The 57,671-nt window shown below is 41.6% G+C and carries 54 protein-coding genes and 1 pseudogene (1 of these 55 running past the window's edge); 31 read left to right on the top strand and 24 right to left on the bottom strand.

Going from position 1 to position 57,671, the window contains the following annotated elements:
- On the bottom strand, window positions 1–538 hold the 5' portion of the coding sequence (locus B3L97_RS04260; RefSeq protein ID WP_024821438.1) for a FadR/GntR family transcriptional regulator. It extends 158 nt beyond the left edge of the window; only the first 538 of its 696 coding nucleotides appear in the window; it begins with the start codon at window positions 536–538; its stop codon lies beyond the left edge, outside the window.
- 95 nt (window positions 539–633) lie between these two features.
- On the bottom strand, window positions 634–1,326 hold the full coding sequence (locus B3L97_RS04255; protein WP_024821439.1) for a FadR/GntR family transcriptional regulator: 693 nt from the start codon (window positions 1,324–1,326) through the stop codon (window positions 634–636).
- Between the two features lie 190 nt (window positions 1,327–1,516).
- Between B3L97_RS04255 and B3L97_RS04250 the strand changes: the two genes are divergently transcribed.
- From B3L97_RS04250 to B3L97_RS04205, 10 genes are all read left to right on the top strand, one after another.
- Window positions 1,517–2,509 (top strand): ornithine cyclodeaminase family protein, encoded by a 993-nt coding sequence (locus tag B3L97_RS04250; RefSeq protein ID WP_024821440.1) that lies wholly within the window; start codon window positions 1,517–1,519, stop codon window positions 2,507–2,509.
- 90 nt (window positions 2,510–2,599) lie between these two features.
- The gene (locus B3L97_RS04245) at window positions 2,600–3,148 is read left to right on the top strand and encodes a TRAP transporter small permease (protein ID WP_024821441.1); all 549 of its coding nucleotides are present in this window, start codon (window positions 2,600–2,602) and stop codon (window positions 3,146–3,148) included.
- Window positions 3,149–4,453: a TRAP transporter large permease gene (locus tag B3L97_RS04240; protein WP_286934291.1), complete on the top strand. Its 1,305-nt coding sequence runs from the start codon at window positions 3,149–3,151 to the stop codon at window positions 4,451–4,453.
- Window positions 4,454–4,477: 24 nt separating this feature from the next.
- A complete protein-coding gene (gene sdaAA / locus B3L97_RS04235) occupies window positions 4,478–6,079 on the top strand; it encodes an L-serine ammonia-lyase, iron-sulfur-dependent, subunit alpha (protein ID WP_286934289.1) in 1,602 nt (533 codons plus the stop codon).
- 20 nt (window positions 6,080–6,099) lie between these two features.
- Window positions 6,100–7,116, top strand: coding sequence for a TRAP transporter substrate-binding protein DctP (gene dctP / locus B3L97_RS04230; RefSeq protein ID WP_024821444.1), 1,017 nt, complete (start codon window positions 6,100–6,102; stop codon window positions 7,114–7,116).
- A gap of 58 nt (window positions 7,117–7,174) precedes the next feature.
- Window positions 7,175–8,446, top strand: a complete 1,272-nt coding sequence (locus B3L97_RS04225) for a serine dehydratase subunit alpha family protein (RefSeq protein ID WP_286934286.1) — start codon at window positions 7,175–7,177, stop codon at window positions 8,444–8,446.
- Between the two features lie 11 nt (window positions 8,447–8,457).
- A complete protein-coding gene (locus B3L97_RS04220) occupies window positions 8,458–9,750 on the top strand; it encodes a glycine/sarcosine/betaine reductase component B subunit (RefSeq protein WP_286847100.1) in 1,293 nt (430 codons plus the stop codon).
- 11 nt (window positions 9,751–9,761) lie between these two features.
- Window positions 9,762–11,072, top strand: a complete 1,311-nt coding sequence (locus tag B3L97_RS04215) for a glycine/betaine/sarcosine/D-proline family reductase selenoprotein B (RefSeq protein WP_286934285.1) — start codon at window positions 9,762–9,764, stop codon at window positions 11,070–11,072.
- A 2-nt stretch (window positions 11,073–11,074) separates the two neighbouring features.
- Window positions 11,075–11,425 (top strand): GrdX family protein, encoded by a 351-nt coding sequence (locus tag B3L97_RS04210; RefSeq protein WP_024821449.1) that lies wholly within the window; start codon window positions 11,075–11,077, stop codon window positions 11,423–11,425.
- Between the two features lie 13 nt (window positions 11,426–11,438).
- Complete coding sequence (locus tag B3L97_RS04205; RefSeq protein WP_286934283.1) at window positions 11,439–12,524, top strand: NAD/NADP octopine/nopaline dehydrogenase family protein; 1,086 nt, start codon at window positions 11,439–11,441, stop codon at window positions 12,522–12,524.
- A 72-nt stretch (window positions 12,525–12,596) separates the two neighbouring features.
- Here the strand turns inward: B3L97_RS04205 and B3L97_RS04200 are convergent, their stop codons facing one another.
- The 5 genes from B3L97_RS04200 to B3L97_RS04180 form a co-directional block, all read right to left on the bottom strand.
- Window positions 12,597–13,907, bottom strand: a complete 1,311-nt coding sequence (locus B3L97_RS04200; protein ID WP_286934281.1) for a serine dehydratase subunit alpha family protein — start codon at window positions 13,905–13,907, stop codon at window positions 12,597–12,599.
- Between the two features lie 28 nt (window positions 13,908–13,935).
- Window positions 13,936–14,925: a uroporphyrinogen decarboxylase family protein gene (locus tag B3L97_RS04195; RefSeq protein WP_024821452.1), complete on the bottom strand. Its 990-nt coding sequence runs from the start codon at window positions 14,923–14,925 to the stop codon at window positions 13,936–13,938.
- Window positions 14,926–15,011: 86 nt separating this feature from the next.
- A complete protein-coding gene (locus B3L97_RS04190; RefSeq protein ID WP_024821453.1) occupies window positions 15,012–15,677 on the bottom strand; it encodes a GntR family transcriptional regulator in 666 nt (221 codons plus the stop codon).
- Between the two features lie 323 nt (window positions 15,678–16,000).
- The gene (locus B3L97_RS04185) at window positions 16,001–17,086 is read right to left on the bottom strand and encodes an AI-2E family transporter (RefSeq protein ID WP_024821454.1); all 1,086 of its coding nucleotides are present in this window, start codon (window positions 17,084–17,086) and stop codon (window positions 16,001–16,003) included.
- 255 nt (window positions 17,087–17,341) lie between these two features.
- The gene (locus B3L97_RS04180) at window positions 17,342–18,001 is read right to left on the bottom strand and encodes a GntR family transcriptional regulator (protein ID WP_286934280.1); all 660 of its coding nucleotides are present in this window, start codon (window positions 17,999–18,001) and stop codon (window positions 17,342–17,344) included.
- Window positions 18,002–18,506: 505 nt separating this feature from the next.
- Between B3L97_RS04180 and gcvPA the strand changes: the two genes are divergently transcribed.
- From gcvPA to asnB, 21 genes are all read left to right on the top strand, one after another.
- Entirely contained in the window at window positions 18,507–19,898 is a 1,392-nt protein-coding gene (gcvPA, locus tag B3L97_RS04175; protein ID WP_286934278.1) for an aminomethyl-transferring glycine dehydrogenase subunit GcvPA, read from the top strand.
- A gap of 24 nt (window positions 19,899–19,922) precedes the next feature.
- On the top strand, window positions 19,923–21,512 hold the full coding sequence (gcvPB, locus tag B3L97_RS04170) for an aminomethyl-transferring glycine dehydrogenase subunit GcvPB (protein ID WP_024821457.1): 1,590 nt from the start codon (window positions 19,923–19,925) through the stop codon (window positions 21,510–21,512).
- Window positions 21,513–21,518: 6 nt separating this feature from the next.
- The gene (locus B3L97_RS04165; RefSeq protein WP_286934276.1) at window positions 21,519–22,643 is read left to right on the top strand and encodes an ATP-NAD kinase family protein; all 1,125 of its coding nucleotides are present in this window, start codon (window positions 21,519–21,521) and stop codon (window positions 22,641–22,643) included.
- Between the two features lie 161 nt (window positions 22,644–22,804).
- Window positions 22,805–23,983, top strand: a complete 1,179-nt coding sequence (locus B3L97_RS04160; RefSeq protein WP_024821459.1) for a saccharopine dehydrogenase family protein — start codon at window positions 22,805–22,807, stop codon at window positions 23,981–23,983.
- Between the two features lie 256 nt (window positions 23,984–24,239).
- Window positions 24,240–25,715: an alanine/glycine:cation symporter family protein gene (locus B3L97_RS04155; protein ID WP_024821460.1), complete on the top strand. Its 1,476-nt coding sequence runs from the start codon at window positions 24,240–24,242 to the stop codon at window positions 25,713–25,715.
- A 20-nt stretch (window positions 25,716–25,735) separates the two neighbouring features.
- Window positions 25,736–26,050, top strand: a complete 315-nt coding sequence (locus B3L97_RS04150; protein ID WP_024821461.1) for a pyrimidine/purine nucleoside phosphorylase — start codon at window positions 25,736–25,738, stop codon at window positions 26,048–26,050.
- A gap of 74 nt (window positions 26,051–26,124) precedes the next feature.
- Entirely contained in the window at window positions 26,125–27,531 is a 1,407-nt protein-coding gene (locus B3L97_RS04145; RefSeq protein ID WP_286934275.1) for a Sapep family Mn(2+)-dependent dipeptidase, read from the top strand.
- 2 nt (window positions 27,532–27,533) lie between these two features.
- The gene (locus B3L97_RS04140; RefSeq protein WP_286847119.1) at window positions 27,534–28,721 is read left to right on the top strand and encodes an MFS transporter; all 1,188 of its coding nucleotides are present in this window, start codon (window positions 27,534–27,536) and stop codon (window positions 28,719–28,721) included.
- A gap of 4 nt (window positions 28,722–28,725) precedes the next feature.
- A complete protein-coding gene (locus B3L97_RS04135) occupies window positions 28,726–29,547 on the top strand; it encodes a pyrroline-5-carboxylate reductase family protein (protein WP_024821464.1) in 822 nt (273 codons plus the stop codon).
- Window positions 29,548–29,579: 32 nt separating this feature from the next.
- Window positions 29,580–30,461, top strand: a complete 882-nt coding sequence (locus B3L97_RS04130) for a DMT family transporter (RefSeq protein ID WP_024821465.1) — start codon at window positions 29,580–29,582, stop codon at window positions 30,459–30,461.
- A gap of 401 nt (window positions 30,462–30,862) precedes the next feature.
- Window positions 30,863–31,084, top strand: coding sequence for a DUF1659 domain-containing protein (locus tag B3L97_RS04125; RefSeq protein ID WP_286847122.1), 222 nt, complete (start codon window positions 30,863–30,865; stop codon window positions 31,082–31,084).
- A gap of 42 nt (window positions 31,085–31,126) precedes the next feature.
- Window positions 31,127–31,333 carry a DUF2922 domain-containing protein gene (locus B3L97_RS04120; protein ID WP_024821467.1) on the top strand — a complete coding sequence of 69 codons (207 nt, stop codon included), beginning with the start codon at window positions 31,127–31,129 and terminating at the stop codon, window positions 31,331–31,333.
- Between the two features lie 66 nt (window positions 31,334–31,399).
- Window positions 31,400–31,570, top strand: coding sequence for a YvrJ family protein (locus tag B3L97_RS04115; protein ID WP_084043838.1), 171 nt, complete (start codon window positions 31,400–31,402; stop codon window positions 31,568–31,570).
- Window positions 31,554–31,928: a YcbK family protein gene (locus tag B3L97_RS04110; protein ID WP_286847126.1), complete on the top strand. Its 375-nt coding sequence runs from the start codon at window positions 31,554–31,556 to the stop codon at window positions 31,926–31,928. Before B3L97_RS04115 ends, B3L97_RS04110 begins: the two co-directional genes overlap by 17 nt.
- Entirely contained in the window at window positions 31,925–32,425 is a 501-nt protein-coding gene (locus tag B3L97_RS04105) for a sigma-70 family RNA polymerase sigma factor (RefSeq protein ID WP_286847127.1), read from the top strand. Before B3L97_RS04110 ends, B3L97_RS04105 begins: the two co-directional genes overlap by 4 nt.
- Before the next feature lie 101 nt (window positions 32,426–32,526).
- A complete protein-coding gene (locus B3L97_RS04100; RefSeq protein ID WP_024821470.1) occupies window positions 32,527–33,459 on the top strand; it encodes a DMT family transporter in 933 nt (310 codons plus the stop codon).
- 118 nt (window positions 33,460–33,577) lie between these two features.
- Window positions 33,578–34,129 (top strand): winged helix-turn-helix domain-containing protein, encoded by a 552-nt coding sequence (locus B3L97_RS04095; protein WP_286934272.1) that lies wholly within the window; start codon window positions 33,578–33,580, stop codon window positions 34,127–34,129.
- 8 nt (window positions 34,130–34,137) lie between these two features.
- Window positions 34,138–35,568, top strand: coding sequence for an MBOAT family O-acyltransferase (locus tag B3L97_RS04090; RefSeq protein ID WP_286934270.1), 1,431 nt, complete (start codon window positions 34,138–34,140; stop codon window positions 35,566–35,568).
- Window positions 35,569–35,577: 9 nt separating this feature from the next.
- Entirely contained in the window at window positions 35,578–36,738 is a 1,161-nt protein-coding gene (locus B3L97_RS04085; protein ID WP_286934269.1) for a hypothetical protein, read from the top strand.
- Window positions 36,739–36,851: 113 nt separating this feature from the next.
- A complete protein-coding gene (locus B3L97_RS04080) occupies window positions 36,852–38,306 on the top strand; it encodes an oligosaccharide flippase family protein (RefSeq protein WP_286934267.1) in 1,455 nt (484 codons plus the stop codon).
- Window positions 38,307–38,543: 237 nt separating this feature from the next.
- Window positions 38,544–40,493, top strand: coding sequence for an asparagine synthase (glutamine-hydrolyzing) (gene asnB / locus B3L97_RS04075; RefSeq protein WP_286934266.1), 1,950 nt, complete (start codon window positions 38,544–38,546; stop codon window positions 40,491–40,493).
- A gap of 164 nt (window positions 40,494–40,657) precedes the next feature.
- On the opposite strand, the gene B3L97_RS04070 is transcribed toward asnB, so the two are convergent.
- The 17 genes and pseudogenes from B3L97_RS04070 to B3L97_RS03990 form a co-directional block, all read right to left on the bottom strand.
- Entirely contained in the window at window positions 40,658–41,935 is a 1,278-nt protein-coding gene (locus B3L97_RS04070) for an O-antigen polymerase (protein WP_286934265.1), read from the bottom strand.
- Between the two features lie 33 nt (window positions 41,936–41,968).
- Entirely contained in the window at window positions 41,969–42,967 is a 999-nt protein-coding gene (locus tag B3L97_RS04065; RefSeq protein WP_286934263.1) for a Gfo/Idh/MocA family protein, read from the bottom strand.
- Between the two features lie 16 nt (window positions 42,968–42,983).
- On the bottom strand, window positions 42,984–44,306 hold the full coding sequence (locus B3L97_RS04060; protein WP_286934261.1) for a nucleotide sugar dehydrogenase: 1,323 nt from the start codon (window positions 44,304–44,306) through the stop codon (window positions 42,984–42,986).
- Window positions 44,307–44,325: 19 nt separating this feature from the next.
- Complete coding sequence (locus B3L97_RS04055) at window positions 44,326–45,108, bottom strand: SDR family NAD(P)-dependent oxidoreductase (RefSeq protein WP_286934259.1); 783 nt, start codon at window positions 45,106–45,108, stop codon at window positions 44,326–44,328.
- Complete coding sequence (locus B3L97_RS04050; RefSeq protein WP_286934257.1) at window positions 45,092–45,313, bottom strand: acyl carrier protein; 222 nt, start codon at window positions 45,311–45,313, stop codon at window positions 45,092–45,094. Before B3L97_RS04050 ends, B3L97_RS04055 begins: the two co-directional genes overlap by 17 nt.
- 6 nt (window positions 45,314–45,319) lie before the next feature.
- Window positions 45,320–46,333, bottom strand: a complete 1,014-nt coding sequence (locus B3L97_RS04045) for a 3-oxoacyl-ACP synthase III family protein (RefSeq protein WP_286934255.1) — start codon at window positions 46,331–46,333, stop codon at window positions 45,320–45,322.
- A 62-nt stretch (window positions 46,334–46,395) separates the two neighbouring features.
- Window positions 46,396–47,265, bottom strand: coding sequence for an LpxD N-terminal domain-containing protein (locus B3L97_RS04040; RefSeq protein WP_286934253.1), 870 nt, complete (start codon window positions 47,263–47,265; stop codon window positions 46,396–46,398).
- The gene (locus tag B3L97_RS04035) at window positions 47,256–48,419 is read right to left on the bottom strand and encodes a glycosyltransferase family 4 protein (RefSeq protein ID WP_286934250.1); all 1,164 of its coding nucleotides are present in this window, start codon (window positions 48,417–48,419) and stop codon (window positions 47,256–47,258) included. The genes B3L97_RS04040 and B3L97_RS04035 overlap by 10 nt, the downstream gene beginning before the upstream one ends.
- Before the next feature lie 11 nt (window positions 48,420–48,430).
- Window positions 48,431–49,519 carry a non-hydrolyzing UDP-N-acetylglucosamine 2-epimerase gene (wecB, locus tag B3L97_RS04030; RefSeq protein ID WP_286934248.1) on the bottom strand — a complete coding sequence of 363 codons (1,089 nt, stop codon included), beginning with the start codon at window positions 49,517–49,519 and terminating at the stop codon, window positions 48,431–48,433.
- Window positions 49,520–49,543: 24 nt separating this feature from the next.
- Window positions 49,544–50,140, bottom strand: a complete 597-nt coding sequence (locus tag B3L97_RS04025) for a sugar transferase (RefSeq protein ID WP_286934246.1) — start codon at window positions 50,138–50,140, stop codon at window positions 49,544–49,546.
- Window positions 50,137–51,297 (bottom strand): DegT/DnrJ/EryC1/StrS family aminotransferase, encoded by a 1,161-nt coding sequence (locus B3L97_RS04020; RefSeq protein WP_286934244.1) that lies wholly within the window; start codon window positions 51,295–51,297, stop codon window positions 50,137–50,139. The genes B3L97_RS04025 and B3L97_RS04020 overlap by 4 nt, the downstream gene beginning before the upstream one ends.
- A gap of 5 nt (window positions 51,298–51,302) precedes the next feature.
- Window positions 51,303–52,529 (bottom strand): glycosyltransferase family 4 protein, encoded by a 1,227-nt coding sequence (locus tag B3L97_RS04015; protein WP_286934242.1) that lies wholly within the window; start codon window positions 52,527–52,529, stop codon window positions 51,303–51,305.
- Complete coding sequence (locus tag B3L97_RS04010) at window positions 52,510–53,133, bottom strand: GNAT family N-acetyltransferase (RefSeq protein ID WP_286934240.1); 624 nt, start codon at window positions 53,131–53,133, stop codon at window positions 52,510–52,512. The genes B3L97_RS04015 and B3L97_RS04010 overlap by 20 nt, the downstream gene beginning before the upstream one ends.
- Before the next feature lie 25 nt (window positions 53,134–53,158).
- The gene (locus B3L97_RS04005; RefSeq protein WP_286934238.1) at window positions 53,159–54,994 is read right to left on the bottom strand and encodes a polysaccharide biosynthesis protein; all 1,836 of its coding nucleotides are present in this window, start codon (window positions 54,992–54,994) and stop codon (window positions 53,159–53,161) included.
- Window positions 54,995–55,000: 6 nt separating this feature from the next.
- A complete protein-coding gene (locus B3L97_RS04000) occupies window positions 55,001–56,026 on the bottom strand; it encodes an SDR family oxidoreductase (RefSeq protein WP_286934237.1) in 1,026 nt (341 codons plus the stop codon).
- Between the two features lie 109 nt (window positions 56,027–56,135).
- Window positions 56,136–57,140, bottom strand: a complete 1,005-nt coding sequence (locus tag B3L97_RS03995; RefSeq protein WP_286934235.1) for a Wzz/FepE/Etk N-terminal domain-containing protein — start codon at window positions 57,138–57,140, stop codon at window positions 56,136–56,138.
- A 276-nt stretch (window positions 57,141–57,416) separates the two neighbouring features.
- Window positions 57,417–57,671: pseudogene (locus tag B3L97_RS03990) on the bottom strand (ornithine cyclodeaminase); the annotation flags it as partial.

Raw genomic sequence — 57,671 nt, 5'->3', positions numbered from 1 at the left:
GCGAGGTTTTGAAAATGAGTCGTTGCGTCGCGAGTTCATTGCGAATAGATCCAAGTAACCGCAATAAAAAACGATTTCCCGCCATCTCTGCTAAGACATTATGAAATTTATCGTGAATATCTACATCCGGATGTTCCTCGTCTTTTAATAAAAGCTCCTCCATTTTTTGAATTTGTTGCTCAGTAGCCCGTTGTGCTGCCCAATAAGCAATTTGGCCTTCTAACAATTGCCGAGCTTCCACAAGCTCTTTTAATGTAGACTCTTCAAAAAGGCTTGCAACAAACTCAGTGTTAGTAATATTGCGAAGAGCATTTATAGATAAATACGTGCCATCACCAGGACGCGCTTCAACAATTCCTGAAAGTTCAAGAGCCTTTAAAACTTCTCGAATACAATTTCGGCTTACCCCGAAGGTTTTCGCTAAAGCTTGTTCTCCAGGCAACTTCATACCAGGTTCCCATATATTTTTTTTAATAGCATCAATAATTTGGTTGAGAACGCTTTCATGAAGTGTCGATTTACTTGCCGGTTTAAACATTATATCCCCCTTACGTATAAGACCTTGTTAAAGTATATACTATTTGAACTCCATGAAGAGACATAAAAATAGATTTTATATTTTATATAACAATTTTATAGTCTCTCTTTCTCCTTTTTCTCCAGAATCCCTTTTTGCGAATGGGCGAGGTGTTGGATCATAGTTTCTCGTGCCTTTTCTGGAGCCCGTGCTTTTACCGCCTGACAGATTTCCCAGTGGTCTTTCCGAAATTGTTCCAGATCTGTAGAGGGCCATGACTTAAACATAATTCTTTGAGCAGATACTTCATTTCGTATGGAATCTAAAAGACGCAATAGAAAGGGATTCCCGGCTACTTCCGCCAGAAAATTATGAAATTGGTTATGTATATCTACGTTGGGAACGTCTGTTTCTTCCATCAAAATATGCTCTAAGATATTCACATCTTCCTCAGTAGCCCGTTCGGCTGCCCAGTAGGCAATTTGTCCTTCCAGAAGTTGCCGTGCCTCCATGAGCTCTGCAAGAGTGCTTTCCTCGAAGAGAGAGGCAACAAGTTCTGTATTAGCTATGTTACACAAAGCACTGTCGGAAAGATATGTGCCGTCACCAGCTCGGGCTTCGACTATCCCTGTAAGCTCAAGAGCTTTTAAAACCTCTCGTATGCAGTTCCGACTTACGCCGAAGGTTTTCGCCAAAGATTGTTCCCCAGGTAATTTCATACCCGGTTCCCAAGCCTTATTTTTTATGGCGTTGATCATTTGATGTAGCACATTTTCATGAAGAGTTGCCTTGTTTGCGGGTTTAAACATAAGATCCTCCTGTATTCAATACAGTTTTATTTATAAAATTTTATTTTTTCAGGCTTGACGTTATTGCCTTGCTGTGATAATGTTCAATTGTTCAACAGCAGGGCATAAGATCATTTCTACTATATCCTACCATTCTCTATCAGTAAAGCTCAAAGATACGTAACAATTAATGAAGGGGGAGGTTTTTTCTATGAATACGTTGTTGATGAGCCAGAATGAAATCAAAGAGCTTATTACGATGAAAGATGTAGTTGAGGCCTGCGACAAAACCTTTCAAGGAATGGGCGACGGAACTGTTATTAACCCCACGAAAGTCAATCTAGATCTTGGAGAAACAGCATCGTTCCCTCCTTATAGTGGATTTATGAATGCTATGCCTGCCTATGTTGGATGGTCAGACACGGCTGGAATAAAGTGGGCTGGCGGGTTCTTAGGCGAACGTAAAAAAGTTGGTCTTCCCTATATTACCTCTCTTATTATGCTCATAGATCCTAAAATGGGCAACTTCACAGCAGTGATGGATGGTGCATACATTACCAATCTTCGTACAGGTGCTCAGACAGCGGTAGCCCTTAAGTATCTTTTCCCTAGAAAATCTCTTCGTTTATGTCTCTATGGAGCGGGAATGCAGGGGCATACTCAGACCATGGCCATTTCCCAGCTTTTTGACATAGAAGAAGTACACGTATACGACATTAGTAAAGCAGCTGCTGAGCGCTATGCCTCTGACATGGCTTCTTATGTAAAAGGGAAAATTCATATTGCGAATACCCCCGAAGAAGCAGCGGATGGAGATGTGGTCGTTTGTGTTACTCAATCAAAAGATAAGTTTTTTAAAAATGAGTGGTTTAAGCCAGGAATGTTGCTTTTCCCTATGGGATCATATCAGGAATGTGATAATGATTGTATTTTAAACGCGGATAAAATAATAGTAGATCATATTGGACAGACCCTTCACCGCGGCGCTCTTGCAGAACTTGGTACCTCTGGACGGATCACAGAAAAAGACATTTTTGCCACCATCGGCGAATTAGCTGCTGGAAAAAAGAAAGCCTCTGTAGCTAACGGAGAAAAGATTCTCTGTATCCCCATTGGAACAGGCGCTATGGATATTGGTGTGGCTTCAGTTGTGCTTGACAGAGCTAAGAAGAGCCAACGCGGAAAAACGTACGCATTTGTATAGAACAAGCGGGTAGCGCCGCACATAAAGAATGGGTGTCGTTAGGCGAGTACGACACCCATTCTTTAAAAGAGTAAGAGGGGAGGGTCTGGGATGTCAGAGTCAAAAAGTTTTTTTAACACCATTCTTTATTGGGCAGCAAAAGCGCAAGATGTAGTTTTGGTTTTTCTGATGTCATTCATCTCGATTCTTGTTTTTGGCCAGGTTGTGTTGCGCTATGTTTTTAAAGCCCCCCTTATGGGAATAGAAGAGTTGCTTCTTTTTCCCACAACATGGGCATATCTTATCGGGGCTATAAAAGCTTCGGCAGACAAAAATCAGATAGTGGCCAGGGTGCTCGAAGTTTTTATGCGGAAACAGAAATCAGTGTATTTAGTGCGTGCCATTGCTGCTGCTTTAAGTGGAGTTGTTCTAATTTGGCTTTCCTATTGGGGATACGATTATCTCAAATATGCTCTACGTGTCCAAAAAGAAAGTCCCACGCTCTTTATTCCCATGATTTGGTCTGAGTCTCTTGTTTTTGTCAGTATGGCTTGCATGACCTTCTATACCATCGTTGAATTTTTTGGTCATGTTCGAGACTTTATCCGAACACCTCAAGACGTGCTAACCCAGATGGAAGTGGAAGAGGAGGTATATTAAATGGTATCTGTTGCTCTTATCGCTTTATTAATTCTCGTTGTATTCCTCTCCCTCGGTGTTCCTTTACCTTTCTGTTTTGGTGGAGCCCTTATGTATATGAGCATTATAGGTGGCGTATCCATGAAAGGCATGATGATGTGGGGGTTGCAACAGATTTTGAGCCCTGTCCTGCTCTGTGTCCCCCTCTTTATTTTTGCAGGAAGTTTAATGAGTCAAAGCGGTATTGCAAAATATCTACTTGATCTAGTGGACGTTTTTGTAGGGAGAGTAAAGGGTGGTTTAGGTGTTGTAGCTACAGTAAGTTGCGCCATTATTGGCGCTATCTCTGGCAGCGGTTTTACAGGAGTAGCAGCAGTGGGTCCTATCCTTATTCCACGCATGGTTGAGCAAGGATACCCAAAAGGTTACGCTACGGCTCTTGTCACAGATTCTTCTATTCTTGGGCTCCTTATTCCTCCAAGTGTTATTTTGATTGTCTACGGCTGGGTCACCGAAACATCTATCTTAGCCTGTTTTCTTGCCACAGTAGGGCCGGGAATCCTCGTTACTATTTTCTTTTCCATCATTAATCTTATATGGGCTAAACGGTTCCCTCTCAAACTGGAGCCAGAGCTTAAAAAAGAAGAAAAAATGCGCGAGATTATTCATCGAGGTTGGAAAGCATTACCGGCCCTCATGATGCCAGTTATTATTCTTGGCGGAATTTATGGGGGAATTATGACTCCTACAGAGGCCGCAGCAGTAGCTGTTATATATGCCATTCCTGTAGGTTTCCTAATTTATAAAGGGCTTAAAGCTAAAAATTACTATGAGGTAGCCAAAAATTCTGCAATATCCGTTGGATCTATCATGGTCATGATTTTATGTAGCCTCATGCTCAGCCAGACATTTGTTATGCTTCAAATTCCTCAAGCTATTGTGAAAGCTATGTTTGGTATTACACAGAATAAAGTTATATTGTTGATCCTCATCAATCTTCTTCTTTTCTTCATAGGCATGATTGTGAATGACCTTACAGGAGTTATTCTTGTCGCGCCCTTACTTTTACCTTTAGCTTTAGCCATAGGAATTCACCCCATCCACTTTGCTTCTATTCTTGGTGTTAACCTCGCAGTTGGCGGTATTACGCCACCCTATGCGAGCATTCTTTATTTAGGAATGAAGATTGGAGAGGTGGAATTTGTTGAGATTCTTCGTCCAGCAATGACTTTCCTTTTGTTGGGCTATATCCCCGTTATGATCCTTACTACATTTTGGCCCCCTCTGTCCCTTTTCCTTCCTGGAATTATGGGATTTTTACAGTAGTGGGTATTAAGGGAAGTGGCGTCTATGAACTTTTGTCAGAACCGTAACAGACTCGTGAGTCTTTTTGATTCCCTCGGTCCTATTATGACAGGACCCTCTAGTTCTCATACAGCGGGAGTCCTCAGAATAGGGCGAATGGGCCGACTCTTTTTAGGAGGAGACCCCGAGCGCATTGACCTTTTTTTCTATGGCGCATTGGCTGAAACCTATAAAGGACATATGAGCGATTCTGCTATAGTAGGCGGCTTGCTTGGCATGAGAGAAGATTCTCCGGAAATAGGAGAAGCTCTTTCTTTGGCCGAGCAAAAAAATATCCCTGTTTTATATCACTTGGAACCACTCTCCAAAAGAAACCCGAACACTGTAGATATGCTTCTTGCGAGACGAGATCAAAGCCTTCGGGTTGTAGGAATTTCTGTCGGTGGTGGCGAAATTCTTATGACAGAGATTGAAGACTTTCCTATTTACTTGCAAGGAAGCGAAGATGGGATTCTCTTTATTGCAGATAAGCTTTTCACAAAAGAGTTTTTAGCTGAACTTTTGGAAGAGAACGTTTTATTCCTTGAAAAGAGTGTCTCGTCAAACCATGAAGAAAAGGACGTCCTTTACACCTGCCTTACGAAAAAGCCATTGTCAGATATTCAGCTTAAAAGAATAGAAAGAGAAGCAGGAGTTAGAAAGGTTTTTCCCCTTACTTGTTTGCTTGATTACAAATTGAAAAACGATGAACCTCTTTTCTCTTCTTTCGAAGGATGGCTTCACTATGCTGACTCTCTCCATATTTCTTTACCTGAAGCAGCAATTGCATTTGAAGAAAAAAGGAGTGGCTTATCCAAGGGTTTTATTCGTGAAAAGGTACAGATTGCGTGGCAAACAATGTCTCAATCTGTAGAAAAGGGGATGGGGAACGATCTTTGTCTTTTAGGTGGGCTTATGCCCCATGATGAAGGTGTAAAACTTATGGCTCTTGTAGAAGGAGGGCGATCTCTTTCTGGTGAAACTGTAGGAAAGGCTGTGGCAAGAGCGCTGGGCGTCATGACATTGAACGGATGTATGGGGTGTGTAGTAGCAGCTCCGACTGCGGGGTCAAGTGGTGTATTGCCTGGAGCCCTTCTAACAGCAGCTGAACATTTAAGCTCAGATATTGCGGAAATAGAAAATGCGTTACTTGTAGCGGCAATGACAGGGGCTCTCATCGCTATGAGGGCACCAGTTTCCGGAGCATTGGGAGGATGCCAATCCGAGATAGGTGTTGCTTCTGCCATGACTGCTGCTGCTTTAGCACAGCTTTCCGGAGGTACTGCAAAAGAGGTTGTTCATGCTTCTTCACTTGCTTTAAAAAATATTTTGGGACTTATCTGTGACCCTGTTGCAGGACCAGTTGAGATTCCATGCATTAAACGCAATGCTATAGGGGTAGCCAATGCTTTTGCGGCTTCAGATATGGCTATTGCTGGCATAGAAAGTATTATCCCGCCAGATGAAGTGGTCGATGCTCTCATCAATGTACAGAAGCTTTTGCCTGTTGAACTTCGAGGAAGCATGCGAGGAGGGTTAGCTTCTACCCCTACCGCACAAAAACTCAAAGACAAATGGTTTGCAAAATTGGGAGTAAAGAATAGTTAAGCATAAAGGAGGCGGTGTTCATGAAAAAGTTTTTTGCAGCACTATTGGGAATTTCTTTTGTTTTTGCGGCTCTCTTTATGGTAGGCGGAGAAGCTCTGGCCAAAGAGAAATCTTATGTCTGGAAGATTTCTCATATCCGCCCGGCAGATACGGCAATTGACAAAGATGTGAAGTGGTTTGCAGAAAAACTTGAACAGGAATCTAACGGTCGTATTAAGCTCCAGATTTTTGATAACAGTCAGCTTGGCGACTACACCGTCGTTCATGAAAGAGTGAGTGTTGGTGCGGTAGACATGGCCATTCAGCCTGTCGTTACCACTGCCGACAAAATGCTCCAGATATTGAATCTCCCGTACATTGTGAATGATTGGGAGGGAGTAAAGAAAAATTATGTAAGCGGCACTCCCCTCATGAACTGGGCAGCGGAACGTTACGCCAAACAAGACCTCAAAATTATTAGCGTTTGGCCGGTGTATTTCGGAGGAACCGCTCTCATGAAAAAACCTGAGAAACCTGGCGATCCTTCCGTCTCTAAAGGGCTGAAAGTCCGAGTCCCGACGCAGAAAGCCTTTGAGCTTCTGGCAGATGCACAAGGATACATGGCTACTCCTCTTGCTTTTGCTGAAACCTTTACAGCTCTTCAGACTGGAATTGTAGATGGGGCTTTTGGAGCCGGAGCAGAAGGATATTATGCGAATTTCCGCGACATTATCAAGTGCTATGTTCCATCGAATACTCATTTTGAGCAGTGGTATCTCATTATAAACATGGAACTTTGGAACTCTCTTTCTGAGGAAGATCAGGCTTTAATTACTACGTTGGCTCGCGAAATGGAAGATCGCCGCGTTGCTCAGGCTGAATCTGATCAAGCGGCAAATGAGAAGCGTATGGAAGAGTATGGCATTGAGGTTGTTCACCTTTCCAAAGAGGAGCTTCAAGCCCTTACTGATAATGCTCGAGAAAAAGTTTGGCCTGAAATGAGAAAGATACTTGGAGAGGCAAACTTTGACGAAGCTGTGAAGCTAGTTATGGATTAAAACTGTTTATAAGTAGGGGCTTCAATAAGCCCCTACTTTCTAAAAAGGGGGAATTGTAGTGTCAGAATCGTTGCTTACCATTTTGAAAAGAGAAGTTAAGCCAGCCCTTGGATGTACTGGCCCGACCTCTGTTTCTTTTGCTGCAAGTGTGGCTCGAGCAGCTGTGGAAGGGGAAGTAAAATCCATAAAAGTTGTGATGGATCGGGATACGTATAAAAATTCTATAGCAGTGGGTATCCCAGGCACATCTCTATTAGGGCTTGATATAGCGGCTTCTCTCGGTGCCGTTGCTGGGGATGCAGAGGCGGGCCTGGAAGTTTTACATAATATCACGAAGGAAGACGAGAAAAGGGCCATAGCCATGCTACCCAACACCCACATTTCTATCGATTGGACTCGAAAAGAGGTTGGTCTTTATATTGATGCTACAGTTGAAACTACAAATGGAGTTGGACGAGCAGTTGTCGTTAAAACCCATACAAATGTAGTTCTTATAAAAGCCAATGAAGAAATGATATTGGCTAAACCCCAAGAAGATACAGCAGCTTCTGACTATTCGAAAGATGCAATCCTTTCTTATAAGCTTAAGGATCTTTACGATTTTTCTTTAAGTGAGCCTCTTGAGAATTTATTATTCCTTCAAGATGCCATAGTGATGAACGAAAAACTTGCCAAGGCTGGTTTTGAAGAACAAGCAGGAGGAAAGTTTGGACAGGGGTTCCTCGATTATCCCTATATGAATCCTATTATCAAGGCTAAAGCCTTGACAGCCGCTGCCTCTGATGCACGAATGGATGGCCTGGGGCTGCCAGCCATGAGTTGTGCCACAAGTGGAAATGTTGGCATTACAGCTTCGTTACCCCTTGTTGTTATGGCTCGTGAACTTGATAAAGATAAAGAAGCGCTTCTTCGATCTCTTGCCCTTAGTTTTCTTGTCACTATTTATCTAAAGAGTCATATTGGTCGCCTTTCACCGATGTGTGCTTGCGCCATAGCTGCGGGGTTGGGTGTTACTTCTGGAATGGTCCTTATGCTTGACGGTTCTTTTGAGCAGGTGGAAAGAGCAATCAATACTGTTGTAGGAAGTATTGGCGGCATCTTGTGCGATGGCGCAAAGCTCGGATGTGCTATGAAGTTGGCCAATGCGGTAGGTACGGCAATGGAATCAGCTTATTTGGCAATGAATAATACGTCTATCCGTTCAGGAGACGGACTCGTTTGTGAGAGAGCAGATGATACCATCTGCATTCTTGGCCGGATAGCACAAAAGGGAATGGCTCCTGCCGATGAAGAAATGTGCCGTGCCATTATAGAACGAGAACAGGGTTAGGGGGGAACTTTATGGAAACCTTGAAGCTGAGACGAATCTCAATTTCAAACATAGAGTTTGGGACAGTCACTGAAATTAAGGATAAGACTCTTTTTATAGATAAAGAAGAGCTCGTTTCCCTTCTTCTCGAAGATAAGCAGCTTCAAAGTGTTGATATTAAAGTAGCTCGGCCTGGGGAAAGCAAGCGAATTATCCCTGTAAAAGATGTCATAGAGCCTCGAACGAAACTCGAAGAAAAAACCTACACCTTCCCGGGCTTTTTTTGTGACCCTAATTTCCTTTCGGGTCGAGGAACCACAGTTGTTCTCGATGGGGCAGCTGTGGTGACGTCAGGTAAACTTGTGAATTTCCAGGAAGGTCTCATAGATATGAAGGGAAAAGGTGCGGAATACAGCATCTTTTCGAAGAAGAACAATATAGTTTTGCTTTTTGAGCCAGTCCCTGGTCTTGGGAAACATGAACACGAGCGAAGTGTACGAAACGGCGGCATTAAGGTCGCCCGTTTCCTGGCAGAAACAGTAAAGAACTACCCTTTATACGAAGAAACAACGTACACGGTTCCTACGTTGGCGGAACTCCTAGGAAGAAACAGCTCATTACCTAAAGTGATTTATGTCTGTCAAGCCATAGCACAAGGATTGCTTCACGATAACTATTTCTATGGTCTCAACGCGCAGGGATGTCTTCCTGTCTTCATGAATCCGACAGAGCTTATGGATGGAGCTGTGGTAAGCGGTAATTGCGCAGCCCCATGCCACAAACATACTACGTACCACCATCAAAACAACCCTATTGTAGAAGATCTTTTATTAGAACATGAAAAAAATATTAATTTTCTAGGAGTTATAGTCGCTCCTGTTCGCACAGCTTTCGTAGAGAAAGAGCGGATCTGCAACCAGGTATTCAAAATAGCTGAAATGCTGGGAGCAGATGGGGCCATCATTTCCGAAGATGGGGGAGGCAACCCCGAGGCCGATCTCATGATGCTCACGAGGCTCTTTGAAAAGCGTGGCATAAAAACAGTGCTGGTCACAGATGAATATGCTGGTTCTGATGGTGCGTCTCCAGGCCTTGCAGATGTAACTCCAGAGGCAGATGCTGTTGTAACGAACGGAAACGGTAATGAGCGAGTGATTTTACCTCCTATGGACGAAGTTATTGGCCATATTGAATGTGTTGATGTCATTACAGGCGGTCATTCCGGCAGTCTTCTCCCTGATGGGTCTGTGTCTATGGAAATAGCTGGCATCATGGGGGCTACCAACGAATTAGGCATAGAAAACCTCACCACATGGGCAATTTAGGAGGAGGAGCTATGAAAAAGATCAAAGTCGTTCATTACATAAATCAATTTTTCGGGCAGATTGGTGGGGAGGATAAAGCAGGTATACATCCCTTTACGACAGATGGGCCAGTGGGTATTGGTAATATTTTTCAACAAGAGTCTGATAATCGGTATGTAATAGTAAAAACGATTATTTGCGGAGATAACTATGCAGCGGAGAACTTAGAGACAGTGAAAGAACAGGTTCTTCTATGGGTTAAAAAGGAAGAACCAGATCTATTTATTGCAGGGCCAGCCTTTGCTGCGGGACGATATGGAACCTCTTGCGGCACCCTATGTCAAGCTATAACAACGACTTTGAAAATCCCAGCTATAACAGCCATGCATCCTGTAAATCCAGGGGTAGATATTGCCAGAAAAGATCTTTTCATTATTGAAACAGGTGATTCAGCTCGGGAAATTTCTTCTGTTGTGCCTCGAATGATTCATCTCGCGGATAAAGTTCTGGAGAAGAAAACTATTGGAGGCCCTGAAGAAGAAGGATATATCCCAAGAGGCATACGAACCAATATACGGAAACCTCAAAGGGGATCTCGGCGAGCAGTGGATATGTTGGTTAACAAACTTTACAACCGTCCTTACATTACAGAACTCCCCATGCCAGTCTTCGATACTGTTCCTCCAGCTCGCCCTGTCTTAAACATGAGAGATGCCGTAATCGCCATTGGTACGGAGGGTGGGATCGTACCTCGAGGAAATCCAGACCGAATAGAGGCTCATAACGCTTCGAAATGGTGTCACTATTCCATAAAGGGCCTCGATGCATTGCAAAAAGGGGATTATGAAGTCGCTCATGGAGGCTACGATCCTGTAGCTGCAAATGAAAATCCTAATCGTGTATTGCCTCTTGATGCTGCACGGATTTTAGAAAAAGAGAAGGCTTTTGCTCGTCTCCATAACGAATATCCCGTTACTGTAGGAAATGTTACGGCGGTGAGGTCTGCGGAACGATATGGGCGAGAAATAGGAGAAATGCTTTTAAGCCAGGGGGTACATGGAGTTATTCTTACTTCCACTTGAGGAACGGGTACTCGTTGCGGAGCAACGTTGGCCCGAGAAATAGAGCGAGTGGGGTTACCAGCAGTTCTCATTACAGCCATCCCATCGGTTGCCTTCACAGTAGGGGCCAACCGAATAATACGAGGGGTTGCTATTCCTCATCCAGTAGGCGCTCCTTCAGAGAAGCCAGCAGAAGAGCTTGCCATCCGGAAACGTCTTCTTGAAAGAGCTCTCAAAGCCTTGTCTGAACCCATTTTAGAACAGACTATTTTCGAGGAATAGAAATGCGTATCCTATCGAACAATCCTCGGGTGATCAGTGCTTTCTCCCAAGCAGAATCTATAAAAGGTTCGGCCTCCCTTGTGTTGGAGTTTGCACGGAAATACATCCATGTGGGGTTTGTTCTCTTTGCGCATCCATTAGCTGGGAATGCTCGTCTTTGCCGAAATCCTTACAGATCTGTTGTACTCGATGGACCTCAGAATGAAGTGTGTGCCCGGTCGGTACTCTGGATTGATGATGCAATTGAACGTCTATCTCGAGGACAATTCGATAGCGATATAGCCAAGCAAGATGACTATAGCTTCATTGATTATGATTTGCTCTTATCGACGATTCGCTTAAATATAACCTAAAGGAGGGGTAGCAATGGATCATAAATTTGCAGTACTTGGCAGCGGGAATGGAGCACGGGCTTTTTGTGCACAGATAGGGGCTAAAGGGTACGACGTTATGATGTGGGAACCTCTCGAGGCTACCGAAGATTACAAACGACTTCGGGAAGAAAAGAAGATGTATCTTAAAGGAGATATTAATCTAGAAGGTAATTTAATGGGTGTTACCATGGACATTGCTGAAGCTATGGATAAGGCGAAAGTGCTTTTTGTGGTCGTTCCTTCTTTTGCACATGAACCTATCTTCAAGAAAATGCTCCCCCATCTTAAAGATGGACAGCATGTAGTAGTAGTACCTGGTAACTATGCTGGTTTCAGACTTCGTAAAATAATGAAAGAAGCTGGAGTTGATGTAAAAATTTCCATTTCAGAGACAGCTTCTATGCCTTATGCTTGCCGCATTAGCAGCTACAATACAGTCCGGATTTTTAAAAAGAAATTTAAGTTGCAAATTGCCACTTCTCCTGCAGCTGAAGCAAAAGAAGTATTCGAAATAATGCAAGATATTTTTAAGGGATATGTAGAATTTATTCCCTCCAATAGTTTACTTGCCATTGACCTTGATAATATCAACTTTACCCTCCACCCACTGCCAGTTCTTCTAAATTATGGCGCTATCGAAAAAAATCCGGAAGGATTCCGCCATTACATGGATGGAATTACTCCCGAGATAACAAGGCTTATGGAAAAAATGGATGAAGAGCGAAGAGCCATTGGTAGAGCTTATGGAGTAAATCTCATTGAAGCCCTTGAACAGCTTAAAATGTTTTACGGAGACAACGACACAAAAACATATTATGAGTACGTGCAGAGTCCTCAATCTCCCTATGAAGACTTAATAGGGCATAATATAAAAGGGCGATACCTTACAGAAGATGTTCCCGGAGTTCTTGTTCCGGCCCTGCTGCTTGCCCGAAAAGCTGGTTGTAGTGCTCCTACAGTGGAGCTTGCGGTGGAATTGGCTTCTCGTCTTCATGGAGTGGACTATCTGAAGAATGGAACCACCCTTGAGACACTGGGTATTGCAGATCTTTCCATTGACCAGATTCGTAATATTTAACAAAAGAACTGAAAAGGGGCAGCCTTAACAAGGCTGCCCCTTTTCTTTATGAGATGTTTGGGGTTGTTTTATTTAGCAGGCAGAGCGAGAAGCCATAATATCGAGAATAATTTTGTCTACGTCACTCATTCCCTGGGTGTTTACCGTTACCACATTGGCGACGGTTTCTTCGATCTTCTCGTCAATAACTCCCTGAGGGATTTCAATGCAATGTCCGTTCATAACGAGCTCTGCGGCCTGTACAGCCTCAAAAGCTCCAGTTCCGACCTTCAGTGAGCATGTTTCCTTGGCTCCATCGCACAGCATTCCAACAAGGTTCCCCAGCACAAGCTCCATGGCTTTGGCTGCCTGGACATCGGAACCTCCCAGAAGATGAACGATTCCGCCGGCAGCGCCGGCTCCAGCCGCTACGGCACATCCGCAAACCGGGCTCAGTCGTCCCATCCGGCTTTTCACGAAGCTTGTACACAGGTGGCTGTAAATAATGCCTTCTGCTATCTCTCTGTCGCTTTTGCCGAGTTCCCGTCCCAGAATATAGACGGGCAGGATGGCGGTGATTCCATGGTTCCCACTCCCCGCGCTGCTCATGACAGGGTAGGGGGCTCCAGACATTCGAGCGTCGGAAGCTGCGGAACTAATAGCGCGAATTTTAATGGACCGGTCCAGGGTCTCCCAGTTGGCAGCGGCTTTTTTGAGGGTTTTGCCCACCTCAAGACCGAGGGTTTGGCTCTCGTCGAAACCATGTTCTGCCATGTCCATATTCATTTGTGCCCCTTCCAGCGCATAGGCGGCATCATCGTCGTCCATCTGCTGGATAAGGTCTACCACAGATGAGAAGGGCATTTGGGCGATCTCCTGCGCGGCAGAAAGAGACTCTTTCTCTCCAGATTTATTCTCTTTTGTCTCTGCCTCAAGAGAGAAGACAGTTTTCCCATCAAGGGTGACCTGTACAATGCCTGTATGGCTGCCTTCAATGATACAGATGGCTGTTTTATCCCCGCCCTGCACGCTTGCTTTGACATAAACACCGTTCCGGTCGGGATCCGGGAGGACCTGTACATGTCCGGCAGACACCATTTTCTGAGCTTTAAGCACCATGTGGTCAGTACAGTCTTTGAGGACTTCGAGACCGAGGGAACTCTTTCCGCATAAGGCGCCTAGCGCCGCGGCAATGACATTGCCCCGCAGGCCGTTTGTCCCGGGAATGCCTACAGACATTCCATTCTTGAATATATTTCCACTCACCAGAACCTTAATGGAATTTACGGGGACATTTCCCAGCTCTTCCGTAGCCCGGGCGACAGCCAAAGCTACCGCGCCGGGCTCGGTACATCCTAATGCAGGCTTTACCTCTTCTTTAAGGAAATTCTTGAGCGATACCATGTATATAGACTCCTTCTCTTCAGCAGATTTACCGTGCTGTCTCTTCGATAAGTTTCTTGACAAGCAGCAGACGCTCGTCGGATGTGTTCGGGTTAACTACGCAGCCAGGAGCAAAAATAACAGCTTTTCCATCATTATGTTTCCATGTATCTTGAACCTGAGCGCGAAGTTCTTCTTCTGTCCCATTGGGAAGAGTGTGCTTGTGGCTCAATCCTCCGCAGAAGCAGCGGTCAGTTTTAGCCCGAGCTTCCTCCATGGAAGGACCGTCATCTCTATCATGCCAGTTCAAAACTTGAATTGGATAATCAAGAAGTTCCTCGAAATAGATGTTCGATCCATGAATGTGAAGCACGTTAAACCAAGATGTATCTTTAATGGCGTCAAGGATGACTCGGTCGTACTTTTTCATGAACTCGTTGAGTTGTGTTTCGTTAAGACGGTCGCGGCTTGCCATCTGCGTAGCAAAAAATACTCCCGCCGCACCGTTCTCAACAGCAGCCAGAGCAAATTCCTTCGTGGTCTCGGTAATAACTTCCAATCCCTTATGAACCTTCTCTGGGCACTCTACCAGGTGCTTTTTCAGAGTCTCTTCACCAGCCATTTTAAGAGCAGTTGTAAGGGGACTGAAAACAGTCTGTACAATAGGAACCTGACAATGGAGTTCTTTAAGGGCAATTCGCTGAGATTCAAGAACAATGGCATACTCCCCAGATGTACCGCAACGAGGAGTAATCTTGTCCCAATCCTCAGGCGTAGCTATAGGGAAATTGGCAGCTACGGGTGGTTCGCCAAACCCTTCGAATACCTTGAGGTCTGTACCCCAATCAATGGTGGAGAACATTCCGTAAGGCATGTATTTAATAAAGTCCAGATCCAGAGCTTCTTGATAATGAATAGCGAGCTCCGCCAATCTTCGAGGCATTCTGTCTTTGTTGGGGAAATGCCACCAAAGGCTGTACGGTAAACGATCTGTCTCTTTCCCAGCTATAGCATGTTCGATTCGTTCGCGATGATTCATAGATAAATCCTCCTTAGTAAAGAAATTTGGCATAAGCGACATATGTCTGTCTAAGGTTCACAACGCGTACAGTTCATAGAAAGAACTTACCGCGTTAAATACTGAATTATGTGATGTTCTGCGTTTTTTAAATGCTCTTTCAGAAGATCTACAGCTTTTTCTATATTTCTTTCTCGTAAAGCAGTTATCAACTGCTTGTGAGCTTCGATAGATTCAGATTGGAAACTTAAAGTTCTTAAATAAATACGAATATAGCGATCAATATTCTGGTTGAGAGAATCAATCATAGCGAGAAGGCGAGGCCTCTTCGCATATTGATATAGAAAAGAGTGAAACTTCCAGTTTTGGTCACTCCAATTGGCAGAATCTTTTTCTGCGCCAGCTTCTTCTACAAGCCGCAGTGCTTCATCAAGGACGTCGTTGGAAAGATTGGGAAAGGCGAAACGCAAGGCTTCAGACTCTAAAATAAAACGAATTTCGAAAATTTCTTTTGCTTCATCGGGAGAAAGAGTGGAAACGACCGCTCCTTTATAGGGGTAAAAAGTTACAAGCCCTTCTGCCTCCAATTGCATTAAGGCTTCTCGAACGGGGATGCGGCTTACACCTAGCTGGAAAGCGATGTCATCTTGTCGCAGCTGCTGCCCACTTTCCAAATATCCTCTCATAATGGCTTCTCTGAGACTTTCTAAGACCTTTTGCTTCATCGTCTTGTCACCGTCAGAGCTAATGGGGGTCAATTGCGCTAAAGACAAAAAGAACTCCCTCCCTTCGTTCAATAGTCAGTTTATTTCGCCAATGATTTTATACGATATTTTATATTATTTTTATCTCACTATACTAAATATCGTAAAGATGTCAATAATGATGACTGGTTTTGTAAATGTGCAGTGCTTGAACATGATGGGGGCATAAGGAAAAGGGGCGTTCTTTCAGAAATAACCCTTGCCTAATCAAAAAGGTGGCTTCTCAGAAACGAAGCCACCTTTGTAATCAGTTCCTCAGTTACATAGAGTATCAAATATGCTTTCGTCATTCATTTATATTGCGTTCTTTCAAGACGAGGTACTTCCTCTTTCTACTTTTTCCTTCGCCCGGATTCCATAAGAATAGCTACTGGCCGAAGGGAAGGGATATTTTCACAGACAATTTTAATGACAACAGCGATGGGAACGGCGAGTACAGCTCCGAAACCACCCCAGAGCCATCCCCAGAAGAGCAGCGATACTAATACGATAATTGGATTGATGTCGAGAGCGTCTCCCATGACCTTGGGGGTTAAGAAATTTCCTATCCCCATTTGAATTATTAATAGAGCGATAGATGCGGCTATAGCAGGCCCCAAATCGGGGTAAAATTTTACCAACGCCACTAAAATAGGGGGGATAGACGCTAGAATCGATCCAATGTAAGGAATAAAGTTGAGAACAAAGGCCAGCACTCCCCAGTTAACGGCGAAATCCACTCCGATGGCCGTTAAGGCGAGCCATGCGGCTATGCCGGTCGCGGCGCTGATGATCACCGCTGTAACTAAATATCGACCTATCTGTGCGGATATGGCGTTAATAACCTGCTGCACTCGCTCCGCAGTAGTGGGGGAAAAAGCTCGTTTAAGTTTCCCCCCTGGCGCAGGTGTCCCCAGCAATATGAAGATCAGAAATACGATCACGAGAAAAAGATTACTAACCAGAGAAATAGCAGTTCCTGGAAGTGTAAGAAGCCAGGAAGTTAAGCGTTTCCCCCAATCAAATTCAATCAAAAGATCTGTTGGTAGGTCTGTGGATTGGCCGACATCCTGTATAAGATGTATCAGGCGTTCATAATAGGCCGGGAATGCGTTTACAAAGGGCATTAAACGCCTATAGAGGAAAGTGAACGCCAGTAAACAGACACCTAAAAAAAGAATAAGTAACAACGTTATAGAGAGGGTAGGAGGAATTTTTTTCTTCTCGAGCTTTCTCACTATAGGTTTAAAAATATAAGAAAGAAGCCACGCCACTACCAAAGGCATAACAACGCTTCTTGCAGAGCGAAGCACGGCGCCTGCCGCTACAACACAAAGAAACCCCATAAAGAAAAAAAGGCTTCGGAACCCATATCGACTTACAACCTGAACCCTTTCTTTTATCTCTTCGTTACTATTATTCTCAGAAGAAGAGCCCATATTTCCCCTCCTATCCTAGGAGGTCTGCGTTGATACGACCACCTATGCAGCCAATGTAACCGATGTGGCCAATATAGACAATAATTAAATGGTGCCAGATTTTGACGAAGAGTGTTTCCCCTATACAGTTCACTCAGATGACGTAACCTCACAAGTTTCAGTACGCCCACCTCTAGATGTGATCATTGCAGGCTCCAGTGCTCTCATGCCACTAAACATGCTGAAGAAAGGTGCATTTCCCCTCTCTTGCATATTTCAAGACTTGGCACCATGCTCTCCAACGCATTCAGCGGAGGCAAGAATGTGAGAGCGCATTAATTCAACAGCTCTTTCTTCATTATGCCCCTTCAGTGCATTTACAATTTCTCTATGTTCATCAAGGCTGGGGTTCCCTCCGAAGTCAAAAAATGATTCAAAAAGCACTAAATAGACGAGAGAGCGAGAGAGTACGCTTACGATAAGATCATAAAGAACTACATTCCCACTGGCTTCCGCAATAATTTTATGGAAAGCATTGTTTATCTCCAGGTACTTATCCAAATCCTTCTCTGCAAAAATACTTTCTTCTTTTTGCATCTCTTCTTCCAACATGCAAAGCTGAAGAGGCGTTATGTGATGTACCGCTTTTTTCACAGCCAAACATTCTAAATATGCTCGCATCTCGAAGGTATTTTCAATCTCTTCTTTAGATGGGTCGACTAAACTGGCACCTTCGTTGGGTATCATGTTAATAAGCCCTTCATTTGCAAGACGTCTAAATGCCTCTCGCACAGGGGTTCGACTCACATGTAACTGCTCTGCGATAGCTATTTCTGGAAGATGTTGCCCCGGTTTGAATTCTTTATTCATGATTTTACGGCGTAGTTCTTTGTATACATAATCTACAGATGATTGTGTTTGAGAATGATGCCTCAATAAAAAAACCTCCCTGTCCACATAGATTTTCTGTCGAAGGAACCCTATTCAGAACTCCCCACGAGAAAATTCTCCATAACTGCTTAGATTCAGACATAGATAAATATATTTATATTAAAGAAGATGTTATTTAAGAAGTTGTGAGAGAACGGAAAAATCAATTAAAAAGCTGGCTTTATTTTATCAAATTTTTCATAAAGACCTCCAACTCATCATACATTTATTTCCCTAGTGTCTTCATTGTCGCCTTGTTTTCCAGAATTCTATGTATCCATTGAATGCTAAAAGATGCAATATCGATTGTCAAGGACCTTAGAAATTTATGCGGCGAGAAGGAAAAGATGTCGAATCTGGTTGTTCCCATTCTAAAAGTATCTCTTGTATCGAGTTGTTTATGAAATTTTAGAAATTGAAAAAACTTGACAGGACGGGGAAAATGGATTATGAATACTATGTATTCCATGAATACTAAAAGAATTATATAGTAAGAAAGAGGAGGAAGCTCATGGACAAGAAAAAGGTCGTATACCCTTATATTCCAAACTCCGTTCCTCATATTCAGGAAGAAATGTTGAAGGAAATAGGTGCGGAAAGCATTGATGAATTTTTTGAGTGTATCCCTTATGAATTAAGGCTTCACAAACCACTTGATCTTCCCGCCCCCCTCCTTTCTGAAATTGAGCTTAAGCGACATGTGCAACAGGTTCTTTCAAAGAATGCCACTACTACAGAAAATATTAGTTTTCTTGGCGGAGGGTGCTGGAACCACTACGTTCCCGCCATATGCGATGAAATAAACCAACGTTCGGAATTTCTTACGGCCTACGCAGGAGAGCCTTACGAAGATCACGGAAGATTTCAAGCTCTTTTTGAATATGAAAGCATGATGGCCGAGCTTGTGGATATGGATGTTGTAAACGTTCCAACATATGATGGAGCTCAGGCCGCAGCCACAGCCATCAGAATGGCTTCCAGAATTGCGAACCGCAGCGAAGTGCTTGTGGCTGAAAATATTCATCCAGAAACAAAAGCAGTTATAAAAAATTACTGCAACCCAGATCTCTCAATAGTCTGCGTCCCCTGCGATCCTAAAACAGGATGCCTTGATGGACAGAAACTCAAAAGCCTTACATCGTCTAAAACTGCTGTTCTCTATTTTGAAAACCCATCTTTTATCGGCACTATAGATTCCAATGGTTCCCACATAGCGAAAATTCTTCATGAGGCTGGAGCTCTTATGGTTGTAGGTGTGGATCCTTCCTCTATGGGACTCCTGACGCCTCCGTCCCGTTACGGGGCAGATATTGTTTGCGGAGACCTACAACCTCTTGGTATGCATCAATGTTATGGTGGAGCCCGGGGTGGGTTCATGGCTACTCGGGACGACGAAACCTTCGTTAGAGAGTATCCATCCCGGCTTTTTGGAATAGCTCCCACAACCCATGGTGAGTGGGGATTTGGAGATGTAGCTTGGGAACGAACATCCTTTGCAGAGCGAGAAAAAGCTAAAGAATTTGTTGGAACAGCAGCGGCTCTCTGGGGAATTACTGCAGGGGTCTACGTAGCTCTTATGGGGCCAAAAGGCATGAAGGAGCTTGGAGAGAACGTTTATATACGCTGTCAGTACCTTATGGAAAAAATGGCGGTGCTTCCAGGCGTAAAAATACCCCTTCAATCCACCCCTCATTTTAAAGAGTTTATTGTGAACTTTGATGGAACAGGAAAGTCTGTGAAGGAGATTAATAAAGCTCTATTAGATAGGAATATTTTTGGTGGCCTCAATGTCTCGAAACTTTTCCCAAGCTATGGCGAGAGCGCTCTTTACAGCGTAACAGAAGTTACAACGCAACAAGACATGGATACTCTCATCACAGCTCTAGGCGAAATTCTTGTATAAATTGAAAGAAAGGAATGAACGCTCATGGGAATGAATATGCAAACCAAACTGAGAGACTTCCATCAGGCGCGGTGGGACGAACCCATTATTTACGAGCTCTCAACACCAGGCGAACGGGGAGTGCTCTTGCCCGAGATAGAAGAAGGAATACAGAACACCGTTAAAGATCCTATAAAAAAGCTTCCTGCCCATATGGTCCGATCAGATGAGGCAAACCTTCCTGAAATGGGACAAATGAGGGTTTTAAAACACTATCTTCGCCTTTCTCAGGAAAACCTCGGTGCTGATCTGAACATTGATATTGGGCAGGGGACGTGCACGATGAAGTACAACCCCAAAATAAACGAGGTCCTGGCACAAAATCCCAAAATAAGCCAGCTCCACCCATATCAAGATGAATCTACAGTTCAGGGGGCTCTTGAAATTATCTATAACATGGATATTGCTTTGAGGGCTATTTCTGGAATGGACGCTTTTTCTCTTCAGACAGGTGGAGGTTCTCAAGCTCTTTATTCCATTATTTCCATTATCAGAGCCTGGCTTGAGCATACGGGGCAGACAGAAACAAAAGATGAAATTATCACGACCATATATTCCCATCCTTCTAACGCTGCGGTAGCTAAACTTAAAGGTTTTAAAATCATCACAATATACCCTGGCGACGACGGACGTCCAGATTTCGAAGCCCTTAAAAATGCTGTTTCAGAACGAACAGCTGCTCTTATGATTACAAACCCTGAAGATATTGGAATTTATAATTCGCGGATCAAGGATTTTACAGATCTGGTACATAGCGTTGGAGGTCTTTGCAGCTACGATCAGGCAAATCTCAACGGCATTATGGGCATAACTCGCGCTCGGGAGGCCGGCTTCGATATTTGCTTCTTCAACCTTCATAAAACCTTTTCGGCTCCCCATGGCTGCGGCGGCCCGGGAAGTGGTGCTGTCGGCGTTACAGAAAGGTTGAAACAGTATCTTCCTGCCCCCCTTGTAGAAAAAAACATGAAGACGGGTGCTTTTTCTTTAAACTATAACCTTCCCCATTCTGTAGGGAAAATTAAAAACTTTTATGGGACCCTCCCCGCCATTCTCAAAGCCTATGCGTGGGTTCGGGCTTTAGGAGCCGATGGTATTAAGGAAGCGGCCAGGGTGGCAGTCTTAAATAATAACTATATTTTTAGAAAAATCCTGGCTATACGAGGTGCTTCTGCACCATATGCTGAAGGGGAACACAGGGTAGAGCAAGTCCGTTACAGTTGGCAGAAACTGAAAGAAGAAACGGGTGTAACCACAACTGATGTACAGAACAGGATGTTCGATTTTGGTGTCCACTATTGGACAAGCCATGAACCCTGGATAGTTCCAGAACCTTTCACTATCGAGCCAACGGAATCTTACTCAAAACAAGAGCTGGACGAGTTTATAGCTATCACTGAACAGATTGTGAAAGAAGCCTACGAAAACCCGGAGATAGTTAAAACAGCCCCTCATAAGAGTACGATCCATACAGTAGACCACTCTTATTTTGATGACCCTGAGAAGTGGGCTATTACGTGGAGAAGTTATCAAAAGAAATATCAGGGCTATTTTGAAAAAAGACGGATAGAGGAGTAACAAGGCATGAAAAAGCTGGGGCTCATCATTAATCCAATTGCTGGAATGGGTGGCAAAGTTGGGCTCAAGGGAACTGATGGCCCCGCTATATTGGCACGGGCTCTGGAGATGGGAGCCACCTCTCATGCTCCGGAGCGCGCTGCTGAGGCCCTGGAAAAACTTTTAGACATAAAAGAGGAAATACAAATTCTTACCTTTCCGGGAGATATGGGAGAAAGAGTAGCAAAACAAAAGGGGTTCTCCCCAACAATCTTATTGAAAGGAGTGATATCTGGAAAAAACACTACTTGTGAAGACACAATCCTTGCAGCAAAAGAGTTGTTAAAACAAAAAGTGGATCTTCTACTTTTTGCCGGAGGAGATGGTACGGCCCGTGACATATGTGAGAGTGTGGGCTCTCAACTTGCAGTACTCGGCATCCCCTCCGGAGTGAAAATTCACTCAGCTGTTTTTGGCTGTTCTCCGCAACAGGCTGGTGAAGTGGCTCAATTATACTTGAAAGGGCAGAGTACACAAAAGAAACTCGCAGAGGTAATGGATATTGATGAAGACCTCTTCAGAAGCGGAGTTGTAACTGCTAAGCTTTATGGGTATCTCAATATCCCTTTCGAAAGAAGAAGAGTGCAACGGCTTAAAGCAGGAAGTCCTGCTTCTGAAGAAGCTGTACACCAAGCAATAGCTGATCATATTATTCACAACGAAATGGATGCCGATACGCTGTACATCATTGGGCCGGGAACAACCACAAGGGCTGTTATGTCTGCTCTGAACCTTGATTACTCTCTTTTAGGTGTGGATTGTGTTTGCAACAAACGTCTTGTAGGAAAAGATCTTTCAGAAGAAGCACTATTAAAGCTTTGCGCTCAGCATAAAAAGGTGAAACTTCTTATAACCCCTATTGGTGGACAGGGTTTTCTTTTGGGGCGAGGAAACCAGCAAATAAGTCCTCGTGTTCTTCACTTTGTATCTCGTGATGATCTCCTTGTTCTCTGTACACCAGCTAAACTTTGTTCTTTGAAAGGTTCTCCTTTACTTATCGATACCGGCGATACACCCATTAATCAGAAATTTTCCGGTTATATCCATCTCATTACAGGATATAAGGAATATGTAGTGTATAAAGTACGATGAGACGCTGCAGCGTAATCGTTGACAGAAGGTTTTTTTGTGATATTGTAATTGATGTACACAATGGATTCAATGAATTCATTTCGTTGCTGAGCGAGTCGTACGTAACTTTAACTTCTTTTCTGCGCGTTTAACGCAAAAATATTCAGAAGGGAGTTTTCAATATGGCTAAACGCAAATCATTACAAATTGGTGCAGGGATGGTTGGTCGTTGTATTGTCAACGATATGATAAAAGATTTTGATGTTACTGTCCTTGATATGAGCGAAGAGAATTTGGCTGAAACGAAGCGCCTCTTCCCTGATGTAAAAACCGTCAAGGGGTCTGCCACAGACGAGAAGCTTTTTCAGGAAATTACCAAAGATGTAGATATCGTTACCGCTGCTATGCCTGGAACAGTAGGGTATAAGGTGACTGAGATCGCTATGAAATATGGGAAAAAGCTTGCCAGTGTCTCCAGCATGCATGGTCGTTCCGACGAACCTTTCGATAAGATCGGGAAAGAAACAGGCGGGCTCGGTATTTCAATGATTGGCTTTGAGCCTGGGATGAGCAACTTTTTTGCTGGACGTGGTTACCACCTTCTCGACAAATGTGAGGAGATGTATGTTTACGTTGGCGGCATTCCTTATAATCCGCGCCCTCCTTTTAACTACACTACCACCTGGTCTTTCACAGATAACCTCAATCAGTTTGCACAGCCTACCACTGTCGTCCGTAACGGACAGGAAATTGTAATTAAGGCATTGAGTGAGCTTAAAGAATTTCAAATCGAAGATTATCCGGTTATGGAAGCCTTTACCAGTAATGGCCTTGGAAGCCTTTTCCGCAGCTTCCACAATGTGCCCAACATGGCCGCCTATACTGTTCGTTGGCCTGGGTTGACTCAGCAGATGCGTTTCCTGGTAGATCTCGATCTCTTCGATTGGGAACCTAGAGAGATTGCCGGACATAAACTTGTACCGCGTGAAATTCTCTTCAGCCTCTTCGCTGATAAATATAAGAAACTTCCTGGTGACCTTGATATGTCTGTTATGCGCATTATCACCAAGGGATATAAAAATGGCGATGCCGTAAATTACACGTGGGAAATAGCACAAGTTGAGGATCCTGACAGCGGCTATTCATCTATGGCTTGGTGTACGGCCAGTACCTGCGGCATTTTTGCCCGTGCTATGTGTGAAGGCAGAATTAAGGGATGTGGAATGGTCTCTGCTGAAAAACTTGCAGCTGATGACGATTTCTACAACTGGGTTATGGCCGAGCAGGATAAACGTGGCGTTCATTACAAGCTCAAGATCGACATTAAAAAGGACGCCAAGAAAAAGTGGAGTCGTGGCTAGGTGTACAGAGGAGTTATTTATAGATAAGAGAAAAGTTAGGAGTTTTTCCTAACTTTTCTCTAGCACCTATTGTTTCCAGTTTTAAGAAAAGAACTTTGATAGGAATCGTTACGATTCGTAACAGTCATATCTCGTATTTTAGATAGCTTAGGGTCTAAACAGCGTCAAACCACCTTTATATATCCCTTTTATGCGCTGGCAGTTTTTTTACTCCGGCACTGTAAGGTGTCACATTACAAGGAGGTGCCTGTAGCCCATGGACGTTGCACTAGTAACGAAATGGTTAGAGTTCTTCGCTTGGAAAGTTCTTTGGAACCGTTTTTTCCCTATTATTTTTATTGTTATGGGTTTGTACCTGACAATAGGAATGCGTTTCTTTCAATTTAGACGGGCTGGAGATATCGTATATAACACTATAGGAACCCTTTTTAGAAAGAAGAAAAAAGAGGAGAAAGAGAAAGGATTTATTAGCGCTTTTGGAGCCTTTGCCACAGCCCTGGGGGGGACTGTAGGTACAGGTAACATTGCTGGAGTTTCCAGCGCCATAGCCATTGGTGGCCCAGGTGCGTTATTCTGGATGTGGATTGCGGCCTTGGTGGGAATGGTCACTAAAATGGCCGAGATTATTTTGACTCAACATTATAAACAGCGTTTCCCAGATGGGACATGCTACGGAAGTGCCGCCTTTTACATTGAAAAAGGGCTTGTTCAAGAACGAGGTTGGAAATGGTGTAAGGTACTAGCTATTGTATTCACCGTTTTCATGATTGGTGCTTTCTATTTTGCTCCTGGCCCATACACCATAATGGAATCTTTTCAACGCTCTTTCAATCTAAGCAAATATACCGCTATTGGGATGAGCATTGCTTATACCCTCCTTTGTTATTACATTGTTCTTGGCGGTATCCCTCGCGTGGTTAAATTCGCAGAAAACGTCGTTCCTGCTATGGTTGTCCTTTATGTTACGGCAGGGCTTTTTGTTATTTTCCAAGACTTTGGAGCTCTTAAAGATGCGTTTGCCAGCATCTTTTATTATGCATTTACGCCCTGTGCCGCTGTCGGCGGATTTGCTGGTGTAGGGGTTATGAAAGCTGTTCAGGTTGGCGTTGCCCGTAGCGTCTATAGCAATGAAGCCGGTTGGGGAAGTTCCGCCATTATCCACGCTACAGTGGAAGTGGACCACCCTGCTCGTCAGGGTATGTGGGGAGCTTTTGAAGTCTTTGTAGACACCATTATAGTCTGTTCCATCTCAGGCCTGATGGTGATAGTTACCGGTGCCTGGAAGAGTGGTCATGGCGGGGCTGGCGCTGTAGGCGACGCTTTGACAGCAGTATTTGGGTCATACGGTGCATATGCGCTGTCATTTTTCATGCTTATTTTTGCTTTGACCACCACAACAGGTTGGTTCTCATACTTGGAATCCCTGATCGTCTATTGCACTAGAAATAAGACACGTGAACAGCGCATGAAGTATATTCAGTTCGTTCGTTTCACTGGTCCTGGTGTTCCCCTGCTCTTTACTCTCTATGCTTTCTATAACAACATGGTTCCCTCAGTGGTCTGGATGGTTTTAGACATTCAATCTGCCGTTCCCGTATATGTGAACGTTGTGGCGTTGGTCTTGTTGTCTCCGCTCATATTCCGTCTTACGAAGGAGTTTGAAACCGATTATCTTGATCCTGAAAAAGCTGCTCGGAAAGCCGCCAAAAGAGACGCTCAGCTTGCAGAGTAGCCTATGAGGAGGACGTGTAGATGTCTGATTTTTTTGACGCTGTTAAGGTTAAAATTCAAGTCAATAGCTTCTTTGGAGGGAAAGTTCAGAGTCGTACTCTAATTTTCCCCAACGGAAGTCGTAAAACGTTGGGAGTGTATCTCCCAGGCGATTATGAGTTCCATTCTGACGGGCCAGAGAAAGTGTTAATGACTGCAGGTTCTGTGGAAGTCTTTTTCCCTGGAGACGCTGACTGGCGAAAAGTAGGCGTAGGCGAGGTCTATATGGTCCCTGCAAACACTGTCTTCAAGATCAGATGTGCAGAACTGTCGGAGTATATTTGCGACTTTCTTTAATATATGTCGATGTTCTGCCGCTGCAAAGCGGCAGAACATCATACTTTTTCCTTAAGGAAGCGGAGGTTTAGAGGATGAAGAATCTCGATGAATTAGTACTCTCTCGATCGCAAGAACTGATACAGACTGTTCAGGAGAGTGTCCGCATTCCCAGCATTTGTTCCGCACCTCAGCCCGACTGTCCCTATGGCAGGGAGATAGGGCGTACCCTGGACCATGCTCTGCATGTAGCCCAATCCTTAGGGTTTCATACTGTTAATCTCGATGGCAAAGTGGCATGGGCTGAATATGGTGATGGCGAGGAAATTGTTGGAGCCATGGGGCACCTTGATGTGGTTCCTCCAGGAGAAAATTGGGATTTCGATCCTTTCTGTGGAGATATAGTTGATAACCACATACGGGGCAGAGGAACACAAGATGATAAAGGACCTCTTTTCAGCTCCCTCTTTGCATTAAAAGCGCTGGCAGACTCTGGCGTTCCTTTGAAAAATAAGATTCGGATTATTTTCGGTCTAGACGAAGAATCCGGCAAAATGAGAGATGTAACAGCCTATCTAGAATCTGAAGGCCCTTGGCTGATGGGGTACACTCCCGACGGAGAATACCCGGTAATCAATGCAGAGAAAGGGGCTCTCAAGTTTATTGGCAAAACCAATTTCACTGGAAATCTCCCAGGTAAAATCACGCCTCTTTCTTACAACGGGGGTGAAAGCACGGGATCTGTGCCAGCAAAAGCGGAAGCCCTCCTTTCAGGGGGAAAAAGGGAATTGGAAGAAGCGAAGGGTATTCTGACAAAGATGGCAGCAGAACTTCACTGGCCAATTTCTACCAGTTGGCACGACTCCCATCTGAAGATTTCCGTTATGGGTAAAGCTGCGCATGCAACCTTACCTGGATTGGGTGTGAATGCCATTGGAAGGCTCTGTTCTCTAATGGCAAAATTGGATATGGCAGAAACATACCGTCGTTTCTTTCGCTTTATTGGAGAAAACATTGCCCTTTCCCCTGATCTATCAGGTCTAGGTTTAGCGGCTTCTCATCCTCATACGGGGGATATTACCTGTAATTTGGCTCAACTTAAAGGAGACAACAACAATGCTTCTTTCTTTGTAGGGATCTATATACCAGCTGAGACAATTTCTTTCGAAGATGCTTGCTCTAAAATTAAATCTATTTGCCTCAAAGAAGCTATTGTTCTTGATATACAAACTCAGATGGCACCACTGCTTGTATCTCCTCAATCTCGTCTCATTCAGGCCTTATCCAGGGGCTATAAGAGCGCGACAAATGAGGAGCCTCGATTACTATCTATGTGTGGCAGCACATATTCGAAAAAAATGCCGAATATGGTTCCATTTGGGGGGGCTTTCAATGATGAACCGGACTTCGCTCACGGGGCGAATGAAAGAGTTCTCATAGATCGCCTGCTCCGCAGTACGTGCATCATGTCTCATGCTCTTAGAGAGCTGGCGAACGATTAGCTATGACATATAGCCCAGTAGTGTTCCAACTTCTATTTATGACGTTTTCAGCAGCGGCGATGGATAGTGGCTACTACTTCCTTCCGGCCTATTTTTCCAGTGTTGGTTTCGATACTGGCCCATGGCTGGGATGGATAATGGGGGCCGGGTATGGAGTATCAGCTCTTTCTCGACCATTCGCTCCTTTGATAGTAGAACGAATTGGTCTTGATCGCTCTCTGAAAGTTGGATTTCTATTACTACTGGTTGCTTCCGTAGCTTTGGCTGTTGGTCCATTAACAGTGGGACTTGCTATCTTCTACAAAGTACTTCTTGGCTTCGGCTTTACGCTTCAGGGAGTTTCCATGATAGCTTATCAAATGGTTCTCGTTCCAAAACAGACGCGAGGACGGGATATCGCCCTGATCTCTTTGGGGTACGTTCTTCCATCTCTCATACTTGCGCCTTGCCTTGAATGGATTCTCCTTAAAGGCTATCCGCACGTCTACTCTTTAACTCTTGTAGCAGTTGTGTTAGGCGGATTATTGCTCAGTCTTCGCTTCAGAGGAGAGCTAGAACACCCCAGCCTTTGTAAAGAAGAGAAAGGGGCTGCTAGCTACAAAGAAATATTCACCATGCGCCCAATCCTTGCATTCATGGCTGTCATGTTCGTTTTCTCCTTAGTGGATGCCATGCAGATTACCTTCGTGTCTCTTGCTTATGAACGACATCTTGTGGCTACGGCGTTTTTCCTTCCTGTTGCCGTTACGTCTCTGGCAATCCGTACTTTAGGAGGCTCCCTTTTGAATCGTTTCCCTCGTCGTCTTTTGGCAGGAGCTACTACCTTTGTTACAGCCATTGGTATTTTAGGTACGAGTTTCGCCTCATCCTCATGGCAACTTGTATTCTTAGGAATTTTTTTCGGCATTGGAATGGGAATCGGATTCCCTGCCATGACGTGCCTGGTAGGGGATTTAGGTGATGATCGAACGCGTACAAAGCTTGCAGCAATCTATGGGCTGCTTTATTCAGGTACTTTCTTTATAGTCCCTGCAATTATTAGCTCTATTGCGGCATACCTGAACTATACAATAGCCTATCGTCTTGTATCTATTGCCTTTTTAAGCCTGAACGTTGCTGCTTTTCGCTGGAGTTATGGTATACAGCAAGCCGCGACTTCACAAAATATAGAAACCATATCGGAGGTATGACATTATGAAAATTGGATTTATTGGTGCGGGTCTCATTTGTGAAATTCTAACTCAAAATATTTTGGGCAGCGGGCTTGTTAAAGCGGAGGATATCCACATTACCGATGTTTTTAAAGCTCGTGAAAAAGAAATGCACGATCGCTATGGCCTTACAGTTGCTTCTGATAAGGCTGACGTTATTAAGGCTGCAGATTTTGTGTTTATTTGTGTTCGCTCTGATAATGCAATAGATCTTGCAGAGGAACTTCGTAAAATGAACCCTGATTTCAGTGGCAAAGCCCTTGTTTCCATCTCATCGGGCATACCCATGAAACTTTATGAGGATATCTTCCCAGACCTTGCCATTGCCAGGGCTCTTCCCAACCCTCCCAGCCGCATTGGCCATGGAGTAGTTGCTGTAGCCTTTAACAAAAAATTTAACGATACTCAGAGAGAAAATCTCATGAAACTTTTTGATTCCATGGGGAAAGCTTATATGCTCGACGAAGAGAAAATCAACGTTGCTACAGCTACTACAGGCCCTGCACCTGTCTATGCTTTCTTCGAAGCCATGGTAGAATCTGCTCTACTTCTTGGCATTGACCATAAAACGGCATCTCATATGGCCTTTGGGACAGTAGAAGGTTGTTTAAAAGTTTGGGAACGACAAATTGATAATATAGCAGGCCTATTGAAAGAGACGAGCACTCCAGGTGGTATCTCTGTCCGTCAGCTTTATGCACTTGAAAAACGGGCTTTCAAGGCTATTGTCAAAGAAAACTATGAGGAAGGCTGGACTCGCACAAAGGCTTACAGCGATTCTATTCGAGAAATGTTAAAAAAGTAAGTTTTTAAAAGAAAGTCTCGAAGGTAGTGTCTGTGAATATTATTGGAGTTTTTTATAGCCTTCTTGTCGCTTTTGTGTGGGGAAGTGCCCCTATTATCTATCGCTATTGCATTGCGAGCAGTTCTGCATTGAAGATGCAGGCTGTGCGTAGCATTGGATTTTTAGGATGTGGTCTGGTTATAGCGGCATTTTCTCCAGATATAATGCGAGTTGCTTTCCATTCGGCCTTCCTGGTTTCCATTGGTGGGCTATCGGCTCTTTTAGTTGGCGACTCGCTTTTTTTCCACGGCATTAAACTTATAGGGCCTGGTACCGCTACCGCTATTACAGGTACCTATCCCTTCTTTGCAAGTGTTGCGGCGATTCTTTTCCTTGGCGAAAAAGCTACCACGGCAACGGTTGTGGGAACAATCTGTATTTTTGTTGGATTAGTGGTCTTCCGCATGAAAAAAGAGGAACCAAAGCAGAAATCTCTTAAGGGAGTTCTTCTGGCACTCTTCGCAGCTTTTTTTTGGAGTGTTAACTTTGTTTTAACTAGATGGGGAATGACTGCAGGTAATATTTCGCCCAAGGCCCTTGTTTTCTGGCAATCTATTTCTTTCTTCATATCTATATGGCTGTGCTGGGGCATCTCTTGGTTTAGAAACGGGCGACAAGAGCCTTTTTTTAAAATGCCGCTTAAAAACATGCTCATGATGATAACAGTGGGAGTTCTATCAATGGGGTTGGGAGGCTTCCTGACGTCAGAAGCGATGAGATATGCTCCTGCATCGGTAGTAACTCCTATTACTGCATCTAGCCCCCTCTTTGCGGCATTTTGGGGGAGAGTACTCTATAGGGAACCTATTTTAATTCCCCAATGGATTGGCATTGTCCTTATACTTGCTGGTGGAGTTGCCATCAACTTCGGTTGATAAGGCATTCATAGAACAGTAACAAAGCCCCTCTTGTAGTGAAAACGAAGCAGCGTTTCAACTACGGGAGGGGCTTTCTCCCGTCCTCTTACCCACACTATCAATAGTATGCAACAAGCAACCATTGGCCGGCATGTAGTACATAGAGCAAAACCTAGCACCACCCTACCTCCAAAAACCTTCCAGCGACGTTATTTACGCGCTCAGGAAGGGCCATCATGTACCAAGAACCTCTCCTGGCTTTACTGCACGTTGCACAGCCTGATGCCACGTATTTTACAAGGCCAGCTGTTCGACGAAAGGCCCTACTTGGGGAACTTCTCCCCCCACGTATTTGTATCTTTTACCCCTTGACCCCACTTATAAGGGTGAAGGCTGGTAAAAGAAAGGAGGTGTGGCTCGTGTCTCTGTATATTCCTGTTGAAAGTCGGCTACAGCTTCGCATTAATCTTGGTCCCGATGAAAATGGCGACATGGTTCTTAAAAGCATGAACTTCTCTGATGTATTACCTGAAGCCGAAGCTGACAAAGTAGATCTTGTCGCGAAATCTCTTGCTTCCTTGCTTGAGTATCCTCTCGAGGAAACGCTGAAGATCGATAGTAACGCCGTTGAAGAGCAGTAGTTATCAGGTATCGTAGAGTTTAGATAAAAAGGGGGGATACATATGAAGAGCGTACGACTCAAGTTTGGAACGTCCGACGGAAAAAAACGAACCATCTCCCTGCGATATCCACGGGCAGATATAACAGAGCCTGAGGTCCGCAGTGCCATGCAGGCCCTTATCGATAACAACATTTTTGTAAATGGCCTTACTGCTATTGCAAGCGCAGAGATGGTAGAGACCACTGTGACTCCTCTTATTGAAGGGTAAACGACTATAAAGGCGGCCGGGAATTTCCCGGTCGCCTTTTCATGCTTCTAAAAGGAGGTGATAGAGATGGAGGACTTTTGGTCCTTGTGTCTTCAAAATGGCTTTTCTGTGGCGGTAGCAGCCTATCTGCTTGTACGTATGGAGAAAAGGCTTGACGAACTCACGGAAGCCATCCGGCGCCTCGAAAGCGCTATCACACATATTGGAGGAGGCATGAACAGTGAAACAGCTTCTTAATGATTTCCAGCTTACACCCCACTTTAACTTGCGGGAATTTCAATGTCGTTGTTGTCAACAGGCAAAAGTATGGCCTCAATTGACGCTATGCCTTGAAAAACTGAGAACCCTTTGGGGAAAACCTCTTATTCTCACGAGTGGATACCGTTGCCCAACCCATAACAAAGAAGTAGGCGGTGTCCCTCATAGTCTTCATATGAAAGGTTGTGCTGCAGACGTGGTAGTTATGCATAAATATCAATCCCATTTCTGCAAATTAGCAGAAAAAACCGGATTCCACACCATCTTGCCCTACGGTCGTCGTAACTTCGTTCATCTCGCCATAAAAATCAACCAAAAGAGGGTGAGAATGGAGTGAGTGCCAATAAACGAATTGAAGAAACAGAAAAATTTAAGTGTTGGGTTCGTCACTTTATTGAAATAACGGCACGACGATATGTTGGTAGAGGTGCCGAGTTTGAAGATTTGAAACAAGAAGGCATTATAGCCTATCTCTCTCTTATACAAAAATGCCCGCCGGAAAAGTCTAAAAAAGAGTATATTTCCAAACGATTACCGGGGCGAGTTCGAGACGCAGCCAGACGATATCGCAGAACTCCTTACGCCTGCGAGTTTACCCCTCAACTTGAAGTGGTAATGGCAGCCCCGAGGAAAAACCTTCCTATTGAATATATCGATATGCTAGAGCGCTATTTTACCCGGGAAGAGATCTTCCTTATCCAGGCACTTTTCTTAGGGTATACGCAGAAAGAAATAGCTGAAAAGTTACAACGTACCCAACAGGCTGTGAGTGCTCGCATAAAGAAGATACGGCGCAAAACGAGGAATATTCTTCATCGTTATTGGCCGCTATAAACTTTTAAGGGAGCCAGATGTGGCTCCCTTCCCCCGCTATCATGATATAATTTCAAATATTGCCTCTCAAGCAAAATATATCCATGGAGATAGTAAAAAACATGAACAAACACTTTATTGGCATTCTTTTTGCACTCTGCACAGGAATTTCCTGGGGCGTGGTGAGTCCTTTAGGGCGTGCTCTTGCCCTTCGAGGTGTGGATATGGCAACAGTTATAGTGCTGCGAGCCTTTCTCGTTACCATCTGCTGTGGCACCTACCTGGCATGGTGCGACCGCGCCTCCCTGAAAAAGACAGTACAGGAACAGGGGCTTCTTTTTATCTACGGTATTCTCTCTGTAGTGTGCACCTATACGGGATTTCTTTACTCTTTAAAATATCTCACAGTTTCTGCCGCCCTTATTATTCACTACACCTTCCCTCTCGTCACCCTCATAGGTGGAATTTTTATTACGCGGGAACGCCCCACCTTCGCCCAGATTGTGTCGGCTTTTCTTATTCTTCTCGGTGTATGGGTGGGCATGTTTTTCGGAAAAGGCGGAGCTCAAAACATTGCCCTTCCAGGAATTCTTTGGGGGCTTGTAGCCGTTATGGGGCTAGCCGGTCAATCTCTCTTGGGGCGAAAAATAGCGAAAGAAGGACGCATTACCCAAGGCAGCCTTATTTTTTATTCCCATCTCTGGGGTGGACTCTGCATGGTTCTTGCAAAGCATCTCTCTGCTGGATGGCACGATATTGCACTCCTTTCCCGCAGCGATTGGGGATCTATCTTCCTTCTCACCGCTATAGGAAGCTTATTGGCGTACGCAGCGTACTACACAGCCCTTAAATATATTTCAGCCACAGCTGCCAGTCTTGTATGTACAGTGGAAATAGTAACGGGCATTAGCCTTGCCGCTCTCTTGAGCAAAGAGATGCCAACGACCAACGAAATATGGGGCAGTGCCATTATTATTCTCGCCATCTTTCTTGCAGCTCTGCCGCCAGACCTTTTCCAGCGGCGCCCGCGGCATTCCATGCGAGATAATGCGTAAAAAGAGGTGTAGCTTAAGGGGAGCACTTTTTTAGAGAAGGTGCTTCCCTTGTTTTTTGACAATCTCTATTTTGAGTAATAAAATGACTCAAAAAGGGAAAGGAAATATTCAATAACACATGCTTGAATCTCTTATCACATCAAAAACCCGAATAAAACTGCTTTTAAAATTCTTTCTGAACCCGGAAAACAAAGGGTATTTGCGGGAACTCTCCGATGAATTTGGCGAGTCGACTAACGCTGTGCGGGTAGAACTGAATCGCCTTACAGAAGCAGGCCTCTTAGAGACCCACGACGAAGGTCGAACAAAAGTCTATAGGGCCAACATAAAACACCCGCTCTTTCCAGAAATACGGGCCATTGTGGCAAAAACGCTTGGAATCGACCAACTTGTGGATCAGGTTATAAAACGCCTTGGCAATGTGGAACTTGCCTTTATAACTGGAGACTATGCAAAAGGTATTGACTCTGGCCTTATCGACCTTGTGCTTGTTGGTGAAATTGACAGAGCTTACCTGCAAAGCCTGATAGACAAGCTTGAAAAGATGATTGAGCGCAAGATACGGGTGCTAGTGCTGAAGCAAGAAGAGTTGCAAATGGTGAGTGATACTTTTGCCGATAATGTACTTGTGGTTTGGGAAGGGAAAGCCATAGCTAGTTCTGAAGGGTAGGATTAATAATGCTATTTAATTCCTATAGTTTTATATTTCTGTTTGTTCCAGTTGTATGGCTAGGTTTTAGGCTGTTTTCATCATATAGGCTTTTATCAGTGGCTTTGGTGTGGTTAACAATTTCCTCTTTTTGTTTCTATGCCTATTGGAATCCCCCTTTCGTTTTCTTGTTGCTTTTTTCTATAATATTTAATTTCGGGATAGGAAAAGCCCTCAATAGGGAAAATGTATATAGACAGTACTTTTTATTCTTTGGAGTAGCTGTAAACCTTTTATGGATTGCGTACTTTAAATACGGAAATTTCTTAATGAGTAATGTATATGCTCTAGCTCACTCTCATTGGGTGAATAGAGATATATTCCTTCCATTAGGTATCTCTTTTTTCACTTTTCAACAGATAGCTTTTTTAATAGAAATATATAAAGGGGAGATCACAAATCCTTCTCTATTGAACTATTCATTATTCGTCTCTTTCTTCCCGCAGCTGATAGCGGGCCCTATAGTTCGATACACTGAGATAGTTCCTTATTTTTATCAAAAAAGAACATTTGTAGTGGACTATAAAAATATTGCACTTGGTCTCTTCCTTTTTTCGATAGGTTTAGCTAAGAAGGTTGTAATAGCAGATTCCTTATCGCCTTGGGTTGCCGAAGTTTTTGATAAGACAGGGCCATTACATTTCTGGTCTGCATGGAGTGGTGCTCTTGCCTATACTTTTCAGATATATTTCGATTTTAGTGGTTACTCAGACATGGCCCTAGGTTTGGGGAATTTATTTAATATTAGTCTTCCCATAAACTTTAATTCTCCATATAAAGCTCTTTCTATTACAGATTTTTGGAGACGTTGGCATATTACTCTATCGAGTTTCTTGAGAGACTATCTTTATATACCTCTCGGAGGAAATAGAAAGGGAAAATTAAGCCAGTATAAAAATTTGCTAGTGACGATGACTCTTGGAGGGTTATGGCATGGTGCTTCATGGACGTTCGTCTTTTGGGGGTTTTACCATGGCTTGTTACTTTTAGGGCATAAAGTTTTGTCAGCTTTTTTGAAAAGACATAATTTAAGCAAAAACCCTAGATTTTTGAAATGGGTTGCAACGTTTTTCCCCGTTACTTTGGGATGGGTCTTTTTTAGATCTCATTCTCTTGCACAAACTTACACCATAATAAAAGCGATGGTAGGTTTTCAAGGGATTCCTTCTTTAAATGTATCGTTATTGCGAGGGATGCATTTTCCGGAATTGGTGCTTTGTCTCTTTATCTGTTTGTTTATGCCTCAATCTTGGGAAATGATTTCTTTCCACGGAACAAGTGGTAATACGGGGCGACGTTCTTTATCAAAAATGAAAATTGCTATAGCGGCGTTTGTTTTTTTGCTTGCAGTGATACTCATAGGCACGAAACCAACAGAATTCCTTTATTTCCAATTTTGAGGTTTTATGATGAAAAATAGACAATTAGTTTTGCTTTGGCTTTTTATTGTAGGAGTTGGGATTTCTATCTTTTGGGGAACTCTTATCGTTGTCGATCCTTTAGGTATTTGGCATTTTCCTATAATAAAAGGATTCAATAACTATAAAGTATCTCAGCCAGCTCATTTAGATTTTTTTAAACCGTACGAATATCGTCTAATAAAACCAGATGTAGTTTTTCTAGGCTCGTCTCGGGTTTACGTAGGTTTATGTCCTGATGATTATCCTGATAAAAGCGTGAAAGTTTATAACATGGGTATGAGTTCCCTATCTATACGAGATGCTTATCAATATCTTAACTTTATGATAAAGGTTCATAAGCCTCAAAAGGTGTATTTGGGGCTAGATTTTTTTCAGTTTGATTCTCATAATTTCAATGATTCTCGACAGGGTTTCTCTCAAGTACGTTTGAATAAAATTGCTAGTAATTGGCTTTCATATATGATGTTTAAAATGCAAGAGACGGCGGGGCTTCGCGGGATGATAAAGCCTACTATATTGAAAAGCCAAGAAGATGCAGATACTATTTTATTCAATAAAGGGTGGGATGTTAAGAGAGGTAGTGCATTAGGAACGAATGAAGATGCTTACATACATACATTAATAAGTTTTTTTAAAACATATCAGCAGGTTTCTTTATGCGACGAAAGTTTTACATGTTTAGAAAAAATTATTAAGATAGCTCGTGCAGAAGAAATTGATCTTGTACTATTTTTTAACCCTATTTCGGCCGATCTTTTGTCGCTTATCTGGGTGACAGAGCAATATGATAATTTTAAGAGTGTAAAAAAACGTGTTGCGGAAATGGCAGATTATTACGATTTTGCTTTTATAAACAATCTTACTAAAGATAGGGGTTTATTCTATGATGCATCCCATTACAGAGATATAATAGGCAAATTTATTATTTCTAAATTATTACAAAAAAAGCCAACATTATTTTCTCTTCTTTTAACAAAAGAAAGATGTTCTACTTTTTTATCTGCAACAGAGCATAGCTTATGTTCTTATGTATATTCGGAGTCTCTTCTCCTCTATAAAATAAAAGGTTTGATAAAAGAGAAAAACGTTGAAGAAGCAAGGCGCTTGGCGCGGGAATATTTTCGAGAAAAGGAAATATTCCCAAAATAATATTAAGTTAAAAATTTAGGAAGTTTTGAAGCAAAGAGATCATGGGCGCTCTGGGAGTGACCTATGTTAATTTTTAATGGTGCATGTTTATGAATAGAGTTGGAGATTTGAAAATGATAATAAGTTTTTTTAGAAAGTTTCTTGAATTATTAAAAAATAAGTTTGAATCAGGATCAGCAGCTAAAAGTGTTTTTCTTTTAGCTGGAGGTACAATCATTAGTCAAGCTATTTATGTTCTTGTAACCCCTATTTTATCCCGGCTTTATTCCCCAGCAGATTTCGGTGTCCTTGCAATATATATGGCGTTGTTGAGCATTCTAGGCGCATTTACTAGCTTATCGTATCATTTAGCTATTCCATTACCTAAAGAAGATGTATCAGCCATAAACATCCTCGCTTTAAGTTGTTTGGTGCATGTTGGAGTAGTGTGTTCCTTAGCTCTCTTTATCTATTTTAAGGCAAGTATTTTTTTAGTTAAATGGGGATGGGGGGCAATAACACCGTACCTGTGGCTTTTCCCTTTAGGCGTGTTTTTCATGGGGCTTTATAGAATAATGACTTATTTTGCTCTTCGTTTTAAAGCTTATCCAGCCATTGCACGAACAAAAGTAACTCAAAAAATTTTTGGAGCGATGACGAGTATTTTTATGGGGGTTATGGGGCTTACTCCTTCTGGCCTTTTATGGGGGCATATTGTTGGTTTAACCTTCGGTATTCCGACTCTTTTTCGCAATACGATAAATCAATCCTCCTTAAAGAACATAAGTAAAAATAATATGGTTTATGTTGCTAAGGAATACATAAGCTTCCCCCTTTATCGAACATGGGGGACAATGCTCGATTGTTTAAGTGTTCAAATAACCCCCCTCCTCCTATCTTCGTTTTTTTCTCCAAGTGTAACTGGATGGTTTGCTATGAGTATGAGAGTTCTCCAGTTGCCTGCGAGTTTTTTAGGTCAATCTATAGGGCAAGTTTATTATCAACGAGCAGTTGTTGCACAAAGAGAAAATCAACTAGCGGAGATGACTTTGCAGGTTTTTAAAACGCTTCTTACGTTTGGAACCTTCCCTATTTTATCTTTAGGATTTATTGCTCCAGTTCTTTTTCCTTTGCTTTTAGGAAGAGAGTGGGAGATCGCTGGTTATTACACTTTATTTCTGGCGCCTTACTTGTGGATGCAATTTGTATCATCCCCTATCTCTTCTGCTTTTTTGATATTGAATAGACAAAGATTTTTGACGATATTTCAGGGCTTTATGCTTCTTGCGAGCATTTTTTCCTTGTGGATTGGGAGTCTATTTAAAAGTACATACACTCCCATTATTATTTATAGCGCTTGCAATGTCATAGTATACTTTTTATACCTCTTAATAATTATGAACTTAATAGGGGAAAAATTAAATAAGTATGTAGGACAAATTATAAGAGAGCTTTTTGCTGTGGCCTTACTTGTTGTTCCGATGGCTACGCTTTATTTTTTCTCGAAGTCAGCTTTCCTTAGAGTTAGCGCTTGGTGTTTTTCGTGTATGCTTTATGCTATTTGGGTTCTTTGGAATAAACTAAGATGAGGAGACGACATAAATAAAGTTATTGTGTTCTAGTGTAAATTAGCAGGGAATATATGATTATTCAATCAGACTATAAACGAAGAAGAAATAAAACAAGTAAAAGAGCAAGTATTGTTTAGCTTAAATAATTAATATGAATTTTGAGATATATTTGGCGAATTATTCAAAAATTAAGATTCGCATAAAAAGGCTAATTGATTGTGAGATTTTATTCAAGCCTAAGAGGAGAGTGTCAATATGTGCGGCATTTCAGGTATTTTGAGTATGGGTAATAAACTAAATGTTAAAAAATTAAAAAATATGACAGATATAATAAAACATAGAGGACCGGATGATGAAGGTTTTTATTTATGTGGAAGAAATTACCAAAATTTTGCTTTTGGGGAGGACTCTTGTGAAGATGTAAAAAAGCTTGCTTTTCCCCCGTTAGAAAAGCTTTATGAAAACGATTATTTTCTTGGATTAGGACATAGGAGACTGAGTGTCATAGATATCTCTGCTAAAAGCCACCAACCAATGACTTATTTAAACTGCGTAATAACATATAATGGCGAAATCTACAATTATGTAGAACTTAGAGATGAGTTGCAGAGATTAGGTTACGAGTTTGAAACAAGTGGAGATACAGAGGTAATAATAAAAGCGTATGATCATTGGGGAGAAGATTGTGTAACGCATTTTAATGGCATGTGGGCATTTGCCATATGGGATAGTAAAAATCAAAAAATATTTTGCTCTAGAGATAGGTTTGGGGAAAAACCATTTTATTTTTACTTTGATAACAATAATTTTATTTTTGGATCAGAAATAAAACAGTTATTAGCATATGGAATTAAACCTAGGGTAAACGAAAAAATATTATTTGCTTTTCTTTTCTATGGTTTTCATGATTTTTCAGAGGAAACCTTTTTTGAAGACATATATGTTTTGAAAGGAGGGCAAAATATCTCTTTGAACGTATCGTTAAATGATAATGCTTATAACTTTAAAAAATATAAATATTGGGCACTGAACAATGAAATATGTAACGAGTATAGAAGTTTTCGAGATGAAAGTGATGATTTAGGAAAGCTTCTAGAAAATAGTATCAAGATGAGACTTAGAAGCGATGTAGAGGTTGGGAGCTGTCTCAGCGGAGGACTCGATTCATCTAGCATTGTTACTTTAGCATGTAGACAACTGCTGAAGGAAGACGAAAATTACGATCTTAAAAAGTTTAAAACGTTTACATCTTGTTATGATTATGCTAAAGAAATAGATGAAAGATTTTTCAGCGATTTAGTTGTCAAGAATTCAGAATGTAGCAATTTAAAAGTCAAACCTCATGCAGACAAGATCAAAAGAGATTTTGAATCTTTAGTATGGCATCAAGACGAACCTTTTGCAAGCCTTAGTGTGTTTGCAGGTTGGTGTGTAATGGAAGCAGCTAAGGAAAGCGGAGTGAAGGTTCTACTGGATGGACAAGGAGGGGACGAAACCCTTTTAGGCTATGAGAGATTTTACGCATATGCATTAAAGGAAAAAATTAAAGATTTCAAAATTTTAGAAGCGATTAGAGCGTTTATTTTAGCTAATAAAAACTCGAGACTAAGCTGCAAGAGCCTTGCAGAATATTTGCTTTATTTCAATAACTTAAATGTTAGGAGAAAAATATTAAAAGTAAAAAAAGTAGATTTTATAGATATAAATTTTGTTTCAAAATTTATAAATGAAAATATAGTGGATAATTTATTGGGATTCAAGACAACGATGGAAGCTCAAAATGGCGAATTATTCAGCTTCATTTCGCATTTATTAAGATATGAAGATAGGAATTCGATGGCACATTCAATAGAAACGCGGGTTCCATTTTTAGATCATGAATTTGTTCAAAAAGCGGCAAGCTTGCCCACGAATTATAAATTACGGAATGGTTGGACAAAAGCTCCTTTGAGAAAGTATATGGAAGATAAAATGCCTCAAAATGTAGTATACAGAAAAAATAAATTAGGATTTAGTGTTCCTCAAGAAAAATGGCTCAACGAACTAAATGGTTATTTCCAGGAGAATCTATTGGACAATCCTAAGAGTAGAAAATATTTTAATATGGAACAGATACAAGATATTTTTAAAAATAAATCTAATGACGAAATGAGATTTAAGTTTGTTATGGTAGAAATGTGGATGAGGATTTTTAATGTGGATTAAAAAATTAACATTAATTCAATAAGTAAAATTGCTATGAGGTGTTTTTTCGTCTCTGAATGGTAGTGTATAGAATTTTATTTATGACGACGAAAGCCATCCCAAGAACACGAATAAAAAACAAGGGACTAAATTTTCTGTATCTACATCATTGACGTAGATACAACTTAAGTCGATTTCGCAATGTTTGTCTTTATTAGCCAAAGTAAAAAAATTCCAAGAGCTAGACCATGGGTAAGAAGACCTGTAGTTAAGTCAGAACTAGTGAACACGGAAAATATTGGAATAGCTATTAATGACGAGCCGACCCAGAATGGATAGGTCTTAGTAGAATTATTTACAATCCTTAAAATAAAACCTATTAACACTGAGTATACTATTATGCCTAAATAACTTAGTTGAGCGTATCCTGCCCCTAAAAAACCTGTATTTGCCCACGATTCAGGATTATGGCCTATAAATTCACTTATTAGCAAGGGAACAGGAATATCATATGGGTAGTGAATTAATCTCTTTATAAAAACACTGTTAGAAAAGTATATTAAAGGGTTATTTTGAAAGAATAAATAGTACTTGAAATTTAAAAAAGCAGGTACAAAAAGAGCTCTTCTTACGATAAGACTTAAAGGCCATATATTATTAAAAAGCAAGAATATGTTTAAAGAGCACCCAATCCCTGTCAAATAGAAAAACGGAAAGAGAACGGGTAGTTGCTTTTTAGAGCTTATGTATCGTATTAATAAAATAAGAATTGGGGAAAATAATACAGATTTATGGGCAGAGATAGCAAAGAAGAAAACTTGCAATAAGAGAGAAATAATAATAAAAATCTTCTTATTTTTATATAGCGCCCACGTAAGAAGAAACATGTTAAAAACTTTAAAAACCCAATTATTGAGATATGCAAAAAAACCCTGAGCAACTGTCTGAGCGGAAGCTCTGCGAAATTCATAGACTTTTGATAGATTTAAATTAAAAAAATGTAATCCTTCTTTTGCAATAATATGGATTGTTACAAGAACGACAAAAAAGGCGGAAATGCAAAGTGCAATTTTATACCCCTTATGTAACGATTTAGAAATAACCAATTGAAAGGGTATTTTTACACATAACCAAACAATGAAGAAAGAAATAATACATATCATCATATACCTGTGGGTAGCAAATGAAAAAGCATAGATCGTGAGCATGGGCATAAGTGGACATAAAACTAGTAGGTGTAAAAAAAAGTCGGATGGAGTTTTGATTTTTACAGGGATACTTATAGAGAGTAAAAATACGTAAATATATGAAAAAATGATAGCTTCATTAGTTTTACATAAAGTAAATCCCATATATCCCCACATCGGAACTATATATGAGCAATATATAAAGTCTAATGATCCTTTTATAAGAAAATATAAAAGAATCATTAGAAGGCGGGTTTTTTTTATGGTAATTCTCATTTTAATTTTCTCTCTTAATCCGCATATTTCTGTTTAAATACCCTCATAAGCTGCTTCAATAATCTCCACAGTTTTTCGTGCCTCACGCCCTGTAACTATGGGATCTGCTTTGCTGTCGAGAACATCTATAACGTGTCCATAGTAATCAAGGTGTCCAGAACCATAGACACTCTTGGGGTTAGTGTTAACGACATTAATAGCTTCGTCCATAGGATCGCTATCGGCAAACTGCCATGTTTCTACCTTATTCATGGCGACACCACCAATGCGTACCGTTCCCTTTTCGCCCAGTATAGTAAGGCTCCCTTCGAGGTTTTTGGGGTAGGTGAGAGTGGTGACGTTAATAGAGCCGAGAGCGCCACTTCTGAATTTAATGTTGACTACAATAGTATCTTCGGCTTCAATACGCCGTGCAAGTGTAGAGCTGAAGGCACTAACGTCTTCTACAGCTCCTCCCATCCATTGAACCATATCTACATAATGAGCGGCTTGATTTGAAAGGCATCCACCATCGAATTCCCATGTCCCTCGCCATTTAGCTTGGTCATAGTATTCTTGGGGGCGGGTCCAAAATACATTAGATGAGATCATGTAAAGCTGACCAAATCGGCCAGCTTCAAGGGCTTTTCGTAGAAGCTGAATGGTTTTATTGAATCGATTTTGCTTTATAACAAGATAGAGTACCTGTGCAGCGTCACAAGCGTCTATTGCGGCATCTACTGATTCAAGAGATGTTCCAGCTGGTTTTTCACTTATGGAATGTTTACCAGCCTGAGCTGCCATTATAACGTGGTCTGGGTGGAGGCCAGATGGAGTGCATATGGAAACCGCATCAAATTTACCATCATTAAGCATGTGTGAATAGCTATAATAGGGTGTACACCCTATCTGAGAAGCTACAGAATCAGCCTTTTCTTGAACAATATCACAACAGGCAACGAACTCCGCTTTCCCTTCTTCTTTTAATGTCGATAAAGCTTCTATGTGGTTTTTACTGATTCGGCCACAGCCGAGCAGGGCAAATTTATACATAATGGATAACTCCTTTTTATAAAATATGCAAAGTTTCTAATGCTTCTGGTTTTATATTAAGAATCTGACTCAAAATATTCTTAGTATCGAAAATTAATTGAGCGTTTTCAGCAATAAGCCGGTAGTCAACATTGTCTTTATGGGCAGTTGTAATGATGACAGCATCCGCTTTTTGTACAACTTCTTTTGTAAGTGGCGTAGAAAGTATCTTTTTACCCTTCCACGCCACAGAAGGGCAACAAGGGTCGTAATATGTAACAATGGCTCCCTTTTGTTCAAGAAGCTTCCATATTTTTAAGGCTGGAGACTCTCGCAAATCATCAATATCTCCCTTGTAGGCCACGCCGCAAAGAAGAATGGAACTTTTTTTAAGGGGTTTGGCTTGGTCGTTAAGAAGATTCATAAGCCGCTCAACTACATGTTCTGGCATGGAGTCGTTAATTTCTCCGGCTAATTCAATAAGCCTAGTATGGTAATCATAGGCTCTGGCTTTATACGTGAGGTAGAAAGGATCTATGGGAATACAATGTCCGCCAACACCGGGGCCGGGGTAGAAAGGCACAAAACCAAAGGGTTTTGTGGCAGCTGCATTAATAACTTCCCACACATTAATACCCATTCTGTTACAGACAAGGGCCATTTCGTTGGCGAGAGCACAGTTAACGATACGGAAAGTATTTTCAAGAATTTTCGTCATTTCTGCTTCTTTAGGGGAAGAAACGGCACATACAGGGGCATTAAGCACAGCTTCGTACAAAGCTTTTGCGTGCTCTGTACATAAGGGAGTACATCCGCCAACAACTTTAGGAGTGTTTTTAGTTTTATAAATATGATTCCCAGGGTCTACGCGTTCTGGAGAAAAAGCGAGGTAGAAATCTTTGCCAACTTTTAACCCTTTCTCTTCAAAAAGAGGCAAGAGGACTTCTTCTGTAGTACCTGGATAGGTAGTAGATTCCAAAACAATGAGCATTTCTTTATGTATATGGTCTGCTACAGATTGTGCAGAACTCACCACATATGAAAGGTCTGGTTGCTTGAACACATCTAAAGGAGTAGGAACGCAAATAGCGATAACGTCACATGTACCAATTTCTGCAAAGTCACTAGTAGCTTTCAGGTGACCTGAAGCGACTAACTCTTTAAGTTCTTGGGGGATAATGTCACCTATGTAGTTCTCTCCTTTGTTTACTTTCTCGACCTTCTCTGATTGAATATCGAAACCAGTGACGTGAAAACCGGCTTTTGCTTTTTCTACGGCTAATGGAAGGCCAACATAACCAAGGCCAATAACCCCAACAGAAGCTGTTTTTGATTGAATTTTTTGCAGTAAACTTTTCATCTTTTATTCGCCTCAAATATTAACAAGAATATCCACCATCAATAATTAAACTTGATCCCGTAACCCATCTACTTGCATCTGAAAGTAAGTAGATAGTAGCATACGCAATATCATCTGGAGTGCCAAGACCTAGCGGGTGCGGGGCTATCATATTTTGTTTAAATAACTCTTTTCCTAGCATTTCTCGAGTGTTTTCTAACATTGGAGTATTTACCCAACCTGGACATATGCAATTAAAACGTATTCCTATAGCTGCATATTCTAGTGCGAGGCAGCGAACTGAAGATGCAAGGGCTGCTTTTGAGCTAGCATATAATGTTAATCCCTTTTTCCCCTTTAGAGCTGTAATAGAAGAAATAGCAACTATACTTGTATTGTTTGTGTGATTCTTTTTTTTACAACAAATTCGAGATAAGAATAGGAAACCTCTGTAATTTACGTTAAAGATGTCGTTATAATCTTTTTCTGCCCGGAGTCGGTTTAATGGTTGAGTGATCGTTAAGCCAGCGCTATAAACCATCCCATTTAAAGGCCCCCATTCCTGAACAAGGCTATCGATCGTTTTTTCTATTTCATTTTCTTGAGAGAGCAAATCAAGGGAAATGATTCGATGATTACTCCCTTCAAGCAGGGAGAGTGTCTTTTCAAGCTTTTCTTTAGACCGTGCAAGAAGAGCTACTTGCCCTCCCATGCGACTAATCCATATAGCTGTAGCTTGTCCTATTCCTGAAGAGGCACCGGTTACGAGTATTTTTTTATTTTCGAGAGAAAAAGGATTTTTAAAGTTATTCATGCATTTCATTGACTATATCCTGAACTGTCTTGAATTCTTTCAATGTTTCGACAGGGATATTTCGTCCAAAAGATTTGCTGAACATACCAATCAAAGAAATTAAAGCGAGTGAATCCCATTCATCTAAAGAGTCAAGGGAGCGGGCAAGAATTAGATTTTTGGAGTCAGTTTCGATAGTTTCGGCAAGTAATGCTATTTTTTGTTCCAATGTCATATTTTATTACTCCTTCCATGTTAATATGGCAGATCCCCACGAATATCCAACACCGAATCCAGCTAGAAGAATTTTGGCTCCGTTGTGAAAAAGCTTTTTTCTCCGGGCATTTCCCAGAGCAATAGGAATTGTGCTAGATACAGTATTCCCATAATCTTTCATATCGATAATAAATTTTTCTTCAGGAATATTCAGCTTTATGCGGAGAGTCTCAAGCATAAACTTGTTAGCTTGGTGGAAAACAAAAAAGTCTATATCTTCCATTGCTAACGATGCTTTTGCTAAAACTCGTTCTATTGTAAGGGGTACGGTGTTTAATGTAAAAGTAAAAATCTCGGGTCCATTCATATAGATATTGTCGAGGGAACGGATATTTCCACTTTCATCAATTTGTTCTTTAGCTGTTTCAACGGAACAAGGCAGTGCATCTCCACCGGCTGGAACAATAAGATTCTTAGCGCCAGAGCCATCCGTTCCCCAATCGAAAGCGTCTAAAGTAGCGAACCCTTTGTTTACTGAAATAAGGGTAGCTGTTGCTCCATCGCCAAAAATAGTGCGGGTACTTTTATCTTGAGGATGAATATAACGGCAGTACTTTTCTGATGTGAGAAGCAGCACATTACAGGCTTGATTCGATTGAATTAAGGATGAGGCTAAAAGTAACCCATAAATATATCCAGAACATCCAAGATTAAAATCTAAGGCCCCTATCGTTTGGGGTAAACCCAATCTTTGTTGTACTAGACAAGCTGTTGTGGGCAAGAAATAGTCAGGGCTTTGCGTACAGAGAAGAAGGAAGTCAATGCCATTTTTAACAATATCTTGACTTGAATTAAAGAGAGTTTCAATTGCTTTTATAGCCATCTCTGATGTTTTTTCTTTGTTAGCAATGTGGCGTTTCTCTATACCTGTTTTGCGATAGATTTTATTTGCAGACCATGAATCATATTCCTTTTCTAGTTGTTCATTTGTTAAAATATTTTGGGGTAAATAATATGAAATTTGAGAAATACTAGGCATTCAAATCATCCTTATTTTTGTTTTTAAATTTTATTACTCGTTTACATATTGGAATGAGTTTTCTAGCGTTCAAGTATTCGCTTAAAATGGTCCATTGCGAAATTGCCTGATACTCTGCCTTTGTCTTCTACGTTCCTCACTACTACTGATCCTATCAATACTTGGGCATTATTTCCTAGAGTAACCCTGTTAGAAATGATAGCTCCAGGACCTATCCAGATATCGTTTCCTGTTGTTACAGAGCCAGATATAATGGCTCCCGCGGCTACTAGACAAGAGCATCCAATATGAACTCTATGAGCTATATGTACTAAGTTGTCTATTTTAGTATGATCACCGATGATGGTATCACGTCCCATCAGTCCTTTATCTATTGACACGTTAGACCCGATCTCTACATTTTCTCCTATAATGACTTTCCCGTCATGGTAAACTTTCTTTTTGTTTCCATTGATATCGTCATAACAATGGAAACCATGAGTTCCAATAACGGCTCCAGGCCCTATTATTGTGCCTTTTTTAATGGACACGCCATCTAATATGGTGGCGTGGGGATGTATAATTACTCCTGATCCTATAATTACGTTATAAGGGGAAACATAAGCTGAGGAAGCTACACTAGCATCGGGATCTATTTTAGTCACCTGACGTAGTATATTCAATTTATAAAATTCATTATGGATATCGAAAAAGACACTTTTAGGGTTCTCTGTAATAATTTTTTCTATTTCAATATCTATTCTTTGCGCATCTTCCAGGCTGACTAAAATAGCAACAATATTAGAATTTTGGGCTAATTTAGAGGTAAACTTAGGATTGGAAAGAAAACTTATAGTATTAGGACAAATAGCATCCATTAATCCAGTGTGCTCGATCCTATTTTTAAAAGAATTATATCCTGTATATTTAGTTATAAGTTTTTCTATCTCCATTTAGACCCCTCTTTTGCTATTCCCGTTATTCTTGCGCATTCCTTTTGAAGTAGTTTTTCGTAAAAAAGAATGAGTTTTCTACATTCATTATTCCAATTATACTTTGTTTCTATCGCTTTTAAACCATTTTCCCCCATTTTTTGAGCTTCTTCTGGATGATCGAGTATCCATTCCATTGCTTTTGCAATCTTTTCGGGATTGAGAGGATCAACAAGCAGCCCGCACTTAGCTTCTTCTATAATATGCCTCCATAAAGGAAAGTCTGAAGCTATTACAGGAATTCCTGCAGACATATATTCGAAAAATTTATTAGGTTGAGCTCCAATATGATTAGGTGCAGGATGAAAAACTACAAGTCCAGCTTTTGCTTTTCCCAGTATGTCTGCTATTTTATTTCTATTTACCAAGCCTTCATATTGTACTTTGTCCCATCCATGGTAGGACTTTATCTCTTTAAACAATTTTTCAGTGCTAATTTCCCCTGCAAGAATAAGGTTTACCTGCGAATTATCTATGTATTCTAAAGCTTTTACCATTTCTTTAATCCCACGGATTGCTGTTATTCCTCCAATGTAAGCAAAATATGGAGGGCGTTTGAAGTAGTTTTTTGAGTTTGATTCTAGAAACTCTTCACGAATAGGAAAGTTCTGCACCATGATAGTTTTATGATAAGGGAATCTATGTTTTTGTACGGGCGCAACGATTATGACACCATCAAAAATTTTTGTTCCTACCCATTCAATAACCTCTGTTATGGGGGCAATAATTTTTCGACTCCAAGTTGGTAACCATTCTTTGGTCAATATTTGTCTAGGAAGATCCTCATGCACGTCATATATGACCTTTTTCCCCATAAATTTAAGTACGAGTCCCATAAAGATAAGTTCTGGGTCATGAAAATGATAAAGGGAAGCTTTTAGTTTGAGAGCTTCTTTTAGGGCGTGCCATTGACCACGTATCAAACGAAGAAGACGGTTGTGTTCTTTAGGAATAAATTTTATATTCACAGGAATGCCTGTTAAAGACATAGGCGTTTCTGGCGCTATTAAAAATACTTCATAGCCTGTTTTGTTCAATGACTGACATTCTTTTATATATATTCGCGTATCATTTGCAGGATGTACAGTTGTAATGTGGCAAATTCTTTTTCCCATTAATTACGACCTCAGTTTTTCAAAGATGAAGTTATAGCTTTCACTATTAATTTTGAAGCTTCTCCCTTACCATAAAGGTTGTCTGGGTATGCAGCAGACTTATTCCCTAACGTCTGAGGCAAGACCTCTTTTGCCACATTTGCTGGTACAAGCTGATTCCAACCAGATTCTATAATTTCTTTCCAACCTGTATCGGGCATAATTACGGCTGCTTGTTTTTGGGCATAGTATGCTTCTTTTTGAAGTCCGCCACTATCAGTTACTACATTCACACATCCTTCAAGTAGGCCCATGAGTTCCAAATAACCAATAGGTTCAATAGTGTTCATAAAGTCAAGATATTGGGTAAGGTTAAATTCTTCTATGCGTTTTTGTGTTCTGGGGTGCATAGGGAATACAATCGTTAGCCCCATTGCTTTAGAGTAAGAATGTAGCCCTTCAAGAATAGAAACGAGATTTTCTTTATTATCTACGTTGAAATCTCTATGAAGAGTTACAAGTGTATATTGACCTTCATGAAGATGAAGACGTTGCAATATTTTATCTTTTAGAAAGTATGGTTTCATTCGAAGAAAAAGGTCATACATTATGTCCCCAGAAATAAAAACACCGTCTATGATGTTTTCTTTTTGAAGGTTTTGTCGAGAAAGTTCAGAACAACAAAAAAGAAGAGATGATAAATGGTCTGTCACAACACGATTAATTTCTTCCGGCATATCTTTAGGGCTCTGACGCATTCCAGCTTCAATATGAGCTACAGGAATTTTAAGTTTAGCAGCGGCTAAAGTTCCAGCTACAGTGGTGTTTGTGTCCCCATATACAATAACCATGTCTGGGTTTTCTCGAAGAAGAATGTCTTCAAATTTTTCAAGTACCAATGCAGTTTGTTTCCCATGACGAGAGGATCCAACCTCTAAGAAATACTGAGGAGTTGGAATATGCAGTTCTTCGAAAAAAAGATCCGACATATTGGCATCATAATGTTGGCCTGAATGAACCAGTATATGATTCCAAGCATTTGTTTTATGAACTTCAGATGCAATAACAGCTTCTTTTACGAACTGGGGACGCGCCCCAACGAGGGAAACGATTTTATTCATTCTAAATATGTCTCCTATTCTTTGCTAACGCAAAAGACTTGTTATAGTTTTTATAATAATCCTAAGATCTCCTTTTATTGACCTATTTTGTACATATTGAACGTAGTAATTAAGCTTGATTGGAAGTATTTGCTTAATATATGTTTCCTCTGGGTTCGTTGCTTCCTTAAGCAACGTGTTTTCATCTTTGAATTCAATTGAAGCTAGATCAGTAATGCCAGGTGGCGTAGAGAATACAACGTCTCGAATAGAAGCTGGATAAAATTCCACATACCGAGAAACTTCGGGACGAGGCCCCACAAGGCTCATTTCTCCTTTGAGTACATTAATAAGTTGGGGGAGTTCGTCAAGTTTATATTTCCGTAAAAATCTCCCCGAACGAGTAACTCGGCTGTCTTCTGCAGTTGTAAGTTGTAATCCTTTTTTCTCTGCGTCGGGAACCATTGTGCGAAATTTATAAACCCAGAATGGTCTCTCCTTGTAGCCCACTCTCTTTTGTTTGAAAAATATAGGCCCCTTAGAATCTAACTTGACCCAGATTGCAATACTCAACATAACTGGAGCTAATAAAATAAGCCCCGGAATTGTTAAAAGCAAGTCAAAAGTACGTTTGCTCTTCATGGTTTCAAAAGAGACCGAACTGTTTTGATCACCTTATCTACATCCTTATCCGTCATTTTCGTATAGATGGGCAGACTTACTGCGCCTTTATACGCTCTAGTTGCTATTGGATAGTCTTCTTCTCGTAATTGATATGTTTTTTGCCAATAGGGGTGCATGTGAAGAGGTATGAAGTGGACGCTACAGCCTATTCCTGCTTCAGACATCTTTTGGATGAACTCATTACGGGAAAGAGGGGCATTTTCTGTAAGTCTAAGAATAAACAGATGCCAAGCGTGATCTTCCTTTGTCTGAGGCATAACGGGAAGAGTAACAGGAAGATCCTTAAAAGCTTCAGCATAACGCTTTGCGATAGCAGTTCGTTTCTCTTTAAAAGCGTGGGCCTTTTTAAGCTGGTGGATACCTATAGAAGCGGCTATATCCGTCATATTGTATTTGAAGCCAGGGGCAACTATTTCATAGTACCAAGATGGTTTTTCAGAAGTATACCGGTCAAAGGCATCACGATCAATTCCATGAAGCCGCATTATACTGCAACGTTTTGCTATCTCAGGATTGGCGGTGACAACCATTCCCCCTTCTCCTGTAGTAATGGTTTTTGTAGCGTAGAAACTGAAAACTGTAACATCGGAACTGAGGGTTCCAATATATTTTTCACGATAATGTACAGGAAAGGCGTGAGCTGCGTCTTCAACAACTTTTAAATTATGTTTATGCGCTATGGAAAGGATAGAATCCATATCACAAGGCAAACCCGCAATATGAACAGGGATAATAGCTTTTGTACGAGATGTAATGGCATGCTCTACTCGTTTTACATCAATGTTCAAGGTTTTAGGGTCAACATCAACAAAAACAGGATGAGCCCCTAGGTAGCGTATTACTTCGGCTGTGGAAGTGAATGTATAAGTTGTTGTTATAACTTCATCTCCAGGCTTGATTCCAATAGCTTCCAAGGCTAAATGAAGCCCTGCCGTAGCCGAATTTACAGCTAAAGCTTGGATGTTATCACCTAAATAATGAGCGAACTCTTTTTCAAACTGTCGGGTTTTAGGTCCAGTTGTTAACCAGCCAGATTGCAATGAATCAACAACTTCATCTATTTCATCTTGTCCAATATCAGGTAGAGCGAAGGGTATAAAATCTTTATTTCCCATAGATATCACCTTTCTTCCATCGCTTGTAAAAAAGAAGTAGCCAATATGGGGTACGTATGACGTTGGAGTACATATTTTTTCCCTTTTTCTCCCATATCGTGTCGTTCTTCTGCCGTCATGTTATATATTTTTAGAATTCCTTTTGCAATAGCCTCAGGGTTTTCAGCTTCAACAGACAAGCCGCACCCGGCTTCCTTTACAGGGTCGTTTCCAGCTTCTATAGCGTTAAGTATAGGTTGTCCAGACATCATATAATCAAAAATCTTGTTTAAAGAGATGCCATATTGGCATAATTTGCTTCTCATGGCAGTCATAACTAAGCAGTCTAGGCTGCTTAACCATAAAGGAATATATATTTTAGGAATAGGAGGCAAAAAGAATATATTATTGGCTTTTAGTTCTTTTGCTTGTTTTATAAGGTTTCCTTTTTCGGGCCCTTGACCTACAAGTACAATTATAATTTTCTTGTCTTTAAGCATGGGAGCTGCGTTTACCAAATAATGTAAAGCATTAGCCAAACCATGACTTCCGGCATAACCTACAAGAAAAGAATCTTGATGTTCTTTTAAAAATGCATGGTGTTCTGACGGTAATTCAACGGCATTGTTCTTCCATTCGTCTATATTAATTCCATTAGGGACATGAACGAATTTTTTAGGGGCCATTCCGCGTGTTTCTAAATGGTGGTTTGCAAGGGGAAGAATAGAAACTATTTTGTCTGCATACTTGCATGCGTAATTCTCTCCACGCTGCATCATCCATATGAAAGGATGTAGAGACGACATATGTCCGATTTCCATTGGGGATAATGGCCATAAGTCATGAACCTCAAAAATAAGTTTAGCATCAAAACGTTTAGCTATATGATGTGCTGGGAAGATATCCAGAGGATACGTAGATGACGCTATAATGACATTAGGATGCTTGTTTTTTGTTATTTGAGGTAGATATTTGTAAAGTTTTGCTATAAAACATAGCATATTCTTGACTCTACCCAATCCGTTACCAATGTATGAAGGCGTTTTTAACCATATATAATGAATTCCGTCCATGTATTCCTCTTGTACTGGCGACGTGACGCAAGGTTGCTTAGAACGGAGATGTGAGAAAGAGGCTGCCACAATTGTAACGTCATGCCCAAGTTTTAACCACTCTTTTGCCATGTAATAAGGGCGGAACTCCATCCCCATTTCAGGAGAACCTGCGTAATGATTAATAAGTAAAATGTTCACTTTTAACTCCATTCTCTAATTTTTTTATAAGATAAAGGCTATGATCTATTTCTTTTTCTAATTGAAATCCCATTTTTTTGTAAAAACTAATGGCTCTTTTATTCGTATCTTTTACCGACAAACCATATTGGAATACTCCTTCTATTATATGTTGTTCAAATGTATCTATAAGAACAGAAGCTAAACCTGTTCCTTGCATATTTTCAGAAACAGCTATTGATAAAAGACGAATGGAAGCCGCAGAGGGAGTTGGGAGCCCCTTTTTATTTACGGGTCTATTCATCATTTGTTTTGCGCGGTATAAAGCATCAATATATATTGATGGTATGCATATGGTAGATAACAAACATTTAAAAAGATTTTTCTTGATAAAGTTTTTTTTAAATGTTTGTAGCTCTGTCGAGGTTCCTCCCATAACAAACCCAACCACATTGTTTTCTTGAAGTGCCACAAAAAACAAGGAGGTGTCTAAAAAAGACTCATAAAATCTCTCTATTATAAATATAGGATAATGCCCCAAAAAATGATCCCGAAATCGATCTTTATGAAGATATGCAATCCCCTCTATGTTATCAGCTATTGCTTTCTTAATAGCATAAAGCATAATAAAAACCTCCTCAAGAAAAGAGTCACTCTTTAAATTTGCAGCGCGGCACAATCTCTCCTAGAGTAGAAATAATCTTTTGTCTGTTGTAACTTGAAGCTGCCACAAATAAATGTGTAAGCTTACTTTCCATATCTTTCGGTAAATCATTGCTTTTTGCCTCAAATATCTTTTTATGGTGGGTTGCTGTTGTCCCTTCTTCTGCCGTAAGAAGTTCTTCGTAAAGCTTTTCACCGGGGCGGATGCCTGTATAGACAATTTCAATATCTTCGTCAGGCTCAAAGCCCGAAAGGCGAATAAGGTCTTTTGCCAGGTCCACTATTTTCACAGGTTCACCCATGTCAAGAACGAAAACCTGTCCATTTTTGTCCATGCCCCCTGCTTGGAGTACAAGCTGTGCCGCTTCCGGAATTGTCATGAAGTATCGTGTCATGTCAGGATGAGTAACAGTTACAGGGCCGCCTCTGCGAATTTGTTCTCTAAAGGTGGGGACCACGCTGCCTCGGGAGCCAAGTACGTTTCCAAAGCGTACAGAGATAAAATGTTGCCCCTCTTTAGCTTCTTGGGCGGCTTTCCGTACAACCATTTCTGCTACACGTTTAGAAGCTCCCATAATGGACGTAGGGTTTACCGCTTTGTCTGTCGATATGTTGACAAAATAGCGTGTATTCACACATAAGGCGCTTTTTACTAAATTCTGTGTTCCCCCCACATTGTTAAGAATAGCTTCGTCAGAGTTCGCTTCCATCATTGGTACATGTTTATGAGCTGCAGCGTGAAAAACTACGTCTGGCCTGTACTGTTCAAAAATATGTTCAATTTTAGGCTTGTTTCGTACGTCGGTTACTATAGTAACCGACGAAATGTCAGGGTACTGTTCTTGTATCTCTTGTTCTATGTGAAATAGGCTATTTTCACCGCGGCCAAGGAGAATAAGAAGCTTTGGAGAAAAGTGGCATACCTGCCGGCAAATTTCAGAGCCAATAGATCCTCCTGCACCTGTTACAAGTACCGTTTTGCCTGTAAGGTAGCCGGCAATAGAGTCGATGTCGAGCTTTATAGGTTCCCGTCGAAGAAGATCTTCCACTTCTACAGGGCGAAGCAGTGATATAGAAACTTTCCCGCTCAGAACTTCGTAAATACCTGGAATGATGCGGTATTGAACGTTTACTTTTTTCGCAAGTTCTATAATGCGGCGGACTGTAGCGCCTTCCGCTGATGGTATGGCTATAACAAGCTCTTCAATGCCGTGATGGCGAACCACATGAGGAAGGTCTTTAATGGCGCCAAATACGTCGAGGCCTAAAAAACGAGTATCTCGTTTCATGGGGTCATCATCAAGAAAACCTACAGGAACAAGGCCTGATTCAGGGTGGCGGAACATTTCTCGAACAATCATTGTTCCAGCTTCTCCAGCACCAATGACAAGGGTTCTTCTTTTATTAGCCCCAACTTTTTTGCCTACAGCTCTTTCGAACATTGTTCGACAGGCAAAACGGCTAGTCCCCATAAAAACAGCGTAAGCGAGGGCGTCGATAAGGGGGATGCTGCGAGGAATATTGTAAGCGCCGCCTACTAAGAAAGAAATAGAAGAAGCAACAAGAGCGAGGGTAACAGTAGCTTTAATAAGAACCATGGCATCGCGAGTGCCGACAGTACGCCATGATTGACGGTGAAGTTTAAAATAAAAGTTAATGGCTATTTTGATAAAGACGCTTAAATAAGTGTAGGTAAAAGCCCGTGGCGCATACTTCCCGAGGGGCAAACCTATACGGAGAGCGAAAGCGCTATAGGCGGCAAGGGCGCCAAGCATAATATCAATACATAGTTTTATAAGAAGCATACGTTTACTTTTAGACATAATAATCTAATCTCCCAATCGTGCAAACCATAATACTGTTCGCTCAAGCCCTTCGCCTATATCAACAATGGGCGCATAGCCAAGCTCCCGTTCAGAGAGGGTAAGAGAAGCGTAAGAATGACGAATATCTCCTGGGCGGCGGGGAAAATAGTTCGGCTCAGCGGTTGCGGGAATATGTGCTTTCCTAGAAACTATTTCATTAATAATGGCATAAAGCTCGTTAAGAGAGAGTCGATGCCCACATGCGACATTAAAAGATAATCCAAGAGCCTTTTTATTCTCCGTTGTGGCAGCGAGTAAATTAGCTTGAACGATATTATCAATATAGCAGAAGTCGCGAGTATTTTCTCCATCTCCATAGATACGAGCAGGTTGTTGAGTAAGGCGGGCTGTTATCCACGCAGGAATAACCGCGGCATAAGCGCCATGGGGATCTTGGCGCGGCCCGAAGACGTTAAAGTAGCGTAGCCCTACTGTGGGAACATTATAAAGGGTTGTGTAAAGAGCTGCATACTCTTCGTCCTGAAGTTTAGTGAGGCCGTAGGGAGAGAGGGGCGCAAGGGCCATTGTTTCGGTTTTAGGAAGGCCCGGTTTGTCGCCATATATGGCACTTGATGAAGCATACACGACCCTTGTTTTGTTCTGTCGGGCACCCTCTAATATATTTAGAAAGCCTGTGACGTTCACGTCATGGGTTGTAAGAGGCTGCTCTATTGAGGCGGGCACAGAAGCAAGGGCGGCCTGATGAAGAATCACGTCTGCTTCTTTACAGAGATGGGAACAGAGCTCGCGATCTCGAATGTCCCCGGAAAAGAAAGTGAAGTTCTCTCTTTGTTGAGGAGAGATCGCAGATTTTAGTTCCTCTATATTCTCTTGTTTCCCCGTGGAGAAGTTATCGAGCCCTACAACCCGTTGATTATATAGAAGCAGGGTTTGGGCCACATGAGAGCCTATAAAACCAGCAACGCCGGTGATAAGCCAGGTGCGGCGTTTTTTTTGTATCAGGTCGAGGCAATTTTTATATACGCTCATGAAGTACGGTTCCTTTCAAATATTTATGATGCCAGGTCTTGAAAGATGCGGTTACTAATTTTAAGACCTACTATTATTTATTTAAAAAGAGCAAACAATATATAAATTTTTACCTTTTAAATGTTAAAGATTTCCGTATGGCAGCTATCTTGTTGGCTCTTTCCGGATCCTTTTTCGCGTTATATATAAACTCCCGAATGAAAGCAATGAATACCCCCACAAAAAGGCCTAGCATCGCAGCGAGGGTTACTATGAGGGATCGCCTCGGCTTTATGGGCGAAGAAGGCACGATGGCCTCTTCAAGGGCCATTATAGATACGGGGCGCTTCAGTTCAGAAAGAGCAACTTTACGTTGTTGAAGCACGTGATACTGGTCTTCAAGAAGGGTAATTTCTCTAAGATGCCGAAGATATTCAAGGCCGCCATCTGGAAGCTCAAAAAGGGCAGCGGCATTTTGGGAACTTTCAGGTGAAGAAAGAGAATAGAACGGCGCGACTTCTTTTTTAGGTGACACTTTTTTAACGTATTGTGCTAAATTCTCTTCTTTTTCGGAAAGGCGCTTTTGCACGTCATTTATATCAAGAGTAATAGCATTCTCAAGACGAGAAACCTCGGAGTTTCTGTCTTCAATAAGGGTATCAAGGTTTGATTGGGCTGCGTTTACAGCGTAATGCACAGCTAGAGCGGCAAGATCAGGTGCATTGGCTGTAGCTGTAAGAGTAATGAGTTGAGTTTTATTATCAAAAGATGCCTGAAGAGCCACAGATGAGGTGTCTTCTTTTTGGGGTAAACTGGCTTTTGTCTTGTTTATTACACTGCCTGTTGAAAAAAGTTTGGTAATAAGCTCTGGTGTGAAAGTAGAGACAGTACGTATATATTCTGTTCCCTTCCCAATGGTTGTTTGCTCTGCTCGGGATAGGAATACAGTTGTTGACGCTTGGTATATAGGCTTCTTTGCAAAACTCGCAATAAGAGTTCCACAAATAAAAAGAATAGTGATGCCAATGATAAGGCCTTTATTTTTTACGAGCACAAGTAAAAGGTCGAGAAGATCGATCTCGTCGTCTTCAATGTCAGGTCGAGGGTATTGGGAATTGCTGTATTGTTCCTCCATTATTAAATGGTCCCCTTTCTTTTTTGCCAATTATTATTGATTTAATGAGGGTGGTTTGTGCTAGACGTTTCTTTAACCAGCGTTGGTTATTATAGCTGTTTCTATTAATATATTACATATTACATGAAAGGCAAAGAAAAAAGCTTCCTAAATAGAGGGGGAACAGTTTATATGTGTGTGGCTGTAACGTTACAAAAAGGCAGGGAAGGAGTGGATTTCCCTGCGACCCTTCTCTGCCTTCCCCGTGTTTTTACCTCGCCAATGGAAACTCTTTTGCTAAATCCAATATGGTTCTTCCCATAAAATTAATTTTTGGCCTTTGCCAGATTGTATAGCTCGATCGTAAATTTCTTTTGCTACAATGAGATCTTCAATTCCCATGCCAATAGGGTTGTAAAAAATAATTTCATCATCTTTTTCTCGTGCTGTTTTGGTGCCGTTGATTATTTCTCCAATGTTGCCATGGAATCTTTCTTTTGAAAGCTCTCCGGCTAATACCATTTTTGCTACAGTTTGAATGCCTCTGTGAAT

It is taken from the genome of Aminobacterium sp. UBA4834, from assembly GCF_002400205.1.
Classification (GTDB): domain Bacteria; phylum Synergistota; class Synergistia; order Synergistales; family Aminobacteriaceae; genus Aminobacterium; species Aminobacterium mobile.
The sequence above is the reverse complement of the archived record's forward strand: the minus strand, read 5'-3'. Positions and strand labels throughout refer to the sequence as shown.

Coding starts and splice junctions, on each gene's coding strand:
- B3L97_RS04255 (WP_024821439.1), bottom strand. CDS start 1,326: ATGTTTAAACCCGCAAACAAGGCAACTCTTCATGAAAATGTGCTACAT.
- B3L97_RS04250 (WP_024821440.1), top strand. CDS start 1,517: ATGAATACGTTGTTGATGAGCCAGAATGAAATCAAAGAGCTTATTACG.
- B3L97_RS04245 (WP_024821441.1), top strand. CDS start 2,600: ATGTCAGAGTCAAAAAGTTTTTTTAACACCATTCTTTATTGGGCAGCA.
- B3L97_RS04240 (WP_286934291.1), top strand. CDS start 3,149: ATGGTATCTGTTGCTCTTATCGCTTTATTAATTCTCGTTGTATTCCTC.
- sdaAA (WP_286934289.1), top strand. CDS start 4,478: ATGAACTTTTGTCAGAACCGTAACAGACTCGTGAGTCTTTTTGATTCC.
- dctP (WP_024821444.1), top strand. CDS start 6,100: ATGAAAAAGTTTTTTGCAGCACTATTGGGAATTTCTTTTGTTTTTGCG.
- B3L97_RS04220 (WP_286847100.1), top strand. CDS start 8,458: ATGGAAACCTTGAAGCTGAGACGAATCTCAATTTCAAACATAGAGTTT.
- B3L97_RS04210 (WP_024821449.1), top strand. CDS start 11,075: ATGCGTATCCTATCGAACAATCCTCGGGTGATCAGTGCTTTCTCCCAA.
- B3L97_RS04205 (WP_286934283.1), top strand. CDS start 11,439: ATGGATCATAAATTTGCAGTACTTGGCAGCGGGAATGGAGCACGGGCT.
- B3L97_RS04200 (WP_286934281.1), bottom strand. CDS start 13,907: ATGGTATCGCTCAAGAATTTCCTTAAAGAAGAGGTAAAGCCTGCATTA.
- B3L97_RS04195 (WP_024821452.1), bottom strand. CDS start 14,925: ATGAATCATCGCGAACGAATCGAACATGCTATAGCTGGGAAAGAGACA.
- B3L97_RS04185 (WP_024821454.1), bottom strand. CDS start 17,086: ATGGGCTCTTCTTCTGAGAATAATAGTAACGAAGAGATAAAAGAAAGG.
- gcvPA (WP_286934278.1), top strand. CDS start 18,507: ATGGACAAGAAAAAGGTCGTATACCCTTATATTCCAAACTCCGTTCCT.
- gcvPB (WP_024821457.1), top strand. CDS start 19,923: ATGGGAATGAATATGCAAACCAAACTGAGAGACTTCCATCAGGCGCGG.
- B3L97_RS04165 (WP_286934276.1), top strand. CDS start 21,519: ATGAAAAAGCTGGGGCTCATCATTAATCCAATTGCTGGAATGGGTGGC.
- B3L97_RS04160 (WP_024821459.1), top strand. CDS start 22,805: ATGGCTAAACGCAAATCATTACAAATTGGTGCAGGGATGGTTGGTCGT.
- B3L97_RS04155 (WP_024821460.1), top strand. CDS start 24,240: ATGGACGTTGCACTAGTAACGAAATGGTTAGAGTTCTTCGCTTGGAAA.
- B3L97_RS04150 (WP_024821461.1), top strand. CDS start 25,736: ATGTCTGATTTTTTTGACGCTGTTAAGGTTAAAATTCAAGTCAATAGC.
- B3L97_RS04145 (WP_286934275.1), top strand. CDS start 26,125: ATGAAGAATCTCGATGAATTAGTACTCTCTCGATCGCAAGAACTGATA.
- B3L97_RS04140 (WP_286847119.1), top strand. CDS start 27,534: ATGACATATAGCCCAGTAGTGTTCCAACTTCTATTTATGACGTTTTCA.
- B3L97_RS04135 (WP_024821464.1), top strand. CDS start 28,726: ATGAAAATTGGATTTATTGGTGCGGGTCTCATTTGTGAAATTCTAACT.
- B3L97_RS04120 (WP_024821467.1), top strand. CDS start 31,127: ATGAAGAGCGTACGACTCAAGTTTGGAACGTCCGACGGAAAAAAACGA.
- B3L97_RS04115 (WP_084043838.1), top strand. CDS start 31,400: ATGGAGGACTTTTGGTCCTTGTGTCTTCAAAATGGCTTTTCTGTGGCG.
- B3L97_RS04100 (WP_024821470.1), top strand. CDS start 32,527: ATGAACAAACACTTTATTGGCATTCTTTTTGCACTCTGCACAGGAATT.
- B3L97_RS04095 (WP_286934272.1), top strand. CDS start 33,578: ATGCTTGAATCTCTTATCACATCAAAAACCCGAATAAAACTGCTTTTA.
- B3L97_RS04090 (WP_286934270.1), top strand. CDS start 34,138: ATGCTATTTAATTCCTATAGTTTTATATTTCTGTTTGTTCCAGTTGTA.
- B3L97_RS04085 (WP_286934269.1), top strand. CDS start 35,578: ATGAAAAATAGACAATTAGTTTTGCTTTGGCTTTTTATTGTAGGAGTT.
- B3L97_RS04080 (WP_286934267.1), top strand. CDS start 36,852: ATGATAATAAGTTTTTTTAGAAAGTTTCTTGAATTATTAAAAAATAAG.
- asnB (WP_286934266.1), top strand. CDS start 38,544: ATGTGCGGCATTTCAGGTATTTTGAGTATGGGTAATAAACTAAATGTT.
- B3L97_RS04070 (WP_286934265.1), bottom strand. CDS start 41,935: ATGAGAATTACCATAAAAAAAACCCGCCTTCTAATGATTCTTTTATAT.
- B3L97_RS04065 (WP_286934263.1), bottom strand. CDS start 42,967: ATGTATAAATTTGCCCTGCTCGGCTGTGGCCGAATCAGTAAAAACCAC.
- B3L97_RS04060 (WP_286934261.1), bottom strand. CDS start 44,306: ATGAAAAGTTTACTGCAAAAAATTCAATCAAAAACAGCTTCTGTTGGG.
- B3L97_RS04055 (WP_286934259.1), bottom strand. CDS start 45,108: ATGAAATGCATGAATAACTTTAAAAATCCTTTTTCTCTCGAAAATAAA.
- B3L97_RS04050 (WP_286934257.1), bottom strand. CDS start 45,313: ATGACATTGGAACAAAAAATAGCATTACTTGCCGAAACTATCGAAACT.
- B3L97_RS04045 (WP_286934255.1), bottom strand. CDS start 46,333: ATGCCTAGTATTTCTCAAATTTCATATTATTTACCCCAAAATATTTTA.
- B3L97_RS04040 (WP_286934253.1), bottom strand. CDS start 47,265: ATGGAGATAGAAAAACTTATAACTAAATATACAGGATATAATTCTTTT.
- B3L97_RS04035 (WP_286934250.1), bottom strand. CDS start 48,419: ATGGGAAAAAGAATTTGCCACATTACAACTGTACATCCTGCAAATGAT.
- wecB (WP_286934248.1), bottom strand. CDS start 49,519: ATGAATAAAATCGTTTCCCTCGTTGGGGCGCGTCCCCAGTTCGTAAAA.
- B3L97_RS04025 (WP_286934246.1), bottom strand. CDS start 50,140: ATGAAGAGCAAACGTACTTTTGACTTGCTTTTAACAATTCCGGGGCTT.
- B3L97_RS04020 (WP_286934244.1), bottom strand. CDS start 51,297: ATGGGAAATAAAGATTTTATACCCTTCGCTCTACCTGATATTGGACAA.
- B3L97_RS04010 (WP_286934240.1), bottom strand. CDS start 53,133: ATGCTTTATGCTATTAAGAAAGCAATAGCTGATAACATAGAGGGGATT.
- B3L97_RS04005 (WP_286934238.1), bottom strand. CDS start 54,994: ATGTCTAAAAGTAAACGTATGCTTCTTATAAAACTATGTATTGATATT.
- B3L97_RS04000 (WP_286934237.1), bottom strand. CDS start 56,026: ATGAGCGTATATAAAAATTGCCTCGACCTGATACAAAAAAAACGCCGC.
- B3L97_RS03995 (WP_286934235.1), bottom strand. CDS start 57,140: ATGGAGGAACAATACAGCAATTCCCAATACCCTCGACCTGACATTGAA.